This is a genomic window from Bacillus sp. FJAT-25509, assembly GCF_001420605.1.
Lineage (GTDB): Bacteria > Bacillota > Bacilli > Bacillales > Bacillaceae_G > Gottfriedia.
In genome coordinates this window covers 1-57,671 of record NZ_LJIZ01000008.1, presented here as the reverse complement: position 1 = coordinate 57,671, position 57,671 = coordinate 1, and the positions used below count along the sequence as shown (strand labels likewise).

36 protein-coding genes, 1 pseudogene, 1 riboswitch and 1 other annotated feature (1 of these 39 running past the window's edge) are annotated in these 57,671 nt (G+C 35.3%); of the genes and pseudogenes, 8 read left to right on the top strand and 29 right to left on the bottom strand.

Annotated elements, in window-relative coordinates:
• The 7 genes from AN960_RS05515 to AN960_RS05490 all read right to left on the bottom strand — a co-directional run.
• On the bottom strand, positions 1–451 hold the beginning of the coding sequence (locus AN960_RS05515) for a sugar ABC transporter substrate-binding protein (protein ID WP_286131601.1). It extends 698 nt beyond the left edge of the window; only the first 451 of its 1,149 coding nucleotides appear in the window; the start codon lies at positions 449–451; the stop codon falls past the left edge of the window.
• 363 nt (positions 452–814) lie between these two features.
• The gene (locus tag AN960_RS05510; RefSeq protein ID WP_056468022.1) at positions 815–2,356 is read right to left on the bottom strand and encodes a response regulator; all 1,542 of its coding nucleotides are present in this window, start codon (positions 2,354–2,356) and stop codon (positions 815–817) included.
• A gap of 17 nt (positions 2,357–2,373) precedes the next feature.
• Positions 2,374–3,795, bottom strand: coding sequence for a sensor histidine kinase (locus tag AN960_RS05505; protein ID WP_056468019.1), 1,422 nt, complete (start codon positions 3,793–3,795; stop codon positions 2,374–2,376).
• Positions 3,785–4,777, bottom strand: coding sequence for a sugar-binding protein (locus tag AN960_RS05500; RefSeq protein WP_056468015.1), 993 nt, complete (start codon positions 4,775–4,777; stop codon positions 3,785–3,787). The genes AN960_RS05505 and AN960_RS05500 overlap by 11 nt, the downstream gene beginning before the upstream one ends.
• A 243-nt stretch (positions 4,778–5,020) precedes the next feature.
• Complete coding sequence (locus tag AN960_RS24995) at positions 5,021–5,149, bottom strand: hypothetical protein (RefSeq protein WP_390310933.1); 129 nt, start codon at positions 5,147–5,149, stop codon at positions 5,021–5,023.
• Between the two features lie 462 nt (positions 5,150–5,611).
• Positions 5,612–6,106 (bottom strand): ABC transporter permease, encoded by a 495-nt coding sequence (locus tag AN960_RS05495; RefSeq protein WP_056468375.1) that lies wholly within the window; start codon positions 6,104–6,106, stop codon positions 5,612–5,614.
• 257 nt (positions 6,107–6,363) lie between these two features.
• Positions 6,364–7,716, bottom strand: coding sequence for an amino acid permease (locus AN960_RS05490; RefSeq protein ID WP_056468012.1), 1,353 nt, complete (start codon positions 7,714–7,716; stop codon positions 6,364–6,366).
• 60 nt (positions 7,717–7,776) lie between these two features.
• Positions 7,777–8,011 (bottom strand) — a binding site (T-box leader).
• Between the two features lie 641 nt (positions 8,012–8,652).
• Here AN960_RS05490 and AN960_RS05480 point away from each other — a divergent pair.
• Entirely contained in the window at positions 8,653–9,165 is a 513-nt protein-coding gene (locus tag AN960_RS05480) for a hypothetical protein (protein ID WP_156339627.1), read from the top strand.
• Positions 9,166–9,219: 54 nt separating this feature from the next.
• Complete coding sequence (locus AN960_RS05475) at positions 9,220–9,510, top strand: hypothetical protein (protein WP_056468004.1); 291 nt, start codon at positions 9,220–9,222, stop codon at positions 9,508–9,510.
• A 436-nt stretch (positions 9,511–9,946) separates the two neighbouring features.
• On the opposite strand, the gene AN960_RS05470 is transcribed toward AN960_RS05475, so the two are convergent.
• Entirely contained in the window at positions 9,947–11,116 is a 1,170-nt protein-coding gene (locus tag AN960_RS05470; protein ID WP_056468001.1) for an MFS transporter, read from the bottom strand.
• A gap of 91 nt (positions 11,117–11,207) precedes the next feature.
• Positions 11,208–11,308: riboswitch (purine riboswitch) on the bottom strand.
• Positions 11,309–11,696: 388 nt separating this feature from the next.
• The gene (locus tag AN960_RS05465; RefSeq protein WP_056467998.1) at positions 11,697–12,035 is read right to left on the bottom strand and encodes a hypothetical protein; all 339 of its coding nucleotides are present in this window, start codon (positions 12,033–12,035) and stop codon (positions 11,697–11,699) included.
• Between the two features lie 386 nt (positions 12,036–12,421).
• Here AN960_RS05465 and AN960_RS05460 point away from each other — a divergent pair, with 386 nt between their 5' ends.
• Positions 12,422–12,664, top strand: coding sequence for a hypothetical protein (locus AN960_RS05460; RefSeq protein WP_056467996.1), 243 nt, complete (start codon positions 12,422–12,424; stop codon positions 12,662–12,664).
• A 163-nt stretch (positions 12,665–12,827) separates the two neighbouring features.
• Here the strand turns inward: AN960_RS05460 and pstA are convergent, their stop codons facing one another.
• From pstA to AN960_RS05445, 3 genes are all read right to left on the bottom strand, one after another.
• Entirely contained in the window at positions 12,828–13,715 is an 888-nt protein-coding gene (gene pstA, locus AN960_RS05455) for a phosphate ABC transporter permease PstA (RefSeq protein WP_056467992.1), read from the bottom strand.
• Positions 13,712–14,608: a phosphate ABC transporter permease subunit PstC gene (gene pstC / locus AN960_RS05450; RefSeq protein ID WP_056467989.1), complete on the bottom strand. Its 897-nt coding sequence runs from the start codon at positions 14,606–14,608 to the stop codon at positions 13,712–13,714. Before pstC ends, pstA begins: the two co-directional genes overlap by 4 nt.
• A 69-nt stretch (positions 14,609–14,677) precedes the next feature.
• Positions 14,678–15,571, bottom strand: a complete 894-nt coding sequence (locus AN960_RS05445; RefSeq protein WP_390310939.1) for a phosphate ABC transporter substrate-binding protein PstS family protein — start codon at positions 15,569–15,571, stop codon at positions 14,678–14,680.
• 266 nt (positions 15,572–15,837) lie between these two features.
• Between AN960_RS05445 and AN960_RS24365 the strand changes: the two genes are divergently transcribed.
• Positions 15,838–15,990, top strand: coding sequence for a hypothetical protein (locus tag AN960_RS24365; RefSeq protein WP_156339626.1), 153 nt, complete (start codon positions 15,838–15,840; stop codon positions 15,988–15,990).
• Between the two features lie 53 nt (positions 15,991–16,043).
• Here AN960_RS24365 and AN960_RS05440 read toward each other — a convergent pair whose 3' ends face one another.
• The 3 genes from AN960_RS05440 to AN960_RS05430 form a co-directional block, all read right to left on the bottom strand.
• Complete coding sequence (locus tag AN960_RS05440) at positions 16,044–16,940, bottom strand: phosphate ABC transporter substrate-binding protein PstS family protein (RefSeq protein ID WP_056467978.1); 897 nt, start codon at positions 16,938–16,940, stop codon at positions 16,044–16,046.
• Positions 16,941–17,137: 197 nt separating this feature from the next.
• The gene (locus tag AN960_RS05435) at positions 17,138–19,600 is read right to left on the bottom strand and encodes a glycosyl hydrolase family 28-related protein (protein ID WP_056467977.1); all 2,463 of its coding nucleotides are present in this window, start codon (positions 19,598–19,600) and stop codon (positions 17,138–17,140) included.
• A 403-nt stretch (positions 19,601–20,003) separates the two neighbouring features.
• Complete coding sequence (locus tag AN960_RS05430) at positions 20,004–21,230, bottom strand: Zn-dependent hydrolase (protein WP_056467976.1); 1,227 nt, start codon at positions 21,228–21,230, stop codon at positions 20,004–20,006.
• Between the two features lie 415 nt (positions 21,231–21,645).
• Here AN960_RS05430 and AN960_RS05425 point away from each other — a divergent pair, with 415 nt between their 5' ends.
• The gene (locus AN960_RS05425; protein WP_056467975.1) at positions 21,646–26,070 is read left to right on the top strand and encodes a pullulanase X25 domain-containing protein; all 4,425 of its coding nucleotides are present in this window, start codon (positions 21,646–21,648) and stop codon (positions 26,068–26,070) included.
• Between the two features lie 154 nt (positions 26,071–26,224).
• Here AN960_RS05425 and AN960_RS05420 read toward each other — a convergent pair whose 3' ends face one another.
• Positions 26,225–27,055, bottom strand: coding sequence for a MerR family transcriptional regulator (locus tag AN960_RS05420; RefSeq protein ID WP_056467972.1), 831 nt, complete (start codon positions 27,053–27,055; stop codon positions 26,225–26,227).
• A 264-nt stretch (positions 27,056–27,319) separates the two neighbouring features.
• Between AN960_RS05420 and AN960_RS05415 the strand changes: the two genes are divergently transcribed.
• A complete protein-coding gene (locus AN960_RS05415) occupies positions 27,320–28,708 on the top strand; it encodes an APC family permease (RefSeq protein WP_056467969.1) in 1,389 nt (462 codons plus the stop codon).
• Between the two features lie 643 nt (positions 28,709–29,351).
• On the opposite strand, the gene speB is transcribed toward AN960_RS05415, so the two are convergent.
• The 4 genes from speB to AN960_RS05395 form a co-directional block, all read right to left on the bottom strand.
• The gene (gene speB / locus AN960_RS05410; protein WP_056467966.1) at positions 29,352–30,350 is read right to left on the bottom strand and encodes an agmatinase; all 999 of its coding nucleotides are present in this window, start codon (positions 30,348–30,350) and stop codon (positions 29,352–29,354) included.
• A gap of 116 nt (positions 30,351–30,466) precedes the next feature.
• Positions 30,467–31,651 (bottom strand): iron-containing alcohol dehydrogenase, encoded by a 1,185-nt coding sequence (locus AN960_RS05405; RefSeq protein WP_056467961.1) that lies wholly within the window; start codon positions 31,649–31,651, stop codon positions 30,467–30,469.
• Positions 31,652–31,710: 59 nt separating this feature from the next.
• Positions 31,711–33,183 carry an aldehyde dehydrogenase family protein gene (locus tag AN960_RS05400; RefSeq protein ID WP_056467956.1) on the bottom strand — a complete coding sequence of 491 codons (1,473 nt, stop codon included), beginning with the start codon at positions 33,181–33,183 and terminating at the stop codon, positions 31,711–31,713.
• A gap of 615 nt (positions 33,184–33,798) precedes the next feature.
• Positions 33,799–34,623: an amidohydrolase family protein gene (locus AN960_RS05395; RefSeq protein ID WP_056467946.1), complete on the bottom strand. Its 825-nt coding sequence runs from the start codon at positions 34,621–34,623 to the stop codon at positions 33,799–33,801.
• Between the two features lie 416 nt (positions 34,624–35,039).
• Here AN960_RS05395 and AN960_RS05390 point away from each other — a divergent pair, with 416 nt between their 5' ends.
• Positions 35,040–35,285, top strand: coding sequence for a hypothetical protein (locus AN960_RS05390; protein ID WP_056467943.1), 246 nt, complete (start codon positions 35,040–35,042; stop codon positions 35,283–35,285).
• On the opposite strand, the gene AN960_RS24985 is transcribed toward AN960_RS05390, so the two are convergent.
• The 6 genes from AN960_RS24985 to AN960_RS05370 form a co-directional block, all read right to left on the bottom strand.
• Positions 35,282–35,416: a hypothetical protein gene (locus AN960_RS24985; protein WP_286131598.1), complete on the bottom strand. Its 135-nt coding sequence runs from the start codon at positions 35,414–35,416 to the stop codon at positions 35,282–35,284. The two genes, AN960_RS05390 and AN960_RS24985, sit on opposite strands and share 4 nt — an antisense overlap.
• Before the next feature lie 410 nt (positions 35,417–35,826).
• Positions 35,827–38,571 carry a bifunctional YncE family protein/alkaline phosphatase family protein gene (locus tag AN960_RS05385; RefSeq protein WP_056467938.1) on the bottom strand — a complete coding sequence of 915 codons (2,745 nt, stop codon included), beginning with the start codon at positions 38,569–38,571 and terminating at the stop codon, positions 35,827–35,829.
• A 541-nt stretch (positions 38,572–39,112) separates the two neighbouring features.
• Positions 39,113–42,244 carry an efflux RND transporter permease subunit gene (locus AN960_RS05380; RefSeq protein ID WP_056467935.1) on the bottom strand — a complete coding sequence of 1,044 codons (3,132 nt, stop codon included), beginning with the start codon at positions 42,242–42,244 and terminating at the stop codon, positions 39,113–39,115.
• A complete protein-coding gene (locus tag AN960_RS24360; protein WP_156339625.1) occupies positions 42,241–42,414 on the bottom strand; it encodes a hypothetical protein in 174 nt (57 codons plus the stop codon). The genes AN960_RS05380 and AN960_RS24360 overlap by 4 nt, the downstream gene beginning before the upstream one ends.
• 397 nt (positions 42,415–42,811) lie before the next feature.
• On the bottom strand, positions 42,812–43,279 hold the full coding sequence (locus AN960_RS05375; protein WP_056467931.1) for a toxin-antitoxin system TumE family protein: 468 nt from the start codon (positions 43,277–43,279) through the stop codon (positions 42,812–42,814).
• Positions 43,272–44,033 carry a helix-turn-helix domain-containing protein gene (locus AN960_RS05370; RefSeq protein ID WP_056467928.1) on the bottom strand — a complete coding sequence of 254 codons (762 nt, stop codon included), beginning with the start codon at positions 44,031–44,033 and terminating at the stop codon, positions 43,272–43,274. The genes AN960_RS05375 and AN960_RS05370 overlap by 8 nt, the downstream gene beginning before the upstream one ends.
• A 668-nt stretch (positions 44,034–44,701) precedes the next feature.
• On the opposite strand from AN960_RS05370, the gene AN960_RS05360 reads away from it, so the two are divergent.
• A complete protein-coding gene (locus tag AN960_RS05360; protein ID WP_056467922.1) occupies positions 44,702–45,169 on the top strand; it encodes a hypothetical protein in 468 nt (155 codons plus the stop codon).
• A gap of 358 nt (positions 45,170–45,527) precedes the next feature.
• Here the strand turns inward: AN960_RS05360 and AN960_RS05355 are convergent, their stop codons facing one another.
• The 3 genes and pseudogenes from AN960_RS05355 to AN960_RS05345 all read right to left on the bottom strand — a co-directional run.
• Positions 45,528–53,597 carry a glycoside hydrolase family 94 protein gene (locus AN960_RS05355; protein ID WP_056467919.1) on the bottom strand — a complete coding sequence of 2,690 codons (8,070 nt, stop codon included), beginning with the start codon at positions 53,595–53,597 and terminating at the stop codon, positions 45,528–45,530.
• 410 nt (positions 53,598–54,007) lie between these two features.
• The gene (locus AN960_RS05350; RefSeq protein WP_056467916.1) at positions 54,008–54,205 is read right to left on the bottom strand and encodes an aspartyl-phosphate phosphatase Spo0E family protein; all 198 of its coding nucleotides are present in this window, start codon (positions 54,203–54,205) and stop codon (positions 54,008–54,010) included.
• 533 nt (positions 54,206–54,738) lie between these two features.
• A pseudogene (locus AN960_RS05345) lies at positions 54,739–57,671 on the bottom strand (S8 family serine peptidase); the annotation flags it as partial.

Below are 57,671 nucleotides of genomic sequence, written 5' to 3'. Positions count from 1 at the left end.
CAACACTATCAAATGATACATAGTAATCAACTGCGTCAGTACCTGTAATTAAACGATCATAAGAAATTACTTTAACACCAGCAGCTTTTGCAGCTTCAGCTGAAGCAGCAGCAGCAGCACCGTCTTGAGGACAAATAATTAAAACTTTGATGCCTTTTGCAATTAAAGAATCAACGTTTGCTTTTTCTTTAGCAGAGTCACCTTGTGAGAATAAAATTTCAACTGAATAATCTGTATCTTTTAAAGCATTTTTAAAGCGAGTTTCATCTTGAGTCCAACGTGGCTCATCTTTCGTAGGTAAAACGATACCAATATCGACTTTACCATTTTTACTTTTCTTACCAGCAGAAGTGCTATCACTTGATGTTGCTGATGATCCACATCCAGCTGCAACAAGAGTCATTACTAAAAATACTGAAATTATTGCAAAAATCTTTGATAACTTTTTCAAAGTGTTTCCCCCTTTTTTTCTGGTTACGCTTACATAAATAAGGTTATCACGATTTTTATTGGAAACGCTTACCCATTTCCTTCACTCTTTTGTCTATTATCTGCACTAATTTACCTCAACTTGGAAAACGTTTACATTCAGAATATTAAAACTAGCATTATCTTAACTTTGGGACATATTAGTACAGTTAATTTCGATTTAAATCAAAAAAAGAGTCAAACAGAAAACTCAATAAAAGTATTTACAAATTAATAAAGCAATTCGTAAATACAGTCATTAAGTATGTCGTTAGACTCTTTTATTACTAACTATTCAAATAAAATAAGTAATCGTTTATCAGTTCAAATTCAAGTATTTTTCCCTTTAAATATTCATTAAAACTTTCTTCCTATATTCCTTAGGAGATTCATTCGTACATTTTTTAAATACTCGACTAAAATAATTTGGATCATTATAGCCAACTTGGTAACAAATTTCTTTTAAATTCAATTCTCTTTTTTCCATTAATTGTTTCGCTTTATTAATTCTTAAGTTCATTAAATAATCACTGAAAGTCTCACCTGTTTGCTTTTTAAATAGTTTACTAAAGTAAACTGGATTCAATTTTAAATAGTTGGCCACTTGCTCAAGTGAGAGATCCTCTATGAAGTGATGAGCGATAAATTCCCTTGCCAATATCATCAGATGATTCGTCTTAATTTCTTTTTCTCGATCAATCTTTGTAATTAAATTAATGATTTGTTGCTCCACAATCATCTTCAATTGATTGATTTCATTCATTTCTGGAATATGAAATTTCTCAACTTCAATCGATGAATTACGAAGAGATTGGAAAATTTGATTAAATAGTGAATTTAATTCCGTTCTAACTTGCGAAACATCATAATGACAAAATCTTTCATACAAATTATTAAATTGATTCATAACGTCTTCTAGATCCGCTTTTCTAAAAGAATCAATTAAAACTTGTTTTTCCTCGTCTGGTATACTGATAGAATGACTCAATGAATGCTGATTAACACGCGTTAATTCATCACATTCTAAACTTGCATGAAATGCCTCATTATATGATTGTCGTAACCCTTCAATTCCTTGCTTTAAAGACCCAATACCAATCACTGTTTGATAACCAGTTTGATTTTCTATGTATTCAATCGTTTTTAAAGCATCTTGATAGAGTACAAGTGTTTGAAGATCGGCTTCTCGGTTAGGCTGTACTGGAATAAATATTGCTAATTGGCCATCTACAACAGGGCTGATTAAACAATTCCTCGAAGATTTCATAAAGTGTCTAACACATTCATAAATTCTCCTTTGTTCTTTGTCATTTTGACTAATTTCTTTAGGCAATTTAATGACACTTGCATAACCTAACTCGATTTCAAAACCGAGAATGCTAGAAAGTTGAGACATATTTAGTTCTTGAACAGTATTAAACATTAACATTAATGTATATTCATTTTCAGTGAGAGGACGTATAATCGATAAATTTTCAATAGCCTCTAATTCTTGTAATCTTTTCTTATGATCATCTTCTATTTCATCGATCATCTTCTGAAGTAAAGAGATGATATGATCTCGTTTAGCAGGCTTTAAAATATAATCTTTAACACCTAATGAAATGGCTTCTTGTGCATATGTAAAGTAGTCATATGCAGTGACAATGAATATTTTTGTATCAGGTAGTTTTTGCTTTATAACCGAAACAGCTTCAAGCCCTTGAATACCAGGCATTTTTATATCCATAAAGATAATATGAGGCTGGTATTCTATTGATTTTTCAATCGCAACTCGTCCATTTTCAGCTTGTTCAAATTGAAATTGATTAGGCATTGATCGATTTATCATCAATTCAAGTCCCTCGCGCTCTAATGGTTCATCATCAACAATTAATAAACGATACATAGTTACCTCCTTTAATTTTAAAATTTTGATGAGACAGGAAGCTTTAATATAATGGTTGTCCCTTTATTTATTTCACTTTTGATATCAACAATATCTTCTTCTCCATAAAAGAGGCGCCAGCGTTTAAACACATTTGTTGTACCTAATCCAGTTGAGCTTTTTTGAGAGATGATCGGCATAGACGATGTTAAAAGAGCCTCTCTAGTCTCCTCTTTCATACCAGCACCATTATCATAAATTTCGATGTAAATATATTTTTCAGAATTCTTAATCGTAATTCCTATTACTGCACCTTGCTCCATCCCCTCGATACCGTGTATAAATGCGTTTTCAAGAAGTGGTTGCAATGTTAAACAAGGAACTTTATTCCCTAAACATGATTCTTCTATATTTAATTCGAAGCGTACACGATCTCTAAACCTCGCCTTTTGAATCGAAAAATATTCTTCAGCATTCTTGATTTCTTCCAAAAGAGTGACAGGCTCGTCTAGTTTTCGTAAATTATAACGCAGCAAATTCGAGGTCGATACTGTTAGATCACTCGTTTGCTCAGCCCCTTCTATATAAGCTAACTTAGATATAACGTTTAACGTATTGAACAGGAAATGCGGGTTAATCTGACTTTGTAAGGCTTTTAATTCAAGTTCCTTTACAAGTCGGTCCTTTTCTACAATTTCAATATTTTTAATCATTAAATTACTTAAATTCTTTGACATTTCATTGAGGATTTTCCCAAGAATTCCGATTTCATTGTTTTGATACAATGTGGGGGGAGCCACATTAAAATTACCTTTACCAATTTGTTTAGCCATATAAACTAATCGATTGATTGGAATGACGATACTTCTAGACAACCATATTGCAAAAACAATACTAATGATAGTCGTTATAACGAACAACTGGACACCTAATTGATTCATAGACTGAGTATTTGCAATAATCTTTCGAAAAATAGGCTGATAATTACTGAGCTCTAAATCAACTAAGTTTTGACTATCCTCTCTAATAAACCCTGATATCTTCTCTATATCCCGGTATTGATCTGTATAACTTGAAAAATTTTGAGAGACTAAATTATCTGTAATTGATGATTCTAACCCTAGAAAAGAATCAATCATATGGGTAAAGTTTTCTAACACAAGCTGATTATTTTTAGTAGCATTATGTGTTAATAATTCTTTTTTTAATTTTTGTAAATTACTTTTATGCTGCAAAATCGATCGATAGTTTTTTGGCTGTGGATTAATAATATAACTACTTACCAAACTTAAATTCTCTTGGGTTTCAGAAGAGATTTGTTTATATAAAAATATTTTATTAATCATTAAATTATAACTCTCTTGAACCTTCTTACCATTTTCAAATATAAAAAATGAAACTAGATTTAGTAAAATAACTAAAATAGGAATAAAAATAAATAACTTTGTCCTAATTTTCAACGTTTCTCCTCCTGATCAACGTTTCTTTAGTCACCACCTCGGTTGGTGTAAAATTTTCTTTATTAATAACTTTTCCATGTAACGAATCAATTAATAATCCGACAGATTGAACGCCCATTTCATATGGCTTCTGAATAACAGTTGCTTTAATCGCATCATCTTGAACTGCTTGGAGTGTACCTTCGATATTATCAAATCCAAATATCTCTACTTGATTTAACTTTAAATTTTTTGATGCATTCAAAATGCCAATCGCGTCTAAAGCACTTGTACCAACCATAACTGAAATGTCTTTATTATTACGTAACATACTTTCAGTTTGAAGCTTTGCTTGAATAATCGATATATTAGAGGACTCGATATCCTTTACTACTAATTTAGGATGCTTTTTCACAATACTTAAAAAGCCATTTAATCTCGCCTGCTGACTTTCTGATTTTTCACTCCCAATAATAACGCCAATTTTTCCAACACCATTCGTTTCCTCTACGACAACTTTTCCTAACTGCTCTCCTGCGCTAAAATTATTTGTACCAACATAAGCAATACGCTTACTCTTTGGCGCATCTGTATCAATTGTAATAACAGGAATATGTTGTGAAACCGCTTTATTAATTACGGGCGAAAAAGTATTCTCATCAAGACTTTGTACGATAATACCGTCCACCTGAGAAGCAATTGCCTTTTCTAATAATTTAATTTGTTCTTCCGGACTTGTACGTAAAGGACCGATATATTCAACATTTACTCCAAATTTTTCTGCAGCAACATCTGCCCCTTCTTGTACTTTCCTCCAATAAGGATTATCAAACTCCTGCGAAATAAGGACAAAATGGAGTTTTTTCTTCGGTTCTACTTCTCGATCCTGTAGTTTTTGAACTGAATTTTCAATATTTCTAGCATTTATTTCAAAATGAATAAGTACATAAACAAACAATAAAAAAAGTACGCTTAAAATAATCGACCACTTTTTCTCTTCCATAACGTCCTCCAGTCCTATATTAAAATAGTACATTTTGATTATACAGTTTACAAGACTATTAAACTTTACAATTTTTTCCCTTTTATTTTATTCGAACGAATGAATCGTTTAATAAGGAAATTTGTAACCTCAAACTACCTTTACTAAAAAAACGTTATATTGAGATTTTTTCAAAAAAAAAGATCCGATATGAGACAAGATCTGTTTGAAAAAATATCAAAGCTTACCAATCCCTTTTTTTGATCAAAAAACACATGGTGAATTAATTAAATCGCCTACCTGAACTGAATTCAACCTAATCAGATACCCGCCATATAAAAGGATTCCAACAAGGCACAAATTCATAATAAATGTAACAATCGGTGTAATCATGGCAATCACACGCGCTGCTTTTATTGCACTTTGTGAATAATCTTTATTTGCATTTTTAAATTACTTCGTTTCGTAATCAGACCTTACAAAAGCACTAGAAAATACGGTGACGCTGGCTTAGGCTTATCAATTACCCAGTCAATTACTAATGCTCACGGCGGTAATATAATAGTAGAAAGTAAAGTGTTTCAGGAAAAGGTAGTACGTTTATTGTTCAATTGCCGATTTGAATATGTAATTGATTTATTGAAAATTGAAATGTGCTTCCTCATAACTGTCTTTAATGGAAATCAACCTTAACCATGATAATGTTGTTGAACACTAATTGACGAACTCATTTTTCAACAGTTTAAAGCCACCTTATAAGGTGGCTTCTTTATTTTTCAAGCGAAGTACCAGACCTACATAAAAAAGGCTAGCAATAAGCACACCTTCTTAAACACGGATATAAATTTAATCTAATTATGATGGAGACGGAAATCTTGCCGCTTCAAAATGCGTACTAACCTCACCATCAACATTTGTATCAATCGTACCAGCTATGCTACTTTGAGCAAAAACCTCAACCTTATCCATAGCATTAAGTTTCGCGATTGTTGAGACATTTACAGTATTTCCAAAGAGTATTGGACCAAAGAAATCATTATCAATAGCGATTGCAGGTTTTCCATTTACGCGAATTTCGATCCGTACTCTATAATCGACATTGTTGTTAACAGGGAAAAAAGTAATCGTTCCAGAAACTAAATAGACCCCATTATTTCTTGTTCTAAATATTGAAGTAAACGGATTATATTCATTTGCTAAATCAAATTGTTTTTTATTGTAGTTTACTTTTACAAAAGTATTTTCGGGCACGGTTTGAGTTACATTGCTTACAGCTCTAAAAGCCGATGCAATATTAATATTCTCTTTATTCTCTTTATTCTCTTCATTTGAATCGTTTGGTTTTTTCATTTTTGGAGGCACACTTTTCACTTCACTCTCTAATAAACTCCTATCATTATATTTAGAATAGACTTAAGTGATTGTATGCTTGTCCATGAGCAATAGCTATATTTGATTTACTATTCAGAAAAAAAGGGCTTTACTCATTAAAAGTAAAGCACCAGTTAATTGAAGAACAAGAATAGTATAAGTGTTGTGATTACATTACCTGCCTTAAGTAAGGCTCAATAATCACCATCAATTTCAATTATTGCTAATTATCTCTTCTACAAGTTTTTGTTAAGACGTTTTTTCCATACATACGTTAACGTAATAAAGACGTAGATGCAAAGTGTAATGATCGTTACGATGATCGGTGTCGTGAAAATGATTCCGATTAGAATCATCATTAAAGCGATGATTACAGCCCAAGTCGTATATGGGAACCATTTAACTAAATATTCACTTGTTTTTCCAGATGACTGTTTACGTGATTTCAAATGAGCAAAGGCAATAATCAACCAGATGAATAATACAGTATATCCTAGCGATCCCATCAAGAAATCAAATGTCTTGCTTCCAGCAAATAAGGAAATTAGTACACCGCCAAGTAAAGTGGAAGTACACATTAATATTGCGTATACAGGAACTTTCCTCTTAGATAATTTTGAAAAGATTTTCGGAATGCGACCGTCCGCAGCTTGCGTATACAGAACGCGGGATGAACCATACAATCCAGAGTTCATCGATGAAATAATTGCTATTAGAACAACAGCATTCATAATATGGTCAGCACCAGGAATCCCTATCATTTTAAAGACCATTACAAACGGACTTTCTGGCACCCCGTTTACTTTGTTCCAAGGAATTAAACTAACGATGATGAAAAATGGAATGATATAGAAAGAAATGATTCTAACCAAAGTACTTCGAACGGCTTTTGGAACCACTTTTTCTGGATTTTTCGTTTCTGCTAATGTGACCCCGATAATTTCAGTACCACCATATGAATAAATTACAACCAACATAGCCGAAATTAAACCTGTTGACCCATTCGGAAAGAAACCGCCATGGTCAGTTAAGTTAGAGAAACCGACTGCTTTATGATCACCAAAATTCACAAGTAACAATATTAACCCAGCTAAGATGAATACAATGATGACAGTAATTTTAATTAAAGCAAGCCAGTACTCCGTTTCAGCAAAAACCTTTACCGATAGCAAATTGATTGTTGTAACCAACACCGAAACAACTAATGCAAGCATCCATATTGGATAATCTGGCAACCAATATTGAATGAAAATAGCAGCAACGATTGATTCAGCCGTGATGTTCAATACCCACATTTTCCAATAAATCCAATCAAGGAAATAAGCTGGATACTTTCCTAATATAGATTGGACAAGATCCCTGAATGTTCTTGCATCGCTATTGCGAACTGCCATTTCAGCTAAACCTTGTAAAACGAATAATAAGATGATGCCTCCTAGCAAGTAAGCAATTATGATGGATGGGCCTGCCATATCAATTGCTGAACTACTTCCCTTAAATAAACCTGCCCCAATTGCACCTCCTAATGCCATCATCGTAATATGTCTTGACGTCATTGTCCTTTGTAATTTCTGTTTGTCCGTTTTCATATCCTAACCTCCTAAAAAATCAAAAAAGGCACATCATCCCATTCTTCATAATCAAATGAAGAAAGAGACGACATGCCTTAGCTTACCGCGGTACCACTCTTATTGGCTCTTTTCGAACCCTACTTTAAAAACCTTGTAACGTAGGTCAATCGTTAAAACAAGAGAAAAGATTAAATCTAATCTTTCGCTTTACCACTCCCAGGCAAGTTCAAAGTATCATTGGACTGCGTCGCACCACCCCGCAGCTCTCTTTACCTAATAATTAACTTTTACTACTCCTGATCTTTGCGTTTTGATAAATATTTTCTGAATATTTTTTATAATAACTAATACTATACGGACGCAAAGCAAACTTGTCAACAGTTTTTTCAGAATAATATTTTTAAAGAATTAATCCTCGGCAGATTGGTTCAAAAGTTAAATGAATCCGTAAAATACTATTTTTTATATTTATTGAAGTATCATCAGTCAATATCGTTACCCCCCCACGATAATCGGCTCTTTAGCCGATTTTTTTTGTGGAACTAAAAGGCAGTTTAGTTTAGTAAGATATTGAATATTTATGATAATATGAATCCGATTTTATAGAGGGGAGTATGTAAATTATGGGTTGGTTTTTGTTCTTACTGCACAAGGGAATTTATTTTTTAATTTCCTTTATTTTGGTTCTCACGATCCGCATAACCCTAACGCTACCCCATATTTTGTTCGTGGTAATTTTGCCACAGAAAAAATATCTCAAAAATTCCTGACATACGAAAAATCAAAAAAACCCAGCCAGCTCAACCTAATAGCAAAAAAAATTAAAAATTTTAATTTGGATTGTATCTCTAATAGATTTAAATTTTCCATTTTTGGTATTTTATGGATAAATAAGTCATGTATAATAGAATTGTAGAAAACAAAAAAATAATACTAATGGGAAAGGTGTTTAATATGAAAAAAAATTTAAATAAAATTATTATGTTTTTAAGTGCATTTTCTTTGTTTTTATTGCTAGTGCAACCTGGTTCAACCGAAGCGGCATCAAAACCAACGCTTAAATCTTTAGAAAAGAACTATAATAGTGCTGTTCAAAAATTATTTTTTTGGAGTAGCTTAAATGATCAATTTAGTTTGGGATCTCTTATTGTAGATATATCTTCAAAAGCATACGATGAGTATAAATCTTTAACCCTGTCAAGTGAAAGAGAATACTCAAAGACAGATTTTGTAGATAATGTAACTACTATTACAAAAGTTGGTATTCAATCTGGAAGCAAAACCATGAGCAAAACCGTTACAATACCGATGAGAGTCTATGTTTACAAAAAATATTTAAAAGCAAATAGTAATTTAAAAGATGCGGAAAAGAAATTGAGAAAATATTATCCTAATGAAGCAAAATGTATCATAGATAATAAATGTAAACGCGGCAGTGGTGGTGGTGGCGCAGATCGTAAGTGGTAAAATTTATTTCACAAAAAAATTGGATTTCGGAAAAGAATTGCACTAGACCTAAATATGGATAAAGGGAATGTATCAAAAAGTCTAAAAAGATTATGTCAAAAGCAATTTATTGCAAAAATAGAGAATGGATATATGATTAATCCTCACCTATTTTATATTGGTAAAAGTCATTCAAATGATCGATATGAATTACGTAAAGAATTTGACACAGCTTTAACGAGCAATAATATTCAACCTCGTTTTTCAATGAATGAAGATATGTATAAGCTAACAGAATGTCAACCAAATTCGGTTGAAGAGTCTAGTAATACTACCGAATATAATTCATCAAATTTCCCTTTTTAATAAAAGGCTACATGAATCATTCAGGATTTTATACAAAAATAAGAGAATAGGATAGTTACAGATTCCCCTACAAACGTTGAGAAGTCTACGATGTATAAAATGATGCATATGAAGAGAAAAAGGAAAAAGCCAATCCCTTGCCGCAGAAGGGATTGGCTTTTTATTGACTTCCGTTGCAAAGTATGAAGAAAGATGACATTTTCGGCCGTCCGAATCATTATTGTTATAGCATATTTACCTATTCTTTATAAAATCAATAAACGACTTACCTACTTAGAAAATGAGGTCAAAAGATTAAATGGGGAATAAATCTTATTGAACCAAAGCAGTGCGTTAGTTGCATAAGGAAGTATCAAAACTAGTAAATTATTTTGTTTTTAAAGCTAATTTGTCTTCAACATAGAGCAGAGTACCATCTTTAAACCCTTTGGGAAGACTAGGCCGAAGCCTTTTGTTCTCTTGATATGTTCGGTCTCGTAAAAGAAAAGACTGCGCATAGTAACGCAATAATGACAATGCCACTCCCAAACCAAGCTGTGTTGGAAACCGAGCCAGTTTGGTTTAGCACAATGCCACCAATTGCTGAACCAAGCGAAATACCAATTTGCAATGCGGAATTATTAAAACTTTGCTGTATATCAGACGTAGCTGGATCGGTTTGAATCAAATAGCTTTGTTGAGGTGGCGCCAAGCTCCAACTCAATGCTGCCCAAACCATCATCGTTGGGATGAATAAGACTAGTGAAGAAGTTGTTAATGGTATTAAACACAATACAATAGCAAATGCACTGATAACGATGATGATACTTTTCCGAGCACCAATCCAATCAGAAAGTGTTCCTCCGAATGCTCCACCACTTACAGCTGCAATACCAAATACAAAATAGCAGATACTAATCCAGTTGGAATTTAGATGAAGATTCGTTTCTAAAAATGGGGTAAAATAGGCATAAATCGTATAGTGTCCTGCTAACATAAACATGGTAGCAAGATGGGCGCTGATTATTTTCCCACTTCCTAAAGCCTTTAATTGTTGTGAAAGCGGAATTGTTTTTTCCCCAGGAATGCGCCCCAAAAATAGTGAAATTAGCGCCATCGATCCGATTGATAATACAGCGATTCCAAGAAATATTACACGCCATCCAAACATATTGGAAATCAGGATTCCCAATGGTACGCCTAACACTAATGACGAACTAATCCCCATATAAATGAGTCCCAAAGCTTTGGCCTGGTGGGCAGGAGCAACAATTTTAACAACAATGGTTAAAGAAAGCACAACGACAAGTGCTGTACTTGTTGCCGTCAACACCCTAGCAATCATCATAAAGGTAAAGTTTGGACTAAAATATGTCATTACATTACCGATGAAAAAGACAAACAAGGAAGCAAGATACAATTTCTTGCGTTCGATTCTGCTGGTTAATACCAGTAAAATCGGACCGGCAATGGCATAGATAAGCGAAAACACTGTTATAAGTTGCCCTGTAGTGCTTAATGAAATGTTGAAATCATCGGCGATTGTTGGCAATATTCCACCAACGATTAATTCAACTAATCCTACCGCAACGGTCGATAATGCTATTATAAAAACTTTCAAATTCATACTATATTTCTATCCTTTCTTAGTTAATATAAAAAGAAATGACCCTGAAGGTCCTTTACAGAAAACAATAAAAAAATCCTGATTACAAAAAACGAATAAATTCATTTTCTGTAATCAGGATTTTTAAGGTTCCTGGTAGAGACCTTCTAGCCATATTCTAGAAGTTATACAGTTCATATATATATTAAAAGTGATCACTTTGTTGATTTTACTATACTTTATCCTATCCCTCAAGTGTAAAATCATTTCCAAAGCTAAAATTCCAATCTAAAAGGGGTACAGCCACATGCCTCTCAAGCTAACAGAACAGATTGTCCCAAAACGATAAAAATGAACTTCATTGCTATTAAAAACACATAATTTAATATAAAAAACAATAAGAACAGGGTCACACCGATTCTTAATCAACTTATCTGGTCGATACTTCAATAAAAAAAGAGCACCAATTAGACTAATGTGTTCAGTTTTGAGGTACAAAAAATCAAACAGCAACCAAAAAAGCAGACATTTTAGTTATCAAATTAACAGTAAATTTAGCACATAAGACAACAAAAAAGCAGCGAAGTTCGCTCCTTTTTGATTACCATTCTCTCCACTCTTCGGTAATGTCATCATCAGTTTCTAATCCTGCAATACTTACTGCTGTATCAATAAACTCACAAAGGTCTTCTCGCTCCATCGTTTCGATGTAATAATCATGTTGTTCATTTAATTCATTAAATTTAATTACCACACCTTTAACAATCTTCATTATTTCTGCTTCTGGAGGGTTTGCACCCAGTTTTTCTAAGCTATTAATAAAACTGTCAAGAACTTCATTTGTTGCATTAATATTTTCTTCATTAAAAAATTCATTATCCTCATCATTCTCGACCCATTGAATTGTTGGTTTGTTTTTTCTTAATTCTTCAAATGACATAATTTCCTCCACATCAAAAATTGGTCATACATTGTATGCCAAATTAACACTAATTTTAACATAGGTTTTGTAGACTGTCTGCTGGTCATCAGACACTTGCTAATTACTATGTTAAATTAATAGTTAAAATCAAAATAATACCTTTATACTAACAAATAAAAGAAGTCCAATTCATTTGCAAATTGGACTTAAAATTGAACTGTTATTATTATTTTTGTACTCAAAATCTGAACCCGTTCCAATTAGACAACCTCTTTTTTAGTTCAAAAATCAACATTTTTATTTAACTGAGCCTAATTATTAATAATTATCAACTCATTTTTAAAGCTCACATGTAAATACTAACTATGAATTAAACTTATTAAACGAAGTGGAGTGTGCCAAGTATGGATGAAATTATTGAAAGTCTGAAAAGTCTACACAATGAAATAAGTGTTAAGCTTAGCAATGCTTTCAACTTTTCAGAAACTAATGATAAGCATAACCAAAGTTCACATCAAAATTATACTGAATTATCTAAAGTTGCTAAAGAGCACTTAGAACAAAATAAAGAACATCAAATAGCTAAGACAATTTTAAAACATTTAGAATCATTACTTAGTGAGGTTGATGAAATAAAAAACGCTTAACTTTAAATCGTTAATAACATTATCGATAAAAAGGATTTTCCCTACTGTATCAATAATATTCTTAATCAAAATAGCGCTCCCAAAATGTATAAAAGACAGAACCAACTAATACAAAAAATCTCTACGGAATCTTCCATAGAGATTTTTAAAAATACTTATTTTATTATCTTTTTGCCCCTGTAAAACGTCTATTTAAAAACTTAGCAAACAATCTAGCAAATAGATTAAATAAAAGGATCATTACGATTAAGACTGCAGCAGATTTTGTAGCGATGCTTTGTGCATCTGGAACAATACCTTCTGAATTTAATTTCCAGATATGAACTGTTAACGTTTCTGCTGGTCTAAAAATATTAAACGGATTCATCGGTGTATTTAATGGAGCAGCATTATTTAGAATAGGCGTTGTAAGTCCAGCAGTATAGATTAATGCCGCTGCTTCACCAAAAATTCTTCCAGCTGCTAAAATAATCCCCGTAATTAATTGTGGAATTGCTGTTGGGATACTAATTTTAGTAATAGTTTGCCACTTTGTAGCTCCTAATCCAAGACTACCTTCTTTACTAGTTTTAGGAACATTTAATAACGCTGTTTCACTTATCCTTGTTAAACTTGGAAGATTTAAGATTGAAATCGCAAGTGCACCACCAATTAATGTGTAACCCCATCCAGTCATTGTTACAAATACTAATAAACCGAATAAACCTACTACGATTGAAGGCAACGAAGCCAACGTTTCAATACATAGTCTTAAGAAATTTAAAAATCGACCTGGTTTTGCATACTCTGCCATATAAATCCCAGCTCCAACTCCAATCGGAACTGAAATAATTAATGTTAACACTAAGATATAAAATGAATTAAAAAGTTGTGGTCCAATCCCACCACCTGCTTGAATATTACTAGGTTTTCCAAACAAGAAATCAAAGTCCCAGAATCCCCAACCTTTAAAAATAATTTCACTTAATAAAAATAGTAATAATATTACAACTAAGCCAGCTATTAAACAAAGAATTCCCGTCCAAATCTTATCCATTTTTCTTGCAATCATGATTCATATCCTCCTTTTCTCCCAATTAATCGAATGACAAGTATAAAGAGGAAGGATATTAAAAGTAAGATCATTGCTAGAGTCCATAAAGTGTTATTCCAAGCTGTACCGTTTAATGTATTTGCCATATCCATTGTTAAAATTCCTGTTAATGTTGCTGTTGGGTCAAAAATACCATTAGGGAACTTAACTGTATTTCCGATTACCATTTGTACAGCTAATGCTTCACCAAATGCACGAGCCAGACCTAAAACGACTGCTGTTAAAATGTTTGTTTTTGCAGCGGGTACAATTGCCAATTTAATTGCTTGCCATCTAGTAGAGCCTAGTCCATATGATGCTTCTAAATAAGTTCTAGGAACAGCTCGCACAGCATCAGATGCTATACTTGCAATTGTCGGTAAAATCATGATACTAAGCACAATAATCCCTGCAATTAAGCTAAAACCTACTCCACCTACAGTATTTCTAAGAAGTGGAACTAATATTGTTACCCCAAGAAATCCATAAACTACTGAGGGAATACCGACTAGAATTTCTAAAACTGGAATTAATACTTTTTCACCAAACTTAGGTGAAATAAAATTCATGAAAATTGCTAATGCAATCGCAATTGGTGCAGCTATAATTACAGCGCCAACAGATACAAGAATTGATCCAACAATAAAGATTAAAGCACCATATGTTGGGTTTGAAGCATTATTCGGACTCCAATGTTTTGAAAACAAAATTTCACTTAACGATATATCACTTACTGTAAATGATTGAATCCCTTTACTAACAATAAATCCTATTATTGCTATTGTAATACCGATCATTAAGAAACCACATAAAGTTACAAGAGTTCTTCCAAGGTATTCAATTAGAAAAAAGTTTCTTTTTTTGAAATTCATGATAAACCCCTATCATCCATTAATAAATTAGTTTGAGAGTTGGTATAAAACCAACTCTCATTTTTTATATTATTCTAAGCCTGCCATTTTCGAAGCTGGGATATAACCCATCTCAACTAACTTATTAGAAAACTCGTCGCCACTAATAAATTCAATATATTCTTTTACAGGAGATTTCGCATCGCCTTTTGTAATCATGTACTCATAAGAATAGAATGGGTAATCACCTGAAACGATATTGTCTGTAGTAGATTCTTTTCCATCAATTTTCACAGTTTTTAAAGCATCTTTTTTATCGCCGATTAAATATGAGTTAGCAAGGTACGAGATTGCACCTGGAGTAGAGTTTACAGCTTGCTCAACTGCACCGTTTGAGTCTTGTACTGTTCCTACGCCATCATTAATCTTAACGTCTTTCATAATTTTCTTTTCAAATGCTGCACGTGTACCAGATGATGCTGGACGATTAATTACATTAATTTTTTCATCTTTACCGCCAACTTCTTTCCAGTTCGTTACTTTTCCAGCGAAAATATCTTCAATTTGTTGAAGTGTAAGTGAGTCTACACCAACATCTTTATTCGTTACCATTGAGTAACCAACACCAGCAACTTTTGCTTCTACTAATGAACTTGCTAAAGTTTTATCTTCTAATTTATCAGCAGCTGGTACATCTGAGTTACCAATTTGAATTGCTCCAGTAGATACTTGGTTTACCCCAGTACCACTACCGCCACCTTGAACTGTAATTGATACTTGTGGGAACTTAGCCATAAATTCAGTAGCCGCTTCATCAGCTAGTGGTTGTAATGCTGTTGATCCAGCAGCACCAATTGTTCCTGTTAATTCTACTTTTTTATCATCTGAAGTCTTTCCAGTTGTTTTATCATCTTTATTAGAACATCCTGCTAACATACCTGTAATAGCCATTGCTGCAAATGTTAATTTTAATCCACGTTTCATTTTAATCCCCCTAAAATGTTTGTTTTTATTTTTAATTTTGTTTTTTATTTTTGTTTGTTTCTCTCTTACATTCTCTACTTTAAAGTTTTTAGGTTAAGCAAGTTTTAATCAATCGTAAAGAAATTGTAAATCTTTTTAAGAATTGTATATTTAGTCGATATAAGGGCACTAAACGTTGCGTTAAACTATCAAGTATTTATTAAAACTTACTAAATATAAAGTAGAAAACTACTTAATACTAACTTTACTTTTTAAGTAGTTTCATCATGTTGATCGTTAACGTAGTCAATATTGAAAAGCCCGAACATATAGTGACTTTAATTGATATAGCTGTGAACCTCGTTGATAAAGTGATGCTTTTTGTTGATATAGCGACGGAATTTGTTGAAAAAAGCTTTTTGTCCATTACAAAGAAATAAAAAAAGCTGACTCAAAAAGTCATAGACCTTTAGAGTCAGCTCAAATTACATTATTATTGTAAACCTGACATTTCTGAAGCTGGGATATAGCCCATTTCAACTAACTTATTAGCAAATTCATCGCCACTAATGAATTCAATATATTCTTTTACTGGAGATTTTGCATCACCTTTTGTAATCATATACTCATATGAATAGAATGGGTATGCACCAGAAGTAATGTTATCAGTTGAAGATTCTTTTCCATCAATTTTCACAGTTTTTAAAGCGTCTTTTTTATCGCCAATTAAATATGAATTAGCAAGATAAGAAATTGCACCAGGAGTAGAGTTTACAGCTTGTTCAACTGCACCGTTTGAATCTTGAACTGTTCCTACGCCATCATTAATCTTAACGTCTTTCATAATTTTCTTTTCAAACGCTGCACGAGTACCAGATGATGCTGGACGATTAATTACATTAATTTTCTCATCTTTACCGCCAACTTCTTTCCAGTTTGCTACTTTTCCAGCGAAAATATCTTCAATTTGTTGAAGTGTAAGTGAATCTACACCAACATCTTTATTTGTAACCATTGAGTAACCAACACCAGCAACTTTAGCTTCTACTAATGAACTTGCTAAAGATTTATCTTCTAATTTTTCAGCAGCAGGTACATCTGAGTTACCAATTTGAATTGCTCCAGTAGATACTTGGTTTACACCAGTACCACTACCGCCACCTTGAACTGTAATTGATACTTGTGGGAACTTCGCCATAAATTCAGTTGCTGCTTCGTCAGCTAGTGGTTGTAATGCTGTTGATCCTGCAGCACCAATTGTTCCTGTTAATTCTACTTTTTTATCATCTGTACTAGTCTTGCCAGTTGTTTTTTCGTCTTTATTAGAACATCCTGCTAACATACCTGTAATAGCCATTGCTGCAAATGTTAATTTTAATCCACGTTTCATTATTGTTTGTCCTCCTAAGGAAAATTATTATTTTCTACATCTCTAACTATAGAAAAGAATAATTAACCTAGTTTTAAACGATTGTAAATAATTCGTAAAGTTGTTTTAGGATTACATAGTATTTCTTTTATTAAATCATAAAAAGAAAACACCCTATCTCCTTTAAGGAATAGGGTGTTTTAAAATAGTTACTTAGATTATTTAGTCCAAACCATTGCTCCGCCTGTAATTACACTAGAAGTATAACCTTGAGCATTTACAGTAACATAGTCTGGTGACTCTGAATAGATTTTCGTATTTTCTCCTATTACACCATTACCTGTTAGATTAAAGCTTGCATTTCCGCTAGCCTTCTTATCAACATTTACACCATACCAACTGTTTCCGCTTGTATTTAAATTGTTTGCTGTAACATTTGAGCTATTTACAATTAAACCTGCTGCTGCATTATTTGTTAAAGTGATGTTATTTAAAGTTACATTTGTTGAGCTTACTACATTTATACCACTACCATAGTCAGTTCCTGAACCAGATCCTGTCATTGTGATATTCGCGGCACCTGTCACTTTTAGATTTTCTAGAGTTACAGCTTTATCTCCGCTATTTACTGTAATTAATGATGCATAGCCTTTTGTTCCAGTTGCGTTTGTCCATGGTGCAGTACCTTTTGTAATAACTGTTGAATCTCCTGCTCCAATAATCGTAATTGATTTTTCTATTCTAAGCTGGCTATTTAATTTGTATGTTCCAGCCGGTACTTTGATTGTATCTCCATCTTGTGCGGCATTTACTGCATTTTCAAGGTTTGAGTAATAACTTGTGCTATTTGCATTTGTTAGTTTAATAAAATTTTCTGGAACTTTATTGTTCCATACTGTTGATGTTGTTCCTTCAATAGGATAAGCAGTATAACCTTTTACATCTACTGTTACATTTGTTGATTTATCTGACATGATTGGAGTAGCTTCACTAATCACACTGTTGCCTGTTAAAGTAAAGCTCGCATCTCCACTTGCGCTCTTATCGACATTTACACCATACCAACTGTTTCCACTTGTATTAAAATTGTTAGCTGTAACATTTGAACTGTTTACGATTAAGCCAGCTGCTGCATTGTTTGTTGACTTAACATTATTTAAAGTTACATCTGAAGAACTAACTACATTTATACCGCTTCCATAATCAGTTCCTGAACCAGATCCTGTCATTGTGATATTCGCTGCACCTATTACTGTAATGTTTTGAAGTTTAACTGCTTTATCTCCACTATTTACTGTAATTAATGAGGCATAACCTTTTGTTCCTGTAGTGTTTGTCCAAGATGTAGAACCTTTTTTAATAACTGTTGAATCTCCTGCTCCAATTAAAGTAAGTGCTTTTTCAATTCTAATTTGTTTATTTAATTCGTACGTTCCTTTAGGAATATAAATTGAATCTCCATCTTGAGCGGCATCTACTGCTGATTGGATATCCGTGAAATTACTTGTGCTATTTTGGCTTGATAACATAATGCTATTAGGAATTCCACTTGGATTGCTATTTTCTACTTTATAAATATTTTGATATTTATCTGTGATTTGTATCACTGCTTTTGACGGTGTTGTTAAGTCGTAAGCTGAACTTGTCCACCAATCGTCCTTTACCACTTTATCACTTTGGATAAACTCCGTACTGATCATACCACCGTCGACTTTTAATTGGTCGATTTGAGTACCAGAAGCTGTTTTAGTTGCAATTGTATTTCCCTTTTCATCAATCAACGTAATTTTAATTTCTTTTAATAAGCTAGATGGTAATTCATTTACGTCTAGTTTAAATCCTACTTTATAAGCAAAATATCCAGCATTATAGTTATTTGAAAATTTGAAGTCCTGTACATGTACATAGTCCTCTGAATTTGCGATCATGACTGGTCCAGCAACTACAACTTTTACGCTTGCCTTCTTCGTTGTATCAGCTACAGTACCATAAACAGTATAAGTGCCTGCCTTGCTAAAGTTAGTTTGATTCCATTGAACAGCTTTAGAAACCTTTGTACCGTTTACTAGTGTTACGACTACTGTTTTTGGAAGGGGTACATTTTCTTTGCCGTTAACTTTAATGTCGCTAATATTGCTTATACTTGAAACCTGTAATCCAGCAATTTTCTTTGTAATGTCCGACTTAATGCTAGTCAACTTTGAAATAAAAGCTGATTTAACATTTGCATATTTTAAATTATTTATTGCTTTCAAAGCATCATTATAATGAGCAGTCACTTCAGTGCTTGTTGTTTTTACTGTAACATTACCCTTAAATGCTTCAAATTTTTTAATTGCATCATTTGCACCTTTTTCTGCTTTATCTTCTAATGCTTCATAAGAAACTACTTTGTTGTGTTGACTCGTAATTTGTTTAGTAAATAAGCTTTTCTTTGTTTTATATTTACTCGTTAATTTTGCTACTTCTTTTCTAGCTGTAGATTCTAATGATGCGATTCTTTTTTCATCAGAAGTTTGCTTAGGTAGGCCAGCTTTTACAAATTTATCTGTTGCCTTTGATGCATTTACATAAGTTGTATAAGACGAAGCAGCATACGCTGGGGTTACTGAGGTTGCGACTATAGCAGCGATTACTGTTGAAGATAAAACTTTTCGAACTGACTTAAATTGCTCTTTCACTATGATGTTCCTCCTAAGATGTAGCTAGTTAATTTACTTAATTGAAACGAAAACTACAAACTAACTTAAATAGTTTGTTACATATTTCACAAAACAAATTAAGTTTGTTACTCGTTTCACAAATTTAGTTTACATCCTCGCACTCACATTGTATACAATAATATTAATAAGGCTTAATTTACCATTTTCTTAATTTAATTAGAAGAGCTCCATTTAATAGCAATCATTCAAATTTACATAAGTAAATACAAAAAAATTCTTAATTTAGAAACCTTCTTTCATAAAGAAGGAAAGGCAACGTACCATTGTATACGTTGCCTTTTTTAGATATATTAATTAAATTTTAAAACAGCTCAGTCACATACTCTACTTGCATATCACCAGAGTTTTTTATGAACAAACCCTATTTCTTCACTTTCTCAAGACAAAGTTTTAACACACTATTAAGTAAAACATTCGCCCCTTTAGCACAATCCTCATATGAAGTTAATTCATCTTCACGATGACTATATCCATTTACACTTGGTACAAAAATCATAGCTGTTGGAATATAGGAAGCAATGAATTGAGCATCATGCCCAGCGCCGCTATACATTCGATTTTCTTTATACCCTAACTCTTTGCAAGCATATTCCACAGCATTGACTACTTCTTCATCAAAGTCAACTGTGTCTCGATCCCATAGTCGGGTGGATTTGATTGGACAGCCACTTATATTTACTGGTAATTCTTCAACCATTCGTGTAACTTCTACAATAACACTCGGATCTTTATGTCTCGCCTCTAAAGTAAAGGTTACTTCTGAAGGAATGACCGTATGAATATTTGGATATGCATTTATACGACCGATTGTGTAAACGAGCTCTGAATCTAGTCTTTGTAATTGCTTTTGTAAATCTACCACCACATTAGCAGCAGTGAACATCGGATCTTTACGCATGCTGATTGGCGTCGTACCTGCATGATTGGATTCTCCAAATACAGAGATTTCGTAGCATACCATTCCTAGTACACCTTCTACTACCCCGATTTCTAAGTTTTTCCGTTCCAGTACAGGTCCTTGTTCAATATGTAGTTCGATATACGCGCTAGCTTCTTTTAAGCGATTTGCTTCAGAACCATAGAAACCGCTTTCATTTAATGCTTTTGCAAATGTAATTCCATTTTTATCTGTAGAAGCAATCATCTTCTTTTTATCAAATTTACCTGATAGTACGCCAGAAGACATAAGAGATGGCTCAAACCTTGCCCCTTCTTCATTTGTAAAATTGACAACGGTAATTGGATAATCTAATTCAATCTTTTCATCTATAATTGTATAAACAGTCTCTAAAGCTGTAAGTACACCTAGTACGCCGTCGAAACGTCCTCCCTTTATAACTGAGTCCAAATGGGAACCAATTACAATTGGAGGTAGGTTTTTTTTCCCTGGTAAAGTAGCATACATATTCCCCATATCATCATGCTTTACTGTCATTCCCACTTCTTCACATAACGCTTGAAATTTCTTCCTTACAGCAATATCTTCAGTAGATAATGCTAGTCTAGTTACTCCATTGTTTTCCGTTTTACCATATTCACTAAACAACTCAATTAATCTTTGAAGCCGATTAGCATTCGTCTTGATCATATGAAGGCCTCCTTTAATTATTGGGCAATATCTTCAATAACAATTGCGGATAATTCATTTAGTGAACTAGAATATTCGAGAAAATATTTACTAATTTAAATAAAGTTGTTTCATTAAATAATACGATGGTAACTGCTTTTATAATACTAGGAATTGCATCTTACTTATTCATTCAAAACAAAGACAGAAAGATTATTTATATGAGCCTTTCTATGACTGACATTAAGTGTCCATAATTCAGAAAATTTGTATTATTTTGCTATTTTCCATTGATTTGTGTTAATAAAAAGATATAATTATTTTGAAAACAATTTGTGCAAACGTTTGCAATAAGTAAGCATTACCTACATACATATTTTTATTGCATCTTTTGTATAAACGTTTTCCTAACTTAGAAAGAGAAAGGGGTTTTTTCATGAGGAGAAAACAGAGATCAATATTATCGATTGTTACTGTATTAGGATTAGTTCTCCAGATGTTTCCGGGATTTTTTACAAACGGAACTGTAAAAGCAGCAGAAACGACAGCTAGACAAGTTGTACTTGTAGGAAGCCTTCAAAAGTTGTTAGGAAATTCAGGTGATTGGGACCCATCTTCAAAACAAACAGAAATGGTGTATAAAGGTAATGGTCTCTATACATTTACTGGTACTTTACCAGCTGGAGAATATGAGTACAAAATCGCCATTGGTGGAAACTGGTCAGAAAATTACGGTGAAGGCGGAAATCCTGGCGGCAACAACATTAAACTAACACTATCCGAACAAAAGGATGTCACTTTCTATTATAATGATAACACTCATTCAATTACTGACAGCACTCATTACACTCCAATAGCGGACGAAAGACAACCACGCCTTGTTGGAACAATCCAGCCTGCTATTAATGCAGGGCCAGCTTGGAGCCCAGCAGACTCAACGGCCATATTAAAAGATGATAATTTCAAAAATATCTATTCCTTTACTACAAAAGTGCCAAGCGGTACTTACGAATACAAGATTGTACTAGGAAAAGATTGGACAGAGTCCTACCCTACTTCCAATCTAAAGTTAACTGTACTCTCTGAATCTACTATTACATTTTTCTTTAATAACCAAACAAAAGAAGTTTATACAGATTATAAACCAGCAGGATCTGATGGCTTAATTGATCAGAATGCCCTCTATCATGATTCATGGGATCAAGTATACAAAAAGCCATTTGGGGCCGTTCCAGAAAAGACACCTGTCACCTTCAGGATATCAGCTAAAAAAGGCGATTTAACAAGCGCGAGCCTTTATGTAAAAAACTATAATTCAGGTACAACAAAGGTTTTGACTATGAAGAATGTAGGTTGGTCAAACACAAAAGACAAAGGTGACCTTGAATACTGGGAGGCTACGTTTACTCCGACGGACAAAGGTGTTCATGGGTATAAATTCATTGTCAGAGACCAAGATACAACGGCAGAATATGGAGAAGACACACAAGAAGGTCATACTGGAAAAGCAGTAGATAAAAATGCAAGCCTTTTCCAACTGACAGTATATGACCCTAACTATCAAACCCCAGATTGGATGAAAGAAGCTGTCGTTTATCAAATCTTTCCGGATCGATTTTTTAACGGAAACAAGACAAATGACAATGTAAAGGACAAGGTTGGAGCTCGTGGTAATCAACCAATCGAACATCCCCCTTCTTGGACAAGCTTACCAGATAATCCTTATGAACAAGGAAATGGATCATATACTGGAGACGGTGAGTTTAGTAATGACTTTTATGGAGGTGACATTGCTGGAATCAAAGCAAAGCTTGATTACCTTCAATCACTGGGAGTCAACACACTCTATTTAAATCCGATTGCTCTTGCACCATCCAACCATAAATATGATGCAACAGATTACAAATTAGTGGATCCAATGTTTGGCTCAGAAAAAGAATTTAAAGACTTCACAAAAGAATTAGCAAAACGTAATATGCATTTAATTTTAGACGGTGTTTTTAACCACGTCTCAGATGATTCAATCTATTTTGACCGCTATAACAAATATAAAACAGTTGGTGCATATGAGTACTGGTCTCGTATTTATGATTTGATGAATAATGAAAAACTGTTAGAGGCTACTGCCAAAGAGAAAGCGAAAAAGCAATTTATCTCCGAAGGCCAATCCTTTAGCCCGTACGGTTTTGAAAACTGGTTCCATATTGAAAATGTTAAAGTGCCAAATGAAAAAGTCAACGGTGTTTCATCTGGGGAACATTATAAGTATGAAGGTTGGTGGGGCTATGACAGTCTCCCAGTATTTGAATCAAAAGAAGGTTCAAAGGTAGATCACCCTAGTGAACTTAACAACACTGAATTTGCTAACTATATAATGTATGATAAGGATTCTGTAAGCAAATCATGGATTGATCGCGGTTCTTCTGGCTGGCGTTTAGATGTAGCGAATGAAGTAGACAGCTCATTTTGGCAGGAATTTCGAAAAGAAATTAAATCCAAGAAGATGACAGGCGCAGGTCAAACTCTTCAAAAAGATGAAAAACCACTTATTTTAGGAGAAATTTGGGATGACGCTTCCAAATACTTTTTAGGAGATCAATATGATTCCGTAATGAATTATCGTTTCCGCAGTGCCATACTAGATTATTTAAAGAATGGTAATGCAGAAAATGCACAAAACTCCCTTCTTGCTGTTCAAGAGGATTATCCAAAGGAAGCTTTTTATGCTCTCATGAATCTAATGGGATCTCATGATACTGCACGAGCTATCTTCCTACTAGGCAACGGAACAGATACTTACAATCGAGCTGAACAAGATCCAAACTATAATTACAATGAAGGTGTGAAACGATTAAAGCTAGCCTCTATCCTTCAAATGGGTTATCCTGGTGCACCGACCATTTATTATGGAGATGAAGCGGGTCAAACAGGATCAAAAGATCCAGATGATCGCCGTACGTATCCATGGGGAAATGAAAACCAAGATTTGATTAAACATTATCAAACGATTGGTCAAATTCGAAGTAAAAATTCCGATCTATTTAGTCACGGAGATCTTCACCATATTTATGCTAAAAACGATGTATTAGCTTACGTTCGTACTAAAGGAACAAAATCAGCCCTCATCATCATCAACAGAGGGAAAACTGCACAAACTGTTGAAGTTGACACTAAAACGCTGATTGCGAACGGAATTCGTCTAGAAGACCAATTGGATAAAAAATATGTTGCTACAGTGAAGGATGGCAAGTTAACATTGAGCGTTCCTGCTGAATCAGGAAGAATGTTAATATCCAATAATGAAGTAAAAAATCCACAGTCAGTTAAAAATGTAATTGGGACTGTAGGCTCTAAACAAATTACTTTAAGCTGGACAGGAACTGGCACAAAATTCAATGTTTATCAATCTACTATTGCTGGCGGATTATGGACAAAAGTAAAAGAAACGACGAACACTTCTGTAAACATTTCAGATTTAAATAATGGTCGTAACTACTATTTTTCTGTAACTGCTGTAGATGCTAACGGGAACGAATCTGAACCTGCAGTCTCAGTTGGTCTCGTACCTCACTACGATGTTAGCAAAGCTAGCGTGGCCAACATGACAGCCTTAGCTAATCAGGAGCTGAATTTAGCGCTTGATTCTACTGTTAAAGCAACTTTTTACTTGCAAGGTGCAACAGAAACAGGTCCAGCTGAAGGAGTTACAGCCGAGCTTCAAGTAAGAATGAAAGGCCAGACTGCTTGGGAATCATACCAAACTCTATATAATGGTCAGTCTCAAGAAAATCAAGCTAATGAGTTTCAAGGTAGCTTCACACCATTAGAGGCTGGCATATATGAATACAGAATGGCCTTCACACCTAATTTAGGTAATACATGGGTATACTCTGAAACAAAAGAAGTGAATTATACACGTAGCACTTTAGATACTACGCCCCCTGCTAGTAAGGTCACTTTGGAGACACCAATTAAAGAGTCTGGTCAAGTTAACTTGAACTGGAAACTTACGCAGCCAGATCAGCCATATAAAGCAGTCATTTATCGTGACGGTCATTTACTTACTTCAGTAAACGGGGACACTACTACCTTACGTGATTATCAGGTCACAAACGGTACAGCATATAACTACCAAATCCGTGTCTTTGATCAAGCAGGGAACTATGTGGATTCAAATACTGTAAGTGTTACACCAGATATTGTCATGGTACAAGTCACATTTAAGGTACATGCACCAGATGACACACCATTGTCAGCACAAATGAATATACCTAACAGCTTAAATGGTTGGAATACAGGTGCATGGTCAATGAGCCGAAATGGCGCTGTTACACCAGATTGGGAATATACAGTTGAGCTTGAAGAAGGAACTGAAATTACCTACAAATATACGAGAGACAACACATGGGATCACGAAGGGTTAGCAGACCATACACCATCTGATCCATCAGACGATGATATCAGTTACTACGGTTACGGTGCGACTGGAACTGATATGAAAATAGTTGTTTCAAACCAAGGTGGCAACAAAATGACTGTTCAAGATACAATTTTACGCTGGATTGATAAGCCACTTGTAGTAAGCCAAATTGATGTAAATGGTTCAACTTTAACTGTCAAAGGGAATTCAATTAAAGGAGCTAACCTCACAATCAACGGGGAAAAAGTAACTACCGATAATGAGATGAAATTCACTCAATCTATTAATCTAAAAGAAGGGCAGACACAAGTACCAGTACACATTGAACCAACTGATACAACCAAATCCACGATTTTTAAAGGTGATGGCGATTCGATCAACAAAAACACTAAAAACTATGTGATTGATGTTGTTAATAAGACGATTAGTGAGTCGAAATAAATAGAAACGGAAAAGGTCTGCTGAGTTTGGCAGACCTTTCTAGGGTTAATTTTGTTAAATTATTTTTAGGTCCCTTTATATGGGACCTTTACGCTCATTAATCTCTACTAATATAGAGTGAATAGCTCTCCAAATTCGTATATCCAGAGAAATTTCAAATTTTTTTAACTGGGACTTGAATTTCAAACATCACTTCATTCGGATTATCCGTTACGGTAATATCCACCACCATGATCTGCAATGCGCCACCAATAATACGATAGCCTGTTTCATGAAGGTATGTAAATAATTTATTTAAGCTTTTACTGCGATTCCTTAATAATTCCCCATTATAGCGGATGCATGCAAATAACCCTTCAGGAATCATTTTCAGATACTCTTTTTGTATTTTTTCATCCTTTTTCGCTACAACAAATATCACTGAGGGCTCTTCAAACCGTTTATCCTTAATGTCATCTTCTTCGATGATAATGCCCAAGCGATTACTCGCGAGAATGGGTGCCTTCTCTGTTAGCATGGTTTCCAACCGGATAATACTGTAACAAAGTTCCAAATTACTATTAATTTTTTCATTTAAAGTAATTAACTTTCTACTTTTTATTTCGCGAAAGATAATCTCTTGAAATGCTTCTTTTCTTGAAATATTGTCTAAATAGGCTATTTTTTCTTTGATGTTTACTTCTATCTCGGTTAATTCCTTTAGTTTCGAAACAAGTTCAGCATGTTTGGCTTTAAGAATCTCACTTGATTTCTTAAAATTTCGTTGATTGAAATACTGTTTAATTTCATCTGTGCTCATCCCAATTTGACGAAGCTCTTTGATGGTTCCAAGGATCTCGTACTGAAAAATGGAGTAGTATCGGTATCCTGTTTCGGGATCAACAAATTTCGGTTTAAATAAATCAATTCGGTCATAATGACGCAAAGCCTCTGTCGTCATTCCTCTTAACTTGGCTATCTCACTTATCGTTAACCTTTCTTTCATAAAAACACCACCGTTTCCGAGAGTTAGAATAGAAGAAAAATGCTAAAACAAATTCTATTGACTTTTGTGTAACACAAAGCTTTACTATGATTATACACAATATTCAGATTAATCCGAATGAATAAATAAGGGTGGTGATAAAAATAGAAGATTTTTTGTTTAGTAGAGAACCCCAAGTATAACCTCATTGACCTCTGTAAGATTGAAAAGAAACAATGTTTAGAGCTAAAAGACCCTATTAAATTCGTAAAGGAGATATGGAACTTGGCTGAAAAAATAACGCTTAGAAGATCACTTACATTGTTTCACGTTGTTTTTTTAGGTTTAGCATGGAATAATCCGATGGTTTTCTTTAACACTTATGGCATTGCAGCGAATAGTTCTAAGGGAGTGCTGGCGGGTGCGTATGCAATTGCATTTATGGCGATTGTTTTTACTGCATTAAGCTATGGAAAGATGGCAAAGGCTCACCCGGTTTCAGGTTCAGCTTATACTTATACTCAGAGGTCGATGAATTCCGAAACCGGCTTTATGATTGGCTGGACCATTTTATTAGATTATTTACTGACACCGATGATTACCTGTCTTATGTCCGCTGTATTTTTAACATCGCAATTTCCACAAGTTCCATTTTGGCTTTGGATTGTAATCCTAAATATCGGCATTACGATCATTAGTTATATTGGTATAAACGTTTCAGCAAATACAAGCAAGATTTTTGTGATCGCCCAAATCCTTTTTATAATTGTCTTTGCATTCTTAACGATAAAAAGCGTCTTAAACGGAATGGGTACAGGTACACTTTTAGCAGTTGAACCTTTCTTTAAATCAAATGTTTCAACTTCTGTTCTCCTGTCTGGAGCTTCCATTCTCTGCTTCAGCTTTCTAGGATTTGATTCTGTTACAACATTGTCTGAGGAAACCATTAATCCTGAAAAAACGATCCCTAAAGCAATTTTTGTCATGATGGTGATTATGGGTTTAATCTACATTGGTTCCTCCTATCTGGCTCAGATTGTCTTTCCTGGATATGCCTTCAAAAACACTGATTCTGCGGCGCTAGAGCTCGTAAAAATGGTTGGTGGCAATTTATTTAGCTCTTTATTCATAACGGTTATGATAATTGGTAATTTTACTTCAGGTGTTTCCTCTGTTACAAGCGTATCTCGAGTGCTATATGTAATGGGACGCGATTCTGTTTTACCTAAAAAGACATTTGGATACATACATCCACGATTTAGAACACCAACTGCTAATATTCTTATTGTTAGTTTAATTTCTATGTTAGGGACTGTCCTAAGCCTTGATACAGCGATCACTTTTATAAATTTCGGAGCTCTTATTGCATTTACTTTTGTCAATCTTTCTGTAATCGCTCACTATTATATTAAAAATTGTAAGCGTTCTCCCAAAGGGACTATTCAGTACTTAATTTTCCCTTTAATTGGGGCAGGATTCATCTTATGGCTATGGTCCTATTTGAATATAAATGCGTTAATTTTAGGGGTCAGCTGGATGGCAGTTGGGTTTTTATATCTGACTTTCTTGACAAAATTCTTCCGTCAACGTCTTCGAAAACTACATTTTGATGAAATGAATGATGAATTTATGTTAATGGAAGGTAAAGAGAAAAATATTCCAGTCCATTCATAATAGTATGTAGTAGGAAAAGGAAGCGAATAAAATAAAAAACTGGATTTCCCATTTGTGTTTAAGGAATCTAGTATCCAAAGGACTCCTCAAAATTTGTGGAGTTCCTTTTATTTTTGCTCATTAAAACAAAGAGCCAAAGGGATCTAAAACAGGCTATAATGAAAAACTTGAGTACACAGTAGCATTTGTAGTAAATCATTATGAAATAGAGCGTTCAGGATTGGGGTGTTTTGAGTGAATAGTTTAATAAATTACAGGACAATTATTTACGCTAACTCGATAACAATGTGATTAAGTTATGAGAAAGTAACGGTCCACCTTGTATCCCCAGTAAAACCAATTTATTTATGGCGTTTATGAACACTTCCTCATACACGTTAGGGCACTAATTTAAACCATTTTCCTAAGACGCTGACAGAACAACATCCGTTTGTTCGATTCCTACAATATGAAAATTTGATTCCCATAACTTTATTAAGGCTGAAGCAGCGCGTAAAACCAGGCAAAATTTACTCGTACTCCTGGGTGAAACTGAACAGAACTTCCATTTTTGCATGCAAAAAGGACAGGCAAGGGTAGTTTTTCCCCTTCACTGTCCTTTTAGCTAGAACTTTCTCCCCTTTTGGTGACGAAACGAATCCGTTTAAAATAACATTTCGTTCTTCTCTTTTCCGTATTTTTTATTCCCTTTTATCTCTTTTTCCTTTAATACATAGCTGAGTAAGTCTAGTACAATACGGGCTGCTACTTGTCCGGTCATGCCAGTAGGATCATATTGCGGAGCAACTTCTACTAAATCAAAACCGATGACCTCTCCTCTTTTGGAAATCCCTTCAAGCAATTCATTAACCTCATCGTAGAGGAGACCACCTGGAGAAGGCGTTCCTGTTCCAGGTGCAATGGATGGATCGATACCGTCAATATCAATTGTTACATAATATTTTTCGCCGGCAGGAACTAGCTCCAGCACTTCCTTAAGTCCCATCTTTCTCATCTGCCGCGGCGATAGGATCACGCTGCCATACGATCTTGCTGCTTCGACGTCTTCTTTTTTGCTGCTGCTGATCCCGCGAATGCCAAATTGAAATATTTTCTGAACATGATCTAGTTCTGATAAGCGGCGAATGCAATTTCCATGACCATACCGCATTCCAGAGCGATGGTCTGCCCAGTCTAAATGGGCATCAATTTGAATCACATGAAACGGACCTATATCTTCTAGTCCCTTTCCGACTGCTGCTGTGATAGAATGATCACCGCCTAATACAACCGGCATAGCACCTTTAGAAATGATTTTTCGGATAGCTTCTTCTGTATTCTCATGGCATTGCATAATATCCCCGTGTACCATGTCTACATCACCGCAATCGGCGACTTTCCATTCTGGCCCAAGGTACATAATGTCGTTTTCAATGTCATAAGCACCATCCAGACCGAAACTATATAATGTAGAGCCTTCGCGAATTCCTCTAGGGCCCATTCTTGCTCCTGATTTCCATTGTGTACCCATGTCATTAGGCACCCCGATGACCGCCACATCTGCATCAAGCTCATCCAGGTTCGCACATATTGGATATTTTCCAAAAGTACAAATGCCTGTAAAAGGTAAATTTAATACCTGCTTTTCATCCCGATTAGACATTCATGCTACCTCCTTCCAAATTTTTATCCTCGCTTCTTTATGAAATATTTTCTGCCGGATGACCATTTCTTAACTGAGGATTTTACATTTTGCTTCGATCCATTTTACACATTAATTTAATTTTTAATAAAAGTGGTGTTTTTAACCTCATAAGTTTTTTGAAATAAGTTCAGATAATCTTTCTCTGTCAAATCTCTTGAATTGGCTTGAGTACACAAATGTTTATAGGCTCCTTCCGCTAGGAAAGGGAAGTCTTTGGGATTTACATTCCCTAAATCTTGGAAGCTAGGGATACCAATTTTATTTGCCAGCCCTTTTAACAACGCAACACCCTCGTATGCAGTTTCTTCCATTGTTTTTCCTTCTGGATTTGCCCCAAGTTTGATTGCTACCATAGCGTGCTTTTCTGGATTGGATGGAATATTAAATTCAAATACATGTGGAAGAAAAATAGAATTCGCTACACCATGTGGAGTATCATAAAGTCCTCCGAGTGGTTCAGCCATCGCATGTACTGCCCCAAGATCCGTGTTATCAAAGGCGATTCCCGCAACTAAACTGCCCAATAGCATATTTTTCCTAGCTTCTAAATCGTGGCCATTTTCAACTGCTAATGGAAGATATTTTGCTATTAATTCTATTGCATATAGTCCTAAAGCATCTGATAGTGGTTGTGCAACTTTGCAGGTATAAGCTTCGATTGCATGTGTGAGTGCATCCATTCCTGTAGCGGCTGTAATTGATTTAGGCAATGTTAGCGTCAATTCAGGGTCGACAAGTGCTAGTTTAGGAGCGATTTTCAAATCTAGTATCGCCTCCTTCTGTTTTGTCACGGTATCGGTAATGACAGAACCTCTTGTAACTTCACTACCGGTGCCTGAAGTTGTGGGAATACAAATTAATGGTGGAATTTCACGTTCCAGTAAATTTACGCCGTAACGTTCTCTTAGCTCTCCTCCGTTTGTAAGTAGTGTTCCAATTGCTTTGGCTGTATCCATCGAACTTCCGCCACCGAGACCAATTAAAAGATCAATGTTCTCGTTTTTAAACTGTTGATAAGCACTCTCGCAATCTACATCTTTTGGATTTGGAGCTATTTTATCGTAAACAATATAATTGACACCTTCTTGATCTAATGACTGTGTGATTTTATCCAAGATTCCTGTTTGTGCAAGACCTTTATCGGTAATAATAAGGGCTTTATTTCCACCTAATTCTTTAGCTCTTTTCCCAATATTCTTTACTGTTCCATTCCCAAACTCTATAGAAGTAGGCAGATTAAAATGAAAATCCCATAACATAATAAATTCCTCCTCGTTTTTTGAATATTTAGAATTTATAACTGATTTTTTTCCTCGATTTAATGGCTAAACCATTCAGTTGGCTTAACATCTAAATTTATATTAATTTGTTTTACTTCAGTAAACGTATCTAAGCCAAAGGTTCCTAACCCGCGTCCAATCCCGCTCTGCTTGTAACCTCCCCACGGTGCTTCATTATAGGCAAGGTTATATGCATTAACATAGGTAATTCCGGCTCTTACTTTTTTAATAACCCTCAAAGCTTTTGCGCCATCTTGTGAAAAAACACCTGCAGCAAGACCGTATGAAGTATCATTTGCCAGTTGGATGGCTTCCTCTTCATCTTTAAACTTTTGAACGACAAGAACTGGCCCAAAAATTTCTTCCTGAACAATTCTCATGTCAGGTTTAGTATCAACAAATATTGCTGGCTCAATGAAGTAACCATTTTCAAGCCCTTCGCTAGAAATACGGTTTCCACCACAAGCTAATGTTGCTCCTTCGTCTACCCCAATTTGAATATATTCAAGAATCTTCTTCATATGGTCTTCACTTACAAGCGGTCCCATTTCTGTAGAAGAATCATCCCCAGGGCCAACCTGAATCTTTTTCGCTCTTTCTACCAATCTAGCAATAAACTTATCATGGATGCTCTCTTCTAACAGCAAACGGGATCCTGCATTACATACTTGGCCGGTATTTGTAAAAATTCCATTCAGAGTATAATCGATGGCTGTCTCAAAATCAGCGTCTGCAAAAACAATATTTGGTGACTTGCCGCCTAACTCGAGTGAAATGTTTTTAATATTTCCTGTTGCAGAATTCATAATGCTTCTACCCGTTGCTGTACTACCTGTAAAAGATATCAGATCTACCTTTTGACTTTCCGCTATTTCATTTCCTACTGTTGAACCACCTCCCAAAACTAGGTTTACAACACCAGCTGGTATTCCAACTTCTTCCATGATTTCAAATAATTTGTAAGTAGTGACTGGAGTGATTTCAGCAGGTTTAAAAACAAGCGTATTTCCCGCAGCAAGCGCAGGGGCTATTTTCCAAGCTCCCGTCAACAATGGAAAATTCCATGGGGCAATAAGTCCGCATACACCGACAGGTTCCCGAATAACCATGGCTTGGACAGGATCGGCAACAGAATAGGTTTGACCATTTGGCTTAGTCACTAGCCCTGCATAATATCGAAAGCAATTCACGGTATCAGCAAGATCAAACTCTGATTCTTTAAGGGGTTTTCCCATATTCTCTGTTTCAAGTTTGCTTAGCTCTTCTGCCTTTTCTTCAATCTTATCTGCTATTTTAAATAAATAAGAAGCACGTTCAGATGCCGGTAATTCTGACCAAATTCCTGAGTCAAAAGCTGTTCGTGCTGCATTAATTGCCATTTGGGCCTCTTCTCTACTCCCGCGTGGAGACTCAGCCATGATTTTACCGTTTGCGGGATTCACAGCATGACTCTTTTCTCCGCTTATTGAATCCATCCATTCACCATTAATAAACATTTTCAACTTTAACATTTTGATAAACCTCCAATATGTTATTTTTACATTGCCTGTAGAGATAACCTCACAGTCGATGCCTAGGATATTATTTGAGATTAATAGATTATTTCATAAAGGTATAAGATAGGTTAAGCTTTTCCCCATCTTACCTTTGCTGAAAAGAATAGCCATAAACGTAATATCATACGCGTCTGCTAGTGCGCCATTCACTAGCGCTTACTTCTTCTTTAACCCCCTCCATATTAATAAATTTAATTATCAAATCATTTTGAAGATTTAGTATTTTTAGTGTAAACCTTGTTGTTACACAAAGGTCAATAAGTGTTTTTTATTTTTTTCATGAGATAATTCCTATGAAAATAAAGGGAAAATTCACCATTAGTGAAATGGAGAGAATAAGTGGGTTAACGAAGGTAATAAAGAAGAGCATAAAAGGCTTGATAAAAAAATAGGGAAAAGGCTTTAGGTGACTATGTTCGTCCCTTTTTCCTTTTCCCCTTTTCTATCAGTTTTCTCAGTCAGAATACTTATGCCAATAAAAAGAAGGTAACCTTCACACTAAATTGTACCCTTTGTAAAGAACGATAAAAAAAAGGGTATAATTTACAAGGGTTAGTTGCCTCCTTTTTCCTATTCTATTAATCCTAAAAAGTTTTTTCCAAGTATGTATTCCTTTTCGTTATCAGGAATTAAAAGGGATTCCACCCATCTTTTCTTGTCCGAATAGTCATATTCATTAAATGTCTTCATTCCATATGGTCCGTCACAGCCAAAAAGAACTTTACGGTAACCTAAAGCCTCTACCGCTTGTTTTACAATTGACGGATTAAGATAATCACTTGATGTATCAACATATACATTTGGTTGTTCCTTAACGTATTTCCATAGTTTTTTCCAAAATGGTAGACCAGCGTGAGCATAAATTAATTTAAGATTAGGGAATTTTTCAGGTAGATATTTATAGGAGTTAATCTCAGAAGAAAGATGAATAATCATGGGTACACCTTTTGATTCACATAGAGCAGCAACTGGTTCAAGAGCTTTAATACTATAACCATGCATAAATGGATGAGCCTTTACCCCAATAAAACTAGGGTTATTAAGATAGAAATCTATTTCTTCCATAAAATTAGGAATCATAGGGTTGACAGCTACCCAACCTAGAAAACGGTCTGGAAATCTAGCAATTGCAGTAGCCACGATCTCGTTTTCCGGCTCGGTAAAAATCTTATATGTGTTACCATAAAGTTTCAAATAGCCATCTTTCACTAATCCATCATAAATTTTTTGCCCAATTTGAGGTGTATTAAGTATTAGAAAACGGAATAATCGCTGTATCTGATACTGAGTGGTACTATCCGATTCAAACATTGTTTCACTCATAGGCGGGATTAGAGCAGTTTTTGCTATATGATTTCTATCCATCTCCTCTATCATTTTTTCTAAAGTCAGCATGGATTCATCCACGTGAAAATGACAATCAATAATTATATAAATCTCCCCATTTCTATTATTTTCAATGTATTGAATTATCAACAGTGAACTCAAATTTTAAAATTGAGCACTTTTAGCCCATTATTACTAGTATCAAATATATGCTTTGAATAAAAACTTTATTAAATTAAAGACTTCTGTGCAGATCAAGAAATATTCTTACTTTATAGCTTTTCTCCATACTTAGAGGGTGCGGTTAATCCTAATTTTTTCATGATTTCCTCCTAACATTAAATTATTCATATTTAATGTTAGCAAAATATTAGAAGGAAAAGTGTTCCATAAATGACATTTCTTTATACTTTTTTGGAATATCCATCAAACCATCCTATGGTATAATATAACAATTAATCTAACAGATTTAGAAGGTGTTTGTGATGACTTATTTAAGTAATTTGACCAAAAAAATAAAACCTTTTTTTATAGCTGTGATGATAGGTAGTCTTTTTATTATTAAACCTCAAAATATTGATTTGAAAATAATTTTAATGTGCATTTTAGGTGGTTCTCTTATATTAGAATCTTGTATTTTAAGTTACAAAAATAAAAAGGTGACTAATCGTATCGATTTGTTTTTTGGTTTGTTTTTAATTTTTTTTTCTATCTTTCAAAAAATAAATTAACGTTCATTTGTAAACTTCAAAAGCTCCAATATTGTATCAAGTTTTTCGTTCATTATAAAAGGTGTTACAGGATTATAAAGGCGAACTGAATTTCCTTTAATAACTTGTTTAACAGCTTCTTCTACCTTCATAACTTCTTTTAATTCAATTACCTGTTCAAAACAATCTATATCTTTATCAATAAAGAGTCTAGAGCCACTTTCTCGATCCGTTATAAATTCATAATAGTACTAAAGCAAAATAGGGAAGGATTAAGGTGACTGCAATATTCCCTACTTCCTTTCCCCTATTTTCTTTTGTCAATTGTCATTCTGATTTTGACAAAGGTTTATTATTTTAAAACAAGCTCAACCACGCACTCACATGTGTGGACTTTAATTGACAAAACATTGAATGTTGGTGGGTTTACTAACATTCTTAAAAGCTTTTTATCTCCAGGTAACCTTCATACTAATCCATACCTTTTATTATATATTCGAAAAAGAGGCTAACTCCATAAATAATGAAAGCAGCCTCTTTCTCTTAGATATCCTTTACTTTTTTAATTATTTGCCGGAGAAGGTGCGCTGCTTTCAGGTTGCTTCAGCACTTCTTCTGGGCTGAGCGGTTGTTTATCCCCCGGATATGGTTGATCAAAGCCTTCTGTTGCGTACCAAACTGAATGATTCAGCATGTTGGCGTTGACTTCATCCGGAGAAGCATTTTTTCCGGTGAATAGGTGCTTGTTCTTGTTAGACCATTCCGTCCATTTTTTTGAAAGTTCTTTTGACTCTGGTGTAACTTGTTCTGTATTGGCAAGTGCAGCCGTATTGGAGTTCGGCTGTCCGTTTAAAGTATCAAGCGGTATCTGGTTAGGCTCGAAGTTATATGGTGTAAAGTCAGGCTTGTCTGTAAAGAGTTCACTCATTGGTTCTGCAGCTGCATCATTTTGGTTCATGGCAGGGAGACCAAGAATTTGCTCGATACTTCTTACCATATTTATGACCGTCCAATAATGGCTGTCTGTAATACCTTTTTTCACCCATGGACTGATTACATGCGCAGGCTGACGATGACCATCGACATGGTCTAATCCATTCTGTGAATCATCTTGAGTAATGAAGATGACTGAGTCCTTCCAATAAGGACTATGTGAAATAAGGTCAACGATTTTACCAATAGCAAGATCATTATCCGCAACCATTGCCTGTGGTGCAGGAGAACCTGTTGCATTTCCTGCAGTATGGTCATCCATTACCCACAACGTGTTTAAGGCCGGTAAATCGTTATTTTTGACGTGTTCTTCAAACCTTTGCTTAAATATTTCAAATCGATATTGATCTGGAATATTCGTATCAAAGGTTGGGAAAGGTTTATAGGTAATCGGTCCGAGAGATGGAATATCATATGTTGCCGAATAGTTTCCTATTGGTACATGAAGATCGCCCTCTTTCTGACCGGAAAGGATCTGATAATCTTTGTACCAGTCCGTCCAAGTACCAAAAGGTGCTGATCCGGAGAAACCTGTTGTATCTTCGCCGAAGTTTTCTACAGATAAATTATTTTTTGCTGCTTGATCCCATAAGTGTCCTGTAGGTGCGTACGCCATAGGATCCCCGGCCCCTCCAGGATAGCTTCTAACATTAGCTGAATCTGTTTCTTTATCCTCATAGTCCGTGTTAGTTCCTTGCATTACCCATTGGTGTCCGCTTGCTGATTGAATACCTGAAGTATATACGTTATCAAGGAGCGGGAAGGTACTTGCAAGTTTGTGAATGTTTGGAGTTACTGCTTTTGGGAACTGAGTTAAGGCTGGTTCTCCATTCCCTTTACCTAAATCTCCTAAAACCTGATCATAAGTGCGGTTTTCTTTAATAATATAGAATACATGTTTAATTGTTGAAGGCTCACCAACCCGCTCAGGCATAGCAACAGGTTTTTTATTTTGACGAGGTTTTGCGTTTAGGTTCTTTAAACCAAACCAGTTGTTGTCGGCAAAAACCTGCTTGGTTCCTTTTGCAAGATCCTCGGCAGATGGGAATGGGATTAATGAAAGAGAACCAATTTGGGCATATGACGATTTCCCGGTAACCTTAATTCCTTGAATCGTTAAATCACGTGCAGGTCCACGTGAACCAATACCATCCGCATTAGCAACGATTAACTTCTTATTTTCAGAATCAACAGCGATATCTACTGGAAACCAGGCTGTCGGCAAGAGTCCTTGTAGTTCAGGAGTCTTTTTAGGTCCTTGCCAATCGTATACTGCAATCGCATTATCCCGCCCAAGGCTTACCATTAATTTATTATCTACCACTTTCACAGCGTTAGGTGCTGATCCTTTAGCAGCATTAGGGTATGGTTTAATGTCTATTGTTTGTGCGACCGTATTAGTTTTGGAATCAATGACAGAAACCGTGTCGCTATTTGTATTTGCTACAAATATGTATTGGCCAGACTGCGTCATACGTTCAGGTTGCACACCAACTTCGATCGTTTTTATTACTTTATTCGTAGTCAAGTCAATAACAGATACTGTTCCTGTCGTCGTTGCTCCTGTTTTAGGATCCACAACCACTTTTGTCCCTGAAGAATCTACCGTTGTGTCCCCTTCTTTTGCGGCACGGCCCCCCTGATTCGTTACATAAGCAAAGTTGTCTTTAACTAATACACCTGTAGGCGCATTTTCTACTGCTACTTTAGTTACAGACCCCGTTTGAGGATTAATAACTCCAAGGCTGTTATCACGATTTAGGGCAACTAGCAGCTTACCTTCTTGCGTAACCGCTATATCAAGTGGATTAATATTTCCGCCAACAGATGCTTTCGGCAGATTAATGCTTTTTGTGACAGATGGGGTTCCATCTTCACTAACTGACAAGACGACTACTTTTCCGGTTGTTCCTGATGAACCTGTTGCATATAACTGGCTACCATCCGCAGAATAAGCTAATCCCCACATTTGAGAGAGGCCAATAGATAAATCTTGAGTAGTTAATTTTCCGGTCGAAAGATCAACAATGTTAATTCCTTTTCCACCGTAATTATTGCGTCCAACGATAGTTGCTGCTGTCTTACCATTTGGATGTACAGCAACCGATATAGGGTTGCCCCCAAATTCAATTTGTTTTCCTGCTGGTGTGATAAGTTGATTGACAGGTGTTAATACAGAGCCGTCTGCCTGATTGCCTACGAGCCTGTTTCCAAATGCATTATCATTTGCAGCATAAGCACCGGCAGATCCTAACAAAACCGTACTTAAGGCAACCCCAGCGATCAATTTTGTCTTATTTACTTTTTTCTTCATTAATTTTCACTCCTTTCTGAATCTTCTTAAAGAATACTCCTATTCTTTTAATCTACTACTCCAATTTAGTAAATTTATATAAAGGTTATATTTAGTAGAGTTAAGTATTAATTAGTAAATTTTTCCTAAAAGAATAGGGTAATTGAATAATCTACCACATCAAAACGTTGGTATATCAATATTGGTAGTCCTTGTATGCTCAATCTCTCATCTAAACAAATTTACATAATTTAAATAAAATACAAGTAAATAACATAAATAATTACTTACTATGAATTTGAACGGCCCCATCTAATCGGGGACGTAGTAGAACAATTACTGCGTAAAAGAAGTAGAAAGATAGGATTTAATTCTAAATGTACTCCAGGAGTCTAGACCGTTTACCGTTATGGGCCAGAAATGATCATATAAATGGAATTCATAAATAGAAAAAAGAACCGTTTTTAAAACGATTCTTTGATATAACGACAAGAATGAGCATAAAGTCTACAGCCAAAACCAAAGACCTAATTCCCGGGATACAATAAATACTAAACACTTCCTAAACGGTTTTCTTAAAGTTATGACTGAAATCATCAACGATGCCGTTGGATTCATAGTTCTTATGTAGCCATTTATACAGAATAGGAATCATAAATAAGCTGATAAATGTGGAGCTAACTAACCCACCAATCACAACTATACCGAGAGTTTGAGAGATAATGGTGTCAGTTCGAGATGATAAAGCTAAAGGCATTAGTGTTAAAATTGTTGTTAAAGCAGTTGTGAGGATCGGCCTAATTCTAGATAATGTACCTTGTAATAGTGCTTCATCTAAACTATATCCTGCCAACCTATTTCTCTCTATTTTATCTACTAATACAATACCATTCGTAACGACGATTCCGGTTAACATTAACAGCCCGACCAGAGCGGCCAGGTTCCATTCTAACTGGAAGATTAGCATTCCTGCGACTGATCCAATGAAGGCAAGCGGTATACAAATTAATACTGTGAGAGGTGCCTTCCATCCCCTGAATACACAGCTGATAATGGAAAGAACGATCAAAATGGAAAATGATAAAGCTATGCCCATTTCATAGATCATTTCCTTTACTTGCTCAGGAGCTCCTGTAAAAGAGTATTTGACTCCTTCGGGCAGCGGAGTATCCTTAAGTACATTTTTAACTTGTTTCGTTACTTTCCCTACATCTCTAGAGAGAATGTTTCCATTAATAACAGCGTATGGATGACCATCCTTTTCTTGTATCACAGATGAATCTGTTATGGGAGCTGCAACAACAAGCTGATTTAATCTAAAATTTCTTCCCTCTTTATTTATAAACGATTCGTTACCCATCTGATTTAATAATCGCAGAGCCGGATCTGTTTCATTGATTGTCTGGTCGTTCTTACTATCCACACTCTTAAGATGTAAAGCGATAGGATATGTATTATTGTTAATCGAAATCTCGCCTATTGTGCCTTCAGCAGTGTATAACTTGAACCTATTTATTATATCTGATAAATTCAGACCATTTTGTTCAATCATCTTTCTGTTTAAGGTTAATTGATATTGAGAAACTGTTCCTTCTTCATCAGCCAAACCTTGTACGGCAAGGCCCGGTATCAACTTTAGGCGATTTCCAACAGAGCGTGATAAATTTTCAAGAGTTTGGCTATCCGCACCACTTAGATTAATTTTTAATAAAGAGTCATCTCCCGAGATACTCTTATCAGTTACCGTGTAAATTGCTGAACTTTTAAGAGAATTCAACTGCTTTTGTAATTGGCTGGTCATTCTATTTTTATCTGCACTTTTTCTAATACTTAGGGACAGATTGGCTATATTCGGCTGCTGTATCCATCCACCTCCAGCATCAAATACATCGTCTGATTGAGGAGTGAAAGAAGAACCGAGGCCGGAAGAAAATGAAGAAACGTTTGGATTCATTCGCAAAAGTCCTTCAACTCTCCTCACTTCTTCGTCTACTTCACTCAGCGATGTATTTTTCGGTAATTCAATTTGAATGCCGAGCTGCCCTGTATTATTCGTCATGGTCAGGAAATTTACAGGAAGCAAGGCTGAGGCTACACCCAAAACAACAAATATAATTACAGTTATTGTACTAAAAAGCTTCCTTTTCTGAAAAAACCAGCCATAAATCTTATCAGAACGTTGAGCCATGAAATCATCGTGTGCTGTGGGCTTTCCTTTCCAGATAAGATTATATAGAGCAGGAACGACAAGAACTGAAACTACTAAGGAAATAATAAGAGCAATAACAACAGACCATGCAAAACCTGAAAAGGCTGCGCCAACGAGACCGCCGACAAGGGCTATGGGAATATAAACGGCAACCGTAGTGGCCGTAGATGAAACAATCGCTGGAATCATCTCTTTTACAGCTAGCGTAATAAATGAAAAGCTTTTTAATTCTTTTCCTTCTTTTACTTTTCTGTTGATATTGTCTAAGATCACAATCGAATCATCCACAACTCTTCCCATCGCCACCACAAGGCCGGAAACGGTAAGAATGTTAAGGGAGATTCCTAATAACTTTAGGATGCCGGTAGTAGCTAAAAGACAGATTGGCAAGGAAATAGCAATCAATAAAGTGGAGCGTACATTGCGAAAGAATAAAAAAACGCAGATCATGGAGAACAAGCACCCCAATAATCCCTCTTTAACGAGTCCCTGTAAAGAATGGTTCACCTGCTGCCCTTGGTCAAAAAGTATGGAAACTTTTACATCTTTATTTTTAATCGGTGTTATATCTTGTAGTCGGCTGTGAATGCTTTTCGACAAATTGGTAATATTTGATGAAGGCGTTTTTAATATATCCAGTACTACACTCGGTGTACCTTTTGTTCTGGATATGGTCTGAAGATTAACAATCGAATTCGAAATATCTGCCACGTCAGATAGAGAAATGGTCTTACCATCAGCCCGACTTATAGGCAACTTCTGCAGATCTGTTTTGTTCAGCCCCCAGCCGTTCACTTTTATGGGAAGTGTCATCTGGCCGTCTGATAAGTCCCCTTCTGTTTCAGTTGTGTGTTGTTGTTTGAGGGAATTATTGATATCATCCACACTAAAACCGGACTTAATTAAATCGTCCTTGCGAATTGAGATGGCGTATCCAGCGTTTCCACCGCCTGACACTTGAATGTCCTTTATTCCAGGGACAGTTTTAAGTCCTTTTACCACTTCTTCTTGTACTGAAGTCCTAAGTATGTTTTCGGTAATATTGACATTATTGCTTTTTAGACTGATTGTCATAATAGGAAGCGAATGCGTACTAAGGCGGTTCACAAGGGGTTTGTCGGTTCCTTTTGGCAATGAAATTTCTTCTATCGCTTTATTCACTTGCTGCTCTGCCTTTTCCATATCATATTTCATAGGAAAATTTAGACTTATAAACGCGCCCCCATTAAAGGAATTGGTTTCCACATCCTGAAGATTGTCTACTACCCTGACCGCTTCCTGGATCGGCTTTGTTATATATTCTTTAACCTGATCAGCCTGTAGACTCTGTGCTTTTACCGTAACCGTAAGTGTAGGATTATTAATTTCCGGTAGATAATCCCTCTGCATTTGAAAGGCTGATATTGCACCCCATACTAAAACGATGACAGTAAGGGTAATAATGAGGCCAGCTCTTCTGATAGAGGCTTGTAGTAAACGATTCATTTTCTTCCGATTCTCTCCTTTATAAAGAAATTATTATGTACGTATACAGACAGTAGATGACCAACCATAGTTGTAAAACTAAGGTCATCTGTTTCACCATTTGCTTTAAATGACACAGCAAGCAATCTTGTTGCCTTCTTTACTCTCCTTTTTAATAGATTAATCCCCATCTGTTAATCTACAATTTCAGATTTGTAAAGCTATATAAATTCTTTGTTAAACCTATTAATTGAAGATCTATCTCCTAAAGTTCTTCATTAACTTTTCGAAAGACCTGCAATAGTCAAGATGGTAACCGGATCCATTACAACCTCGTAAATCCTTTCGAAGAACAAAAAAAAGGCAACAGCCACAAGGGTTTAATTGCCTCCGTTTTCCTATTCAATTAATTCTAAAAAGTTTTTTCCGAGTATGTATTCCTTTTAATTATCAGGAATTAGAAGGGATTCCACCCATCTTTTCTTGTCCAAATAGTCATATTCATTAAATCAAAGACTTCTGAGCAGATTCAATACACCTTAAAAACAAAAGAATTATTCTTTCTTTTTTACGAATTTGTTTAGAAGCTCACTTAGGGGGATTTTTCAACGTTGAAATCAATGTAGGATTAAGAATTGGAGATACATAGTTTTTCCCAACCAATATGTACTGTGATACAAAATTTAGAAAGTCATCAACCGAACGAACATTATAGTTATTGTCACATGGTTTTCGGTCATTAATTACTGGATGTGTATGGTGAGGATCTGTTGCTACACCATGATTGTGTTCATTTTCAAAAGAACAGATATTTCCTGAAGGATTACTTTTTTCTTCCCAACAATAGCGATATTGTATTAAATGACCATTCGAATCATACCACTCTCTGATTCGAGCCTTCGTATTTCCAAACTGAGGGTGTGGTTTTAAATCAATATTGAGTTGAACTTTCATGATACCACCTTTTAGGGGAACAAGATTTAACATAGGAGGAGAAGTTCGAAAAATCACTTCATACTTGATTAATAAGTTATAAAATTTGGAAGGATTAATCATTCTTACCCTCCTTGCGTCTAAGTAATAAATTACGTTTTTCTTCCTCTAACTCTTTCCAATCAAAGATATCAACAGACTCAGCCGAATGATCAATATCTTCATCGGTGTAGTTTCCGAAAAGCTTGTAAAAATTATCTCCAAACTGTTCTTCATATTCATGGATTTGATCATTGATCAACGCAATGCGTTCGTCAACTGTTTGTTTTCTGATTCGTTTCATTTGATAATTCCACTGAATTTGAAAAGCCATTACAGGATTTTTCCACGCTTCAATAGCATGCTTAGGTATTTTTTGTTGTCCTTTTTCACCAACTGCTTCCAAGCCCCTATCAATATACTTGTAAATCATTTGACGTGAGACACCTAATTCTTTTGAAGCCTGAGTAATAGACATTAATTCCTTTAAATCGTAGTCAAATACTAATCTACCTTCTGAAGTAATCTGATAGAACCACGTATCAAATTTAATTTTCACATTATTAAAATCCATTTTTTCCTCATGAATTTTTGAGGAGATATCCATCATTTCTTTCAAAAGGGAAGTTAATTCAGCATTTATTATTACCTCTGGTTTTAAATTAAATTTAACCTTTTTCGGCATAACATAATGTAGAATGTCATCATAAACTTCACTCATACTAACAGCCAAGTTGTTCATTAAAAACAATGATTCTTTCTCGTATCTAACAACATCTTGTTCACTAATCGCTTGATCAATTTGTTCTTCTGTCAATTTTAAAGTCAATGTACTCATCCTCATATCACCTCACACCCCTATCTTAGCATAGTTTACACTTTTTAAATATTGTATACTTAACAATTTTAAAATATTGTCACATTTTGTGTAATTTTAATAAATTTATTAATTGATATCAACTAAATTAGTGCAAGATCAACTTTCGAAAAAATACTGTTCACACGTGATGAACACCCTTAATTAGAATCTAATAAAATTTTAGAATATTGAACAAAATTGGTATTCGATATTTAAAGATATATAGATACTCAGTATACTAATGAATAGGGGGCAGCCATATGATTGAAAACAAAAATTCACGAATAATTAAAACGACTATATATTTCGGGTCATTTTTAGTGGTATTTCCGCTCAGTATACCACTCATGATAATCATGACATTTATGACAGATGATCCGTCTGTTACAAATTCAACAATTGATTGGATGTGGTACGGATATTTAGCATTTATCAGTTTATCAGGTTCAACGGTATTGAACTTTATATTCAAACATATTTTGGGAAACAAAAATACGAAAAAAACATGGATAATTTATATCCTGCATTTAATCTTGATACCATCTACTACAGGACTTTATGAAACGCTACTGTTTCAGTAAAAGGTAAGTTTGTAATATTGAAGGATTGCATAATGCAAAGGAAGAGATAGAAAAGAAGGTGTTTTAATGTCATTTAATAAAAAGAACTCAATGGCGATATCTTTTGCAACTATAATATGCTTGTTATTAAGTGGTTGTAAAGGAACTACAATTGAATCGAAGTTTGAAGATCAAGAAAGAAACCATTCGGCAGAAAAGGTGTTCGACAAAGTATACAAAGAAGAAGGATTTATCGGAAAAACAAATGTGTATACATCTGAAAATAAAGAAGTGGTTGTCGAAACAGTTGTGAAAGATACGAAAAAGTTTTACATCGTTCCACTACTTCTTGCATTTGATCATGTTCAAAATAAATTACGAACAAATTTTGATGTACATGTGAAAGTGTTGAAATCATCGGATTATGATTCCTGTACAAAAACATTTAAACGTGATGGTGAGTTACGTGGGAAATGGTATGATAAATGCAACATTACCTATGATCATGGATATTACACTAATGGAATGGGTACCAAAAAAATAGAAAATAAATAAATAAATAAATAAATAATTTTTAAACTCATAAAATAACAGGGAAAAGGATAAGGGTGACTACATTAGTCCCTCCATCCTTTCCCCTGTTTGTGCCTTTTGTCAGTTGTCTATTCTGATTTTAGAAAAGGTTTATTATTTTAAAACAAGCTCTGCCACACACTCCACGTGTGCAGTATGCGTTATCATATCTCTATATCAATTTTTATTATATATCCTCACATACCCTATAAAATCATTCACACTAATGAACCGACCCTCATCCATTCGAGTTACCCATTTTATTTTAAAAACAAATCTACTTATAAATTTTAAACAACTAAAAAGGAGTGCAAAAAATGCACTCCTTTTTTACATACAATTATATTACTTTAGAATATTGTATACCTACATAAACTACTACTTGATGATTTTCCCCATCATTTTCGAGCAATAAGTACTCGCTATTTTCTTGTTTTTTCCCATCAACTAACCATGTTGATTCATCTTGGTTTTGGCCACAAAAAACCTCAATTGAATAGACCGAATTACCATATATGTAATCAATACTAAATGAGTCCCACTCTATAGGAACACAAGGTTGTATATATAGACGGTTTCCTCTACACTTGATTCCCAAAATATATTCTAGACCTGCTTGGTACATCCAACCAGAAGCACCTGTATACCATGACCAACCTCCACGTCCTTCATGTGGATTTGCTGTGTAGACATCGGCCGACATTACATATGGTTCATTTCCATATGATTTAATATCACGAATATTTTTTGTATGAGAGATTGGGTTTAAAATAGAGAACAGATCAAATGCCTTATCACGACGATCTAAGATTGCCCAAGCTACAATTCCCCAAATAACTCCATGAGTATATTGCCCACCATTTTCTCGAATTCCAGGTGGGTAGCCTTGTATATACCCCGGACTTGGATATGTTTTATCAAATGCTTTTGTTAGTAAACGTGCCAGATTCAAATCTCGATCTACAAGTTCACGATCAAATGAGCGCATTGCTCTTTCCTGACGATCGATTGGTGTCCCGTTAGCAATAACTGACCAAGACTGAGCGATAGCATCAATTCGGCACTCGATATTCTCCATTGAGCCAAGCCATGTTCCTGCGTCAGTAAATGCACGACGGAACCAAGTACCATCCCAAGCATTTTTATTCATGTTTATTTCCAATTGAGCTACTTCATGTTCAAATTGCTTTACGATATCTTGTGAAAGGATACCCTTTTCAAATTTCAAAAACCTCTTTAAAATATCTAATAAAAACCAACCTAGCCACACACTTTCCCCACGTCCCTTAGCACCAATCCGACTCATTCCATCATTCCAGTCACCTATTCCCATTAATGGAATACCATGTTCACCAAACTTCAAAGAATGTTTAATCGCGCGTAGACAATGTTCTAGAACTGACCCCTTCTCATCAGACACAACAGTATCCTCATAGCGCTCCAATTCTCCTTCTTTTAGCACTTCACTATACAAAAATGGTACCTCTTGTTGGAGAATTTCTAGGTCTTCTGTCTGTTCTATATAACGTGAAACAGCATATGGTAGCCACAATAAATCGTCAGAAAACATCGTTCGAATTCCTTTGTGAGTTTCTTCATGCCACCAATGTTGAACATCACCTTCAAGGTACTGATGCGCTGCGTTTATATGTATTTGGTTTTTTAATATTGTCGAATCTACATGTAAAAAGGCTAGTGAATCTTGCAATTGATCCCTATAACCAAATGCGCCTCCTGCCTGATAAAAAGCAGTGCGAGCCCATAATCGACAACTAAGTGCTTGGTACAGAAGCCACCCATTCATCATTATATCCATCGCTCGATCAGGTGTTTTAACTTTCACTTGTCCAAGAGTACTCTCCCAGTACTTTTTAACGTTTGAAAATGTTTCTTCATACGCAGAAGGCCTTCCGTATTGCTGTACTAGTGAACACGCTTCTTGTTTGGAAGCTGCACAACCAAGCAATATGCTAATCGTCACTTCTTCGTTAGCTGGAAGTTCGATAACAGTTTGTACGGCCCCACAAGAATTTGAAAACACACCAGTTTTCTTGTTAAGTGCTTCTTCTAATAATGCTGTTGGACACTCTAATGTATTGCCCCGCCCAATAAATTCTGTACGGTCACTCGTCCAAGAATACGTCTGATGAGAATTCGCTATCGTTTCTGGAAGCGCAATATGTATAAAACCAATCGCGTCACGAAACTTTTCTTGGTACTTGTTTTGTGCAAGTAGTGTACTATTATCTAAATTCCATTCTGTAACAATGAATGGTGCTTGAGCCTCTCTAAGTACCCCTAGAACCCATTCAGCATAATACGTTATGGCTATCTTCTTTAATTTATCACTTTTATTAAATAATCGAAGTCTAATAATTTTCAAAGGATCATCTAACGGAACTGTTGTATCCATAGTAGAAACTACATCTCCATCAAGTTGTTCGAAACTACTATATCCCCTACCATGTATAACCTTATATGTTCGATCACCACCCGCAGGTTTTTGAGTAGCTGACCAAACTTGATTTGTTCCAAGATCTCTTATATAAAGACATTCACCAGGAGGATCGAGGACCGGATCATTATTCCAAGGCGTAAGTTTACATTCACGGGAATTTCGCCACCAACTATATCCAGTACCTAATTCAGTTAATAAGCATCCAAATCTTGGATTAGAAATTACATTACTCCATGGTCTAGGTAAATGCTCTCCGTTTTTTACAATCATTTGATACGCATGGCCATCATCGATAAAACTACCCCTACCATTAAAAAATTCACCAACAGGGATACTAATCGCTCGCTTCTCGTGGTGTATTTGTTTTGAAACCTTGATTTTCCGTATTGGATGTAAATATTTTTCTAATAGACGTAATTGTGCACGTAAACTTGGCCCTCCTGCTTTCAATACTACTCGGGCAACAGCTAAGAGTAAATTTCTTTCATCCTCTGACAACTGGGTTGACTTCAATACAACAATTCGATTCATGTGATAGATTCCACGAGAAATAAGATTTTCATTTAAAGTCCTCATGAACTGATCTTGATAATTGCCAATTGTCTCATCTAATACCACTAAATCAATAGCTAACCCCATCTTCACTAAATATTGATGCTGACAAGCTAAAAGAGTAACAAAGGACAAATCAGACTCTTTTTTGATGGAAACTAAAATAATTGGCGTGTCCCCACTAATACCTAGAGGCCATAAGGAAGATTGTCCCAATTTATTGTGTGAAATTGCCTCACTACGAATTTTTGTTAACGGTGGGTTAAATAGAAGTCTTCCCGCTAAAATGTTTGCATCAGTAGCTTGCTTAGGTGTTAAATTCATCTGTCTAAGATCAATTTGTGATCGTACCCAAGCCAAGTGGAATGCTCGATCAACTTGTTTAGAATCACTAAAGCGCTGTACTATTTCAAGCGCTTGTTCATGACTTTTTGTAACACCAGTAACAAAATAAATAGTAGCGGTCTCATTAGTTCCCAATTGTAATGAACGCCTCATTGAAAACGCCGGATCAACAACGGAACCAGTTGATCCTTTTAGATGTGAGTAAATACCTTTTGGTGTTTCAAGAGTATTACCACGACCTATAAATTCTGCCCGATCTGTTTCAAATTCGTAATCGCCTTTCTCACGTCCATCTACAAAAATTGTGTGAACTGCCCAGATTTCATCCTCCTCATCCTCTCGCGGACGACGCTTAGCTAGCAAACATTGTGCATTTTTATCGAAGCTAGTTTCAATAAAAAGCTTACTAAATGCTGGGTGTGCACTATCTGCAGACTGACTTGCTAGCGCTAACTCTAAGAAAGATGTTACTTCTAATGTACGATTTTCACTACTGTTGTTAACTATCTGAAGTCGTCGTATTTCTGCGTCAATCTCAGAAGATATCGTCAAATCAAGTTTATAAGATATCCCTTCTTTCGTTCCTTCATAAGTAGTTTTGTCAAAACGAAATTGTGTTTTCATATCCATCGTTGTCTCATAAGGGAAACCTGATGTACTCCAAGTTTCTTCAGAGTTGACATCATGAATAAAAATAATTGGCCCAGAAGTTCCTGAAACAGGATCTTCTTTCCATCTTGTGACAGCTAACCCATTCCATAAAATCATGCCTGTGCCATCGTTCGTGTTTACACTAGTTAAATGTCCATTTGACAAAACATTAACCTCTGGAATGGAGCTCGGTCCAGTAAATGTACGTTCAGTGTCATCCAAATTACCATCAAATTCAGGAGCTTTTGCATCAATTCCTATTGGTTTTTCAATTAATGCTGCTTTTACTGGCACTCTTTCTTGGAGTAGCAAGTCCGCTGCACAAACTCGTGGATCTTGATGGAATCGGTTTACCATAATATCATCAGTCAATAAATTGACAAGAGTTAACATACTCATACCTTGATGATGTGCCATAAAGCTTTGTATTACTTTATAATCCTGCCCCTTAGGCATTCTAGCTTTTGTAAAATCAACAGCTTCATAAAAGCCATATTCACCTTTTGCACCATATTCTTTAAATTTTTGAAGTGCCAAAAGAGCATCATCACCTGCATATGGAATAGCCATAATGGTTGCATAAGGTGCTAACACCAGGTTTCGCTCTAAACCTCGTTCAAGTCCAAGCCCTGGAACACCGAATGCACGATATTGATAATTTAATTGATAATCAAACGCGTAATATCCGCTTTCTGATATACCAAACGGGAGTTGATATTTATCTGCATATTGACGTTGACGATAAATAGCTCCTCGATAAGTTGATTCCCAAATGGTATTTTTAAATGTCCGCATAATCAAGCTTGGCATCATGTACTCAAACATTGTTCCCGACCAAGACAATAGTGTCTTTTTCTTATTAAAAATTGTCATAGTACGAGCAAGTGTAAACCAGTGAGAAACAGGAATCTGACCAAGTGCAATCCCTACGAAACTAGCTTGCCTAGCTTCTGAAGCAAGTAAATCGTATAGAATCGTATCTTTATGATTTGAGTCAACGTGATAACCAAGGCTAAACAAGCGTTCATCATTGTTATATAGGCATCTGAAATCTGTCAGTTCAATGAGTTGATTAATTTCAATAATAATATTTTCAATACGAGATTGAAATTCTTCTTCTCTTTTTTTCCATTCTATTAGTCCCTGTCTTACTACCATCATATAAGCAATAAAGTTTCCTGAATCAACAGTGGAAACATATCGAGGAGAAAGCGGCTTTGCAGAGCATGTATCATACCAGTTGAGCAGATGTCCATTCCATTTTTCCATATTAGAAATGGTTTTCATCGATAATTCGATTCGATCAAGCATTTTAGATGTATCAATAAAATCTAAATCACGAGCGGCTACAACACAAGTTAAATATAGTCCAATATTTGTTGGCGATGTTCGATGGGCAACGGTTTCATTTGATAGATACTGTACATTATCAGGTGGTAACCAAGATTCTTCTGATGTAACATATTTTTCATAGAACGACCAAATTTGAAATGCTAATTCCTTTAATTCAGCACGTGCTTTATCCAACCAATCTCTACTTTCAACTTTTAACGGTCGATTTAATTGCTGTATGATTGGCCTTGCTAAAAACCACATAATTAGTTCCACAGTACCAAATATGTAATTTAAAGTACCTTTGGAAAACCATGCCAATAGACCAAACAATATAATTACTGCATATCCAATAGACTCGTACATAAAGACTCTTTTTGTAGCAGGATTGTTACTAGTCTGAGCAAATGTGACCCACTCTAGCAAATTACGTCGGCTAATGTATAGCCGGTAAAGAGTTCGTAAAGTAGCATCTACTACAAGAACCGATGTAAACGGCAATGTTACAAATTTAACCAGATTCTGCATAAAATTAATCTTTATTGCACGAATGCTTCCTCTCCCAATTGCACCTTGTAAAAGTGAAAAAAGAAAGGGAAGAAAAACAGTTAAAAGTACGATTGTTTCCCAAACCCAAGCTTTACCCGGTAATACACTAAATCCTAGTAAGGCAATTAGTAAAAGAGCTGGTGCAAGTAGACTGCGGCGCAAATTATCAATAATGTGCCAACGTGTTAATCCACATAAATTAACTCGTTTATTCTCACCATTACGATCTACACAATTTTTTCCTAACCATTTTATAAGTTGCCAATCTCCTCGGATCCATCTATGCTCTCGATGTTGGAATGAATAAAAGGAACTCGGATACGACTCAACAACTTCAATATCAGAAGTTAGTCCTGCTCGAAGAAACCCACCCTCTAATAGATCATGACTAAGTACATGATTATCCGGTATCCGATTTACCAAGGTTTTTTGAAATGATTCTACATCAAAAATACCTTTACCTACAAAAATTGCATGACCAAACAAATCTTGATATACGTTTGATACGGCAAAAGAATACGGGTCAATTCCTGGCTCCCCTGCCCATAATGAAGTAAAGCGTGACTTTTGTGTTGAGTCAAAACTCACGCCTACTCGTGGTTGTAATAATCCGAAACCTTCAATTACGCGTGTTTCATCTGCATTTAATCGTGGTCGATTATACGGGTAATGAATGGTCCCAGCCATTCGGCCAACAACTCCAATTGGTAATTGGGTATCTTGGTCTATTGTAAATACATATCGAATCTTCCTTAATATATCTTTATCTCCATGAATTGTTGTAAAATTAGAATTATCACTACCAGTCAATAACTCAACAAACTCTACTATTTTTCCACGTTTCCTCTCCCATCCCATATAAAGATTGTCTGTTGGATTGTAAAGTCGGGATCTGTGAAATAAGAAAAATTTTTCTTCCCCATATTCCTTACACAATGCATCGATCCTTGAAGTAACATATGTCAATAGTTCATGATCTTCAGCTTTTGATTCAGTCAACGCATCTGTAAAATCACCTAAAATACCGAAATAAATATTATTTTGACGATTTGCAAGATAATGAACTAAAAGTTGATCCACTACTTCATCTACATCTTTGGTGTTTGACCATATAACTGGAATAACGACCATTGTACTAGCATCTTCCGGAAGTTCTTCTGAATAATCAAACCTTAAAAGTTTTACAGTGCGACTATATCGACAAATTAATTTATGGGCAATCGTTATAGCCCACTCACTAACAGGTAATACAAGAGCTACTATTATCGCTATCCACGATAAAGGTCGAAAGAATCCACCAGCTGTTATCCATCCACCAGAGAGAACCAATATTCCAATAAACAATAAAGCTACAGTTGATAAATACAAATACAATGGTCGTTTTCGTAAAGATATTTGTGGAAGAATACGTGGTCTAGTTTTCTTCAAAAGTGCTTTACGTATTTCTATGTTTCCTTGGGCATCAAACAAATAATAATCAATATAAGCCTTTCTCGGCATTAGATTTGTTTGATCCGGCTCTACTATTTTCGATTTGGCCAGATGTAGTGCTGTCTCAGCTACTAACATTTCTGGTACTTTTAACTTGTTTGCAATCTCTGCAACACGTCCACGAATTATGTCTCGACTGTCTAAATCTAAACTTTTATAATCGATAGTTGATGGATCAGAAAGTAAAAATTGTTCTAGATGTGAAATTTTTGTAAATGTTAATCTCCATGGCTGTCGCTCTAACTTATGCAAGCTTTGAACTAAATTCCCACAACTTACTTGCAAGTCTGCTTGCAATTGGTTCTCAAACGAAACCATCTGCTCAAGGCTAGATTCACTATTCTCTATGTGAGCTGCAAGCCAGTCATGAACGATATGCATATTCGGTTCCAATTCGCTCAAATGTCTCACTAAATGTACAATTTCAATTGGACCAAACGGTTTTTTACTTGCTTCTCTATCCAATAAAATTCGAATTTTATCGTCTGATAACTTTGTTATTTTTTCAAGAATTGAAGTAATAGAATCACATATTTCGTGACGACGTTGTACTTCAACCATCACTCCAGACAAACGGCGTATTAAAGTAACTCGCATAGCACTTGGCAAAGCCCAGCATTCTAGATCTTTTAGAACAGACACCTCTTGGTAGGCTTTTATATACCCTTCAAATGAGTTGACCTCATATCGACCACCCACATGCTCTAAGTAATCATTGCAAAGTGCATATATTCTTGGCATCCCAGTAGAATTTAACTTTGGTAGTTTATGTAGTGTTTCACGTGGCAGCTTACTTAACACTTCTTGAGCTTGAGTCTCTATAAAATTAATGTGATCTAGTAGCCAGTCTTCCGCTGGTTGCCTACAATTCACTTTATTGTTACTCAGTTTTTCTGCAAACGTATGTAGATTAGCCATATCTTTTCGAAATCCTGGCCAATAACGAACAATTAAAAAATTGTTCACAAAAATTTCCTGAGTTAAAGCAAACTCACGTCCTCTTTCTTTTAATTGTTCATTACTAAGTATCATATAAACCTCCTATGTAACTCGAAAAATAGTCCATAGTGGTAAATATTCCCTAAATCTTTTTTTTTATTTATGAAGGTTAAACTTTTTGGAACTAGGAGGATGAATTTTGAAAGAATGGAAGGAATAAAAACTTTTGAATCTGAAAAACTAAAAAACTGACCCTAAAGCACTTCAGTTTGGCAAATCTCTTAAAAGAAGAAAAAGGCAACGTACTAATTTCCGCTGCCTTTTATTTTGTACTATTTAGTTTTTAAAACAAGCTCTGCCACACACTCTACATGTGCAGTACGTAATTGACAATACATGAGATGATGTTTTAGTTTACATCTAATCGCTAAATATAAAGGACAATTGACCATTAGTATGAATACGAATTGGTGCCAAGTACTACAAGATTAGTTTATTGGTATCTAAATTATTAAGTACTCATACCGCTCTTCCCTCAAAGCCATAAAGCTTTTAAATAACTGATTTATTAACTGATCTAACTCTTGGCTACATTGAATGGTATTAGAATGAAGAAATCCATACTGCTTACAAAAATCATATAATTCATTTCTCTTTTTCTCTACCTCTAGTTTTGCTTGTTGTTGTAATAAAGTAGCCATCCCTAAACCCCTCCATTTAATAACTCTCCAGTAAGAATTCTATCTTGATGTGACTGCTGAAATAAGCTGCCCCGTTGTTAGCTTCTAAAACTGTTACAGTATCTAGAATATGAATGCCCTTTGCCATTAAAGTAATTTTATTAATCAATTGAAAGCGCGCTTTATTTTGTTAGTTCTCATGAAAGCTGGTGGATAAACGCTCAAACCCATAATCCTATCTGTAGTCTCTTTTCTCTACTTATTCCTATAGAATAGAGAAATAAAGTGTAAAAAACCGGCAACGTCATAATGAAGCGTCACCGGTTCTTGTCATCATTTAAGTCAACTAGGATCTATCAGTAGTTTCACATTTGATGTCATAACATACCAGTTGCTGTACTTGCTTATTATTTTGTCAAGACCAATCAAACGAATGGGGTACTCTAAGGCTTTTCATTTGCATTCTGAATGATTGTATTGAACCTAATTTATTTTTTCACTACAACTTTTTTCGCTTTACCTGTATTCCCTGCCTTATCTTTTGCATAAACGTAAAGGACTGTTCCCACTTTTTGTTTTTTATAAGAAACGGTATAAATTCCTTTACTGTTAGCAGTACTAGAACCAATGATTACTTTTCCCTTTTTCACATAAACTTTAGCACCCGGTTCGGCCTTCCCTGTTACTTTTGTATTAGTTATACTTTTAACAGAAGGAATTGCTGGTGGTGTTATGTCTTTTATTACTACCTTTTTTGCCGCTCCAACATTCCCCGATTTGTCTACTGCGTATACATTAATGATTGTTCCTACTTTTTGACTTTTGAAGGTAATAGAATAAATTCCTTTGCTGTTTACAACTGAGGAACCTATGATTACTTTGCCTGCTTTAGCGTATACGTTGGAACCTATCTCAGCTTTTCCAGATATTCCTGTATATGTCACCTTACTTACCAAAGGAATACTCGGTGCTGTTTTGTCTGGAACAGGCTTAGGAATTGGTTTGCTATATACTACATATAGCTTTCCTGCTGCCGTGGAACTTAATGAATTTCCATACATATCTTCTACTTTTACCACTATTTGTGCACCGTTTAATATAAGCTTGTTAGTTGCTTTCCAGTAGCCCTCATAGTGTCCAGTACCATTTCCTTTTGCATCCTTTACTTCGGTCATAACTACTTCAAAGTTGCTTAAACTTGCAGTTGGCACAAATGCTGCACTTGTTATGCCATTAATCGGAGCGTTAATTGTAAATACTGCCTTTTTTAATCCAGGCTCACTGTCGAATCCAACCTTTAATGTTTGATCTGCCTTTAATATTACATCACTCGATGGCATGATATTTTTAATTTCACTTATTGAATATTTTACATTAACTGTAATGCTCTTAGCAGTTTCATTTCCTGCCTTATCTCTAGCAACAACATTTATTACATTTTTACCTTCCTTGGATATAAGCTTTGCTGTCCAGTTTCCATTTGAATCTATATCTACCTTTGTTCCGTTTACATCAACATAATCTAGATCATCTTTAACTGTTCCTGTTACAGTTATTAATTGACTATTCATATATGCGTTATTTTGTGGACTTGATATTTCTAAAACTGGTGCTGTCTTGTCTACTATAACCTTTGTTTCCTTCGAATAAAGAGTAGATCCGATTTCTGTTATCGTTTTAGCCTTTAGTATATTAACTCCCTCTTGAAGTACAGCATCAATTGAGAAGCTTCCATCATCATTTGTCTTTCCATTTGCTATATCTTTATCACCGCTAAATATATGAACGTCCATTCCTGGAGCTGCCATACCTTTTATTGTTACTTTTTCATTATTTACATATAGGTTGTCCACTGGTGATGTTATAACTGGAGCTAGTGCTTCAAGCTTAACTGTTGATCTAATCATTACGTTTCCATAATCTTTACTTGCTATAGTGAATGGACCGTCTTTTACAAACACCCATGATCTTCTTGTTGGTACTGTCGTTTTATCCAATGCAATTGCTGGGCTTTGAGGAGCCATCTGATCCTGTATTAAAACCATATAAAAATCGCCTGTTACAACTATTTGCTGCGCGGATAAATCAACGACTGTCCATTTCCCTATCTCCTTAGAAGCAGTTGCATTAAACGGCCCTGCTATCATTTTTCCAGGGGCGCCATCCTTTCCACTTGCATCATAAACTGCCACCTTAAATGTTTTTCCATATGTTGTATCAAGCATAAATAATCCAGAGGTTACTATTCCTGTGGTCTCTCCCTCCGGAAGTGACATTCTTACTGCAAAGCCACCTCCAGCTTCCCATTGACCCACTGAATATTCTGCTGTTCCATCATCATAGCCGATCTCTCCTGGAAAATTTATAAATGGTTTTAGTTGAAGATCATGTGAGACATTTTCATTACCCGTAATATCTACAGTAAATTTCTCATCAAAATAGTTCTCTGCTGTAACTTGAACTGTATATTTGCCTTCATATCCAGTTATTGAATAATTACCGTCTGCATCAGTTGTAACTGGTGCTACTGCTGCATCCTCGATTAAGTAAACTTTAGCGTTTTTCACAGGTTTTCCTGTTTGCGCATTAGTGATTTTACCTGTTAATGTTCTCTTAGGTATTGGAGCCAATGTAATGTTTGTATTTTCAAGAACTTGGTTAGCTGCTACTTGAACCTTCTGATCATGTGGATAGTACCCATACTGTTCAGCTCTTAATGTATACTCTCCTTCTTTTACCTTAAAACTATATGACCCGTCTTGCGGATTTGTTTTTGTTGAACGACCATTTTCAACAATAGTCACTGTGGCTGATAATGGAAGTCTTGCTTTCTCAGTGTTTTCTTCTGATACTTGGCCTTTAATTTCAGCAAGTCCTGTCATAACTGATGTTACTGCCTTAAATGCATTAATCACACCATATCCATATCCATTGTTAGGGGTTTCAGGATATTCAGAGTTAGTACTAGGAGTTGCTGTTTCCTTTATTATTCTTTCAATCTCACTAACTGTTAAAGATGAATTGGATTGAAGTAATAATGCTACAAGTCCTGATGTATGTGGACCTGCCATCGAGGTTCCATTCCATCCCCCCTCATATTTACCTCCTGGAACTGATGATCTTATATTAACTCCAGGTGCTGAAATATCAGGCTTAAGTATTCCACCATATGGTGATGGTCCCCTTAATGAGAAATTGGCTAAGTTGTTGTTTATGTCAGTTGCCCCTGTTGCAAAGGATTCTTGATAGTTTGCAGGATTAGCAACTGATCCCGGCCCACCAGGATTGTATTGAGTTGTATTTCCTGCTGAAAATTCCGGGAATATATTTGCTGCTCTCCAATTTGTTACAATCGTTTTATACCAATCATTTACTTCAGGACCGCCTCCCCATGAGTTATTAACTACATTAGGAGCCATTTCTGGATGTGGTACGCCATTTTTATCTTTAGGAGCAAGCATCCATTCACCTGCTTCTATTAAATCTT

Excerpts from the sequence above, each read along its gene's own strand:
- AN960_RS05510 (WP_056468022.1), bottom strand. The coding sequence starts at position 2,356 with ATGTATCGTTTATTAATTGTTGATGATGAACCATTAGAGCGCGAGGGA.
- AN960_RS05500 (WP_056468015.1), bottom strand. The coding sequence starts at position 4,777 with ATGGAAGAGAAAAAGTGGTCGATTATTTTAAGCGTACTTTTTTTATTG.
- AN960_RS24995 (WP_390310933.1), bottom strand. The coding sequence starts at position 5,149 with ATGATTACACCGATTGTTACATTTATTATGAATTTGTGCCTTGTTGGA.
- AN960_RS05495 (WP_056468375.1), bottom strand. The coding sequence starts at position 6,106 with ATGAAAAAACCAAACGATTCAAATGAAGAGAATAAAGAGAATAAAGAG.
- AN960_RS05490 (WP_056468012.1), bottom strand. The coding sequence starts at position 7,716 with ATGAAAACGGACAAACAGAAATTACAAAGGACAATGACGTCAAGACAT.
- AN960_RS05480 (WP_156339627.1), top strand. The coding sequence starts at position 8,653 with ATGAAAAAAAATTTAAATAAAATTATTATGTTTTTAAGTGCATTTTCT.
- AN960_RS05475 (WP_056468004.1), top strand. The coding sequence starts at position 9,220 with ATGGATAAAGGGAATGTATCAAAAAGTCTAAAAAGATTATGTCAAAAG.
- AN960_RS05470 (WP_056468001.1), bottom strand. The coding sequence starts at position 11,116 with ATGAATTTGAAAGTTTTTATAATAGCATTATCGACCGTTGCGGTAGGA.
- AN960_RS05465 (WP_056467998.1), bottom strand. The coding sequence starts at position 12,035 with ATGTCATTTGAAGAATTAAGAAAAAACAAACCAACAATTCAATGGGTC.
- AN960_RS05460 (WP_056467996.1), top strand. The coding sequence starts at position 12,422 with ATGGATGAAATTATTGAAAGTCTGAAAAGTCTACACAATGAAATAAGT.
- pstA (WP_056467992.1), bottom strand. The coding sequence starts at position 13,715 with ATGATTGCAAGAAAAATGGATAAGATTTGGACGGGAATTCTTTGTTTA.
- pstC (WP_056467989.1), bottom strand. The coding sequence starts at position 14,608 with ATGAATTTCAAAAAAAGAAACTTTTTTCTAATTGAATACCTTGGAAGA.
- AN960_RS05445 (WP_390310939.1), bottom strand. The coding sequence starts at position 15,571 with ATGAAACGTGGATTAAAATTAACATTTGCAGCAATGGCTATTACAGGT.
- AN960_RS24365 (WP_156339626.1), top strand. The coding sequence starts at position 15,838 with ATGTTGATCGTTAACGTAGTCAATATTGAAAAGCCCGAACATATAGTG.
- AN960_RS05440 (WP_056467978.1), bottom strand. The coding sequence starts at position 16,940 with ATGAAACGTGGATTAAAATTAACATTTGCAGCAATGGCTATTACAGGT.
- AN960_RS05430 (WP_056467976.1), bottom strand. The coding sequence starts at position 21,230 with ATGATCAAGACGAATGCTAATCGGCTTCAAAGATTAATTGAGTTGTTT.
- AN960_RS05425 (WP_056467975.1), top strand. The coding sequence starts at position 21,646 with ATGAGGAGAAAACAGAGATCAATATTATCGATTGTTACTGTATTAGGA.
- AN960_RS05420 (WP_056467972.1), bottom strand. The coding sequence starts at position 27,055 with ATGAAAGAAAGGTTAACGATAAGTGAGATAGCCAAGTTAAGAGGAATG.
- speB (WP_056467966.1), bottom strand. The coding sequence starts at position 30,350 with ATGTCTAATCGGGATGAAAAGCAGGTATTAAATTTACCTTTTACAGGC.
- AN960_RS05405 (WP_056467961.1), bottom strand. The coding sequence starts at position 31,651 with ATGTTATGGGATTTTCATTTTAATCTGCCTACTTCTATAGAGTTTGGG.
- AN960_RS05400 (WP_056467956.1), bottom strand. The coding sequence starts at position 33,183 with ATGTTAAAGTTGAAAATGTTTATTAATGGTGAATGGATGGATTCAATA.
- AN960_RS05395 (WP_056467946.1), bottom strand. The coding sequence starts at position 34,623 with ATGCTGACTTTAGAAAAAATGATAGAGGAGATGGATAGAAATCATATA.
- AN960_RS05390 (WP_056467943.1), top strand. The coding sequence starts at position 35,040 with ATGACTTATTTAAGTAATTTGACCAAAAAAATAAAACCTTTTTTTATA.
- AN960_RS24985 (WP_286131598.1), bottom strand. The coding sequence starts at position 35,416 with ATGAAGGTAGAAGAAGCTGTTAAACAAGTTATTAAAGGAAATTCAGTT.
- AN960_RS05385 (WP_056467938.1), bottom strand. The coding sequence starts at position 38,571 with ATGAAGAAAAAAGTAAATAAGACAAAATTGATCGCTGGGGTTGCCTTA.
- AN960_RS05380 (WP_056467935.1), bottom strand. The coding sequence starts at position 42,244 with ATGAATCGTTTACTACAAGCCTCTATCAGAAGAGCTGGCCTCATTATT.
- AN960_RS24360 (WP_156339625.1), bottom strand. The coding sequence starts at position 42,414 with ATGGGGATTAATCTATTAAAAAGGAGAGTAAAGAAGGCAACAAGATTG.
- AN960_RS05375 (WP_056467931.1), bottom strand. The coding sequence starts at position 43,279 with ATGATTAATCCTTCCAAATTTTATAACTTATTAATCAAGTATGAAGTG.
- AN960_RS05370 (WP_056467928.1), bottom strand. The coding sequence starts at position 44,033 with ATGAGTACATTGACTTTAAAATTGACAGAAGAACAAATTGATCAAGCG.
- AN960_RS05360 (WP_056467922.1), top strand. The coding sequence starts at position 44,702 with ATGTCATTTAATAAAAAGAACTCAATGGCGATATCTTTTGCAACTATA.
- AN960_RS05355 (WP_056467919.1), bottom strand. The coding sequence starts at position 53,597 with ATGATACTTAGTAATGAACAATTAAAAGAAAGAGGACGTGAGTTTGCT.
- AN960_RS05350 (WP_056467916.1), bottom strand. The coding sequence starts at position 54,205 with ATGGCTACTTTATTACAACAACAAGCAAAACTAGAGGTAGAGAAAAAG.